At 60.7% G+C, this 56,909-nt stretch carries 50 protein-coding genes, 1 tRNA gene and 1 pseudogene (1 of these 52 running past the window's edge); 15 read left to right on the top strand and 37 right to left on the bottom strand.

The window, feature by feature from the left end; genetic code table 11:
- Positions 1 to 105 precede the first annotated feature (105 nt).
- From trhP to AC07VG_RS09325, 23 genes are all read right to left on the bottom strand, one after another.
- Complete coding sequence (gene trhP, locus AC07VG_RS09215) at positions 106 to 1,440, bottom strand: prephenate-dependent tRNA uridine(34) hydroxylase TrhP (protein ID WP_495020911.1); 1,335 nt, start codon at positions 1,438 to 1,440, stop codon at positions 106 to 108.
- 237 nt (positions 1,441 to 1,677) lie between these two features.
- A complete protein-coding gene (nuoN, locus tag AC07VG_RS09220; RefSeq protein ID WP_495003678.1) occupies positions 1,678 to 3,141 on the bottom strand; it encodes an NADH-quinone oxidoreductase subunit NuoN in 1,464 nt (487 codons plus the stop codon).
- 7 nt (positions 3,142 to 3,148) lie between these two features.
- Complete coding sequence (nuoM, locus tag AC07VG_RS09225; RefSeq protein WP_495020912.1) at positions 3,149 to 4,681, bottom strand: NADH-quinone oxidoreductase subunit M; 1,533 nt, start codon at positions 4,679 to 4,681, stop codon at positions 3,149 to 3,151.
- A gap of 40 nt (positions 4,682 to 4,721) precedes the next feature.
- Complete coding sequence (nuoL, locus tag AC07VG_RS09230; protein ID WP_495003676.1) at positions 4,722 to 6,575, bottom strand: NADH-quinone oxidoreductase subunit L; 1,854 nt, start codon at positions 6,573 to 6,575, stop codon at positions 4,722 to 4,724.
- Positions 6,572 to 6,880, bottom strand: coding sequence for an NADH-quinone oxidoreductase subunit NuoK (gene nuoK / locus AC07VG_RS09235; RefSeq protein WP_100940069.1), 309 nt, complete (start codon positions 6,878 to 6,880; stop codon positions 6,572 to 6,574). Before nuoK ends, nuoL begins: the two co-directional genes overlap by 4 nt.
- Before the next feature lie 3 nt (positions 6,881 to 6,883).
- Positions 6,884 to 7,384, bottom strand: coding sequence for an NADH-quinone oxidoreductase subunit J (nuoJ, locus tag AC07VG_RS09240; protein WP_495003675.1), 501 nt, complete (start codon positions 7,382 to 7,384; stop codon positions 6,884 to 6,886).
- Positions 7,385 to 7,393: 9 nt separating this feature from the next.
- A complete protein-coding gene (nuoI, locus tag AC07VG_RS09245; protein ID WP_017131319.1) occupies positions 7,394 to 7,942 on the bottom strand; it encodes an NADH-quinone oxidoreductase subunit NuoI in 549 nt (182 codons plus the stop codon).
- A gap of 11 nt (positions 7,943 to 7,953) precedes the next feature.
- On the bottom strand, positions 7,954 to 8,961 hold the full coding sequence (gene nuoH, locus AC07VG_RS09250) for an NADH-quinone oxidoreductase subunit NuoH (RefSeq protein ID WP_495003674.1): 1,008 nt from the start codon (positions 8,959 to 8,961) through the stop codon (positions 7,954 to 7,956).
- Positions 8,958 to 11,672, bottom strand: a complete 2,715-nt coding sequence (gene nuoG, locus AC07VG_RS09255; RefSeq protein WP_495003673.1) for an NADH-quinone oxidoreductase subunit NuoG — start codon at positions 11,670 to 11,672, stop codon at positions 8,958 to 8,960. The genes nuoH and nuoG overlap by 4 nt, the downstream gene beginning before the upstream one ends.
- Positions 11,673 to 11,801: 129 nt before the next feature.
- On the bottom strand, positions 11,802 to 13,157 hold the full coding sequence (gene nuoF / locus AC07VG_RS09260) for an NADH-quinone oxidoreductase subunit NuoF (protein WP_103495049.1): 1,356 nt from the start codon (positions 13,155 to 13,157) through the stop codon (positions 11,802 to 11,804).
- Positions 13,154 to 13,651 carry an NADH-quinone oxidoreductase subunit NuoE gene (gene nuoE / locus AC07VG_RS09265; protein ID WP_495003672.1) on the bottom strand — a complete coding sequence of 166 codons (498 nt, stop codon included), beginning with the start codon at positions 13,649 to 13,651 and terminating at the stop codon, positions 13,154 to 13,156. The genes nuoF and nuoE overlap by 4 nt, the downstream gene beginning before the upstream one ends.
- A gap of 2 nt (positions 13,652 to 13,653) precedes the next feature.
- The gene (gene nuoC, locus AC07VG_RS09270; protein ID WP_495003671.1) at positions 13,654 to 15,438 is read right to left on the bottom strand and encodes an NADH-quinone oxidoreductase subunit C/D; all 1,785 of its coding nucleotides are present in this window, start codon (positions 15,436 to 15,438) and stop codon (positions 13,654 to 13,656) included.
- Between the two features lie 73 nt (positions 15,439 to 15,511).
- Positions 15,512 to 16,186: a NuoB/complex I 20 kDa subunit family protein gene (locus tag AC07VG_RS09275; protein ID WP_100940076.1), complete on the bottom strand. Its 675-nt coding sequence runs from the start codon at positions 16,184 to 16,186 to the stop codon at positions 15,512 to 15,514.
- A 10-nt stretch (positions 16,187 to 16,196) separates the two neighbouring features.
- A complete protein-coding gene (locus AC07VG_RS09280) occupies positions 16,197 to 16,610 on the bottom strand; it encodes an NADH-quinone oxidoreductase subunit A (protein ID WP_495003670.1) in 414 nt (137 codons plus the stop codon).
- Positions 16,611 to 17,262: 652 nt separating this feature from the next.
- Positions 17,263 to 18,588 carry an isocitrate lyase gene (gene aceA / locus AC07VG_RS09285; RefSeq protein WP_495003669.1) on the bottom strand — a complete coding sequence of 442 codons (1,326 nt, stop codon included), beginning with the start codon at positions 18,586 to 18,588 and terminating at the stop codon, positions 17,263 to 17,265.
- 500 nt (positions 18,589 to 19,088) lie between these two features.
- Positions 19,089 to 19,889 (bottom strand): secretin N-terminal domain-containing protein, encoded by an 801-nt coding sequence (locus AC07VG_RS09290; protein ID WP_495003668.1) that lies wholly within the window; start codon positions 19,887 to 19,889, stop codon positions 19,089 to 19,091.
- A gap of 257 nt (positions 19,890 to 20,146) precedes the next feature.
- Positions 20,147 to 20,572 (bottom strand): GNAT family N-acetyltransferase, encoded by a 426-nt coding sequence (locus AC07VG_RS09295; protein ID WP_495003667.1) that lies wholly within the window; start codon positions 20,570 to 20,572, stop codon positions 20,147 to 20,149.
- On the bottom strand, positions 20,565 to 21,731 hold the full coding sequence (locus tag AC07VG_RS09300; protein ID WP_495003666.1) for a ribosomal protein uL16 3-hydroxylase: 1,167 nt from the start codon (positions 21,729 to 21,731) through the stop codon (positions 20,565 to 20,567). The genes AC07VG_RS09295 and AC07VG_RS09300 overlap by 8 nt, the downstream gene beginning before the upstream one ends.
- Positions 21,732 to 21,815: 84 nt before the next feature.
- Complete coding sequence (gene purB, locus AC07VG_RS09305; protein ID WP_495003665.1) at positions 21,816 to 23,186, bottom strand: adenylosuccinate lyase; 1,371 nt, start codon at positions 23,184 to 23,186, stop codon at positions 21,816 to 21,818.
- A gap of 112 nt (positions 23,187 to 23,298) precedes the next feature.
- A complete protein-coding gene (gene hflD / locus AC07VG_RS09310) occupies positions 23,299 to 23,922 on the bottom strand; it encodes a high frequency lysogenization protein HflD (protein ID WP_495003664.1) in 624 nt (207 codons plus the stop codon).
- Positions 23,919 to 25,052 carry a tRNA 2-thiouridine(34) synthase MnmA gene (gene mnmA, locus AC07VG_RS09315; RefSeq protein WP_495003663.1) on the bottom strand — a complete coding sequence of 378 codons (1,134 nt, stop codon included), beginning with the start codon at positions 25,050 to 25,052 and terminating at the stop codon, positions 23,919 to 23,921. Before mnmA ends, hflD begins: the two co-directional genes overlap by 4 nt.
- 60 nt (positions 25,053 to 25,112) lie before the next feature.
- Complete coding sequence (locus AC07VG_RS09320; RefSeq protein ID WP_495003662.1) at positions 25,113 to 25,559, bottom strand: NUDIX hydrolase; 447 nt, start codon at positions 25,557 to 25,559, stop codon at positions 25,113 to 25,115.
- Between the two features lie 203 nt (positions 25,560 to 25,762).
- A complete protein-coding gene (locus AC07VG_RS09325) occupies positions 25,763 to 27,988 on the bottom strand; it encodes an NADP-dependent isocitrate dehydrogenase (RefSeq protein ID WP_495020913.1) in 2,226 nt (741 codons plus the stop codon).
- A 496-nt stretch (positions 27,989 to 28,484) separates the two neighbouring features.
- On the opposite strand from AC07VG_RS09325, the gene icd reads away from it, so the two are divergent.
- The gene (icd, locus tag AC07VG_RS09330) at positions 28,485 to 29,741 is read left to right on the top strand and encodes an NADP-dependent isocitrate dehydrogenase (protein WP_495003660.1); all 1,257 of its coding nucleotides are present in this window, start codon (positions 28,485 to 28,487) and stop codon (positions 29,739 to 29,741) included.
- Between the two features lie 76 nt (positions 29,742 to 29,817).
- Here icd and cspD read toward each other — a convergent pair whose 3' ends face one another.
- A complete protein-coding gene (gene cspD, locus AC07VG_RS09335; protein WP_495003659.1) occupies positions 29,818 to 30,087 on the bottom strand; it encodes a cold shock domain-containing protein CspD in 270 nt (89 codons plus the stop codon).
- Between the two features lie 227 nt (positions 30,088 to 30,314).
- Between cspD and clpS the strand changes: the two genes are divergently transcribed.
- Positions 30,315 to 30,677 carry an ATP-dependent Clp protease adapter ClpS gene (gene clpS / locus AC07VG_RS09340; RefSeq protein ID WP_040069302.1) on the top strand — a complete coding sequence of 121 codons (363 nt, stop codon included), beginning with the start codon at positions 30,315 to 30,317 and terminating at the stop codon, positions 30,675 to 30,677.
- A 28-nt stretch (positions 30,678 to 30,705) separates the two neighbouring features.
- Positions 30,706 to 32,976, top strand: a complete 2,271-nt coding sequence (clpA, locus tag AC07VG_RS09345) for an ATP-dependent Clp protease ATP-binding subunit ClpA (RefSeq protein ID WP_248800039.1) — start codon at positions 30,706 to 30,708, stop codon at positions 32,974 to 32,976.
- A gap of 237 nt (positions 32,977 to 33,213) precedes the next feature.
- Here the strand turns inward: clpA and infA are convergent, their stop codons facing one another.
- The 4 genes from infA to trxB all read right to left on the bottom strand — a co-directional run bounded on the left by infA (position 33,214) and on the right by trxB (position 36,155).
- On the bottom strand, positions 33,214 to 33,432 hold the full coding sequence (gene infA, locus AC07VG_RS09350; RefSeq protein WP_002553999.1) for a translation initiation factor IF-1: 219 nt from the start codon (positions 33,430 to 33,432) through the stop codon (positions 33,214 to 33,216).
- Between the two features lie 146 nt (positions 33,433 to 33,578).
- Entirely contained in the window at positions 33,579 to 34,286 is a 708-nt protein-coding gene (locus AC07VG_RS09355; RefSeq protein WP_495003658.1) for an arginyltransferase, read from the bottom strand.
- A gap of 102 nt (positions 34,287 to 34,388) precedes the next feature.
- Positions 34,389 to 35,069 carry a leucyl/phenylalanyl-tRNA--protein transferase gene (aat, locus tag AC07VG_RS09360; protein ID WP_495003657.1) on the bottom strand — a complete coding sequence of 227 codons (681 nt, stop codon included), beginning with the start codon at positions 35,067 to 35,069 and terminating at the stop codon, positions 34,389 to 34,391.
- Positions 35,070 to 35,204: 135 nt separating this feature from the next.
- Complete coding sequence (gene trxB, locus AC07VG_RS09365) at positions 35,205 to 36,155, bottom strand: thioredoxin-disulfide reductase (protein ID WP_495003656.1); 951 nt, start codon at positions 36,153 to 36,155, stop codon at positions 35,205 to 35,207.
- A gap of 157 nt (positions 36,156 to 36,312) precedes the next feature.
- Between trxB and AC07VG_RS09370 the strand changes: the two genes are divergently transcribed.
- Genes AC07VG_RS09370 through cysG form a run of 6 tightly spaced genes read left to right on the top strand, consistent with a single transcriptional unit; the run spans position 36,313 to position 43,812 of the window.
- A complete protein-coding gene (locus AC07VG_RS09370; RefSeq protein ID WP_495003655.1) occupies positions 36,313 to 38,724 on the top strand; it encodes a DNA translocase FtsK in 2,412 nt (803 codons plus the stop codon).
- 57 nt (positions 38,725 to 38,781) lie between these two features.
- Positions 38,782 to 39,405, top strand: a complete 624-nt coding sequence (lolA, locus tag AC07VG_RS09375) for an outer membrane lipoprotein periplasmic chaperone LolA (RefSeq protein WP_495003654.1) — start codon at positions 38,782 to 38,784, stop codon at positions 39,403 to 39,405.
- A 19-nt stretch (positions 39,406 to 39,424) separates the two neighbouring features.
- Positions 39,425 to 40,750: a replication-associated recombination protein A gene (locus AC07VG_RS09380; protein WP_495003653.1), complete on the top strand. Its 1,326-nt coding sequence runs from the start codon at positions 39,425 to 39,427 to the stop codon at positions 40,748 to 40,750.
- A complete protein-coding gene (crcB, locus tag AC07VG_RS09385) occupies positions 40,747 to 41,121 on the top strand; it encodes a fluoride efflux transporter CrcB (RefSeq protein WP_495003652.1) in 375 nt (124 codons plus the stop codon). The genes AC07VG_RS09380 and crcB overlap by 4 nt, the downstream gene beginning before the upstream one ends.
- Positions 41,122 to 41,136: 15 nt before the next feature.
- The gene (gene serS, locus AC07VG_RS09390; protein ID WP_495003651.1) at positions 41,137 to 42,417 is read left to right on the top strand and encodes a serine--tRNA ligase; all 1,281 of its coding nucleotides are present in this window, start codon (positions 41,137 to 41,139) and stop codon (positions 42,415 to 42,417) included.
- Positions 42,418 to 43,812, top strand: a complete 1,395-nt coding sequence (gene cysG, locus AC07VG_RS09395; protein ID WP_495003650.1) for a siroheme synthase CysG — start codon at positions 42,418 to 42,420, stop codon at positions 43,810 to 43,812.
- A 170-nt stretch (positions 43,813 to 43,982) separates the two neighbouring features.
- Here cysG and AC07VG_RS09400 read toward each other — a convergent pair whose 3' ends face one another.
- From AC07VG_RS09400 to AC07VG_RS09430, 7 genes are all read right to left on the bottom strand, one after another.
- Entirely contained in the window at positions 43,983 to 44,981 is a 999-nt protein-coding gene (locus AC07VG_RS09400; RefSeq protein WP_495003649.1) for a glutathione S-transferase family protein, read from the bottom strand.
- Between the two features lie 88 nt (positions 44,982 to 45,069).
- Positions 45,070 to 46,071 (bottom strand): glycosyl transferase family protein, encoded by a 1,002-nt coding sequence (locus AC07VG_RS09405; RefSeq protein WP_495020914.1) that lies wholly within the window; start codon positions 46,069 to 46,071, stop codon positions 45,070 to 45,072.
- Positions 46,068 to 46,403, bottom strand: coding sequence for a TusE/DsrC/DsvC family sulfur relay protein (locus AC07VG_RS09410; RefSeq protein WP_495020915.1), 336 nt, complete (start codon positions 46,401 to 46,403; stop codon positions 46,068 to 46,070). The genes AC07VG_RS09405 and AC07VG_RS09410 overlap by 4 nt, the downstream gene beginning before the upstream one ends.
- Positions 46,400 to 46,699 (bottom strand): sulfurtransferase complex subunit TusB, encoded by a 300-nt coding sequence (gene tusB / locus AC07VG_RS09415; RefSeq protein ID WP_495003646.1) that lies wholly within the window; start codon positions 46,697 to 46,699, stop codon positions 46,400 to 46,402. The genes AC07VG_RS09410 and tusB overlap by 4 nt, the downstream gene beginning before the upstream one ends.
- Positions 46,699 to 47,061 carry a sulfurtransferase complex subunit TusC gene (gene tusC / locus AC07VG_RS09420; protein ID WP_495003645.1) on the bottom strand — a complete coding sequence of 121 codons (363 nt, stop codon included), beginning with the start codon at positions 47,059 to 47,061 and terminating at the stop codon, positions 46,699 to 46,701. Before tusC ends, tusB begins: the two co-directional genes overlap by 1 nt.
- Before the next feature lies 1 nt (position 47,062).
- A complete protein-coding gene (tusD, locus tag AC07VG_RS09425; RefSeq protein ID WP_495020916.1) occupies positions 47,063 to 47,455 on the bottom strand; it encodes a sulfurtransferase complex subunit TusD in 393 nt (130 codons plus the stop codon).
- 111 nt (positions 47,456 to 47,566) lie between these two features.
- Positions 47,567 to 48,235 carry a Bax inhibitor-1/YccA family protein gene (locus tag AC07VG_RS09430; protein WP_191486721.1) on the bottom strand — a complete coding sequence of 223 codons (669 nt, stop codon included), beginning with the start codon at positions 48,233 to 48,235 and terminating at the stop codon, positions 47,567 to 47,569.
- A gap of 122 nt (positions 48,236 to 48,357) precedes the next feature.
- Between AC07VG_RS09430 and AC07VG_RS09435 the strand changes: the two genes are divergently transcribed.
- The 6 genes and pseudogenes from AC07VG_RS09435 to AC07VG_RS09460 all read left to right on the top strand — a co-directional run bounded on the left by AC07VG_RS09435 (position 48,358) and on the right by AC07VG_RS09460 (position 53,257).
- Positions 48,358 to 48,445, top strand: a tRNA-Ser gene (locus tag AC07VG_RS09435).
- Between the two features lie 356 nt (positions 48,446 to 48,801).
- Positions 48,802 to 49,043: pseudogene (locus AC07VG_RS09440) on the top strand (MFS transporter); the annotation flags it as partial.
- A gap of 125 nt (positions 49,044 to 49,168) precedes the next feature.
- Positions 49,169 to 49,726, top strand: coding sequence for a polysaccharide biosynthesis/export family protein (locus tag AC07VG_RS09445; RefSeq protein ID WP_495020917.1), 558 nt, complete (start codon positions 49,169 to 49,171; stop codon positions 49,724 to 49,726).
- Between the two features lie 32 nt (positions 49,727 to 49,758).
- Positions 49,759 to 50,868, top strand: a complete 1,110-nt coding sequence (locus tag AC07VG_RS09450; RefSeq protein ID WP_495003642.1) for a hypothetical protein — start codon at positions 49,759 to 49,761, stop codon at positions 50,866 to 50,868.
- Between the two features lie 20 nt (positions 50,869 to 50,888).
- Entirely contained in the window at positions 50,889 to 52,439 is a 1,551-nt protein-coding gene (locus AC07VG_RS09455) for a GumC family protein (protein ID WP_495003641.1), read from the top strand.
- Between the two features lie 86 nt (positions 52,440 to 52,525).
- Entirely contained in the window at positions 52,526 to 53,257 is a 732-nt protein-coding gene (locus AC07VG_RS09460; RefSeq protein WP_495003683.1) for a CpsD/CapB family tyrosine-protein kinase, read from the top strand.
- A 37-nt stretch (positions 53,258 to 53,294) separates the two neighbouring features.
- On the opposite strand, the gene galE is transcribed toward AC07VG_RS09460, so the two are convergent.
- Positions 53,295 to 54,272: a UDP-glucose 4-epimerase GalE gene (gene galE, locus AC07VG_RS09465; protein ID WP_495003640.1), complete on the bottom strand. Its 978-nt coding sequence runs from the start codon at positions 54,270 to 54,272 to the stop codon at positions 53,295 to 53,297.
- A gap of 87 nt (positions 54,273 to 54,359) precedes the next feature.
- On the bottom strand, positions 54,360 to 56,909 hold the 3' portion of the coding sequence (locus AC07VG_RS09470) for a glycoside hydrolase 5 family protein (RefSeq protein ID WP_495020918.1). The gene runs 129 nt beyond the window's last position; only the last 2,550 of its 2,679 coding nucleotides appear in the window; the start codon falls outside the window, past its right edge — the gene reads right to left on this strand; the stop codon is at positions 54,360 to 54,362.

Consider the following 56,909-nt stretch of genomic DNA (forward strand, 5'->3'; position numbering starts at 1 on the left):
CCCCCCCCCCCCCCCCCCCCCCCCCCCCCCCCCCCCCCCCCCCCGCTCCCACAGGCACCGTGTCCGGCTTTAACTGGCTGGTATCAGGGGGCCGCCCTCTGCCATCTATTGATCGCCGGTCGTGACATCCCGCATCAACAACCCGAACCGCAACTCCAGCCCATCCGGAACCGGCAGGTACACCGTGTGCCCGTCCCCGGGCGCCACCTCGATCCGCTCGCCCCGCTCATTGCACAGCTCATCCAGATCGAAATGCAGATTGCCCGCGGGCGTCATCAACTCCAGATGATCACCCACCCCGAAACGGTTCTTCACCTTGACCTGGGCCAGCCCCTCACGCCGCTCACCCGTCAGTTCGCCGACAAACTGCTGGCGTTCCGAGACCGAACTGCCGTGCTGGTAGTTCTGATACTCGTCATGCACATGCCGCCGCAGGAAACCCTCGGTATACCCGCGCTGGGCCAATGATTCGAGGTCCTGCATCAGGCTGCGGTCAAACGCTCGCCCGGCCGCGGCATCGTCTATCGCCCGACGATAGACTTGGGTCGTTCGCGCGCAGTAGAAATGCGATTTGGTCCGGCCTTCGATCTTCAGCGAATGCACGCCCATGCGGGTCAGTCGCTCGACATGCTGCACGGCGCGCAGGTCCTTGGCGTTCATGATGTAGGTGCCGTGCTCATCCTCGAAGGCCGGCATCGACTCGTCCGGTCGCTGGGCCTCCTGGAGCAGGAATACCTGCTCGGTGGGCGCGCCCCGGCCGAGGGTCGGCTCGACGGGATCGAAGGCCTGGACAATCTCGCCCAGCAGGTTTTCCGCGGCCGGCTGTGCCTTGTACTGCCAGCGGCAGGCATTGGTGCAACTGCCCTGGTTGGCGTCACGGTGGTTCATGTACCCGGAGAGCAGGCAGCGTCCGGAATAGGCCATGCACAGCGCCCCGTGGACGAACACCTCAAGCTCCATGTCCGGCACCTGCTCGCGGATTTCGCCGATCTCCTCCAGGGACAGCTCCCGCGAGAGGATGATCCGGCTCAGCCCCAGTTGCTGCCAGAACCGCACGCTGGCCCAGTTCACCGTATTGGCCTGCACCGACAGGTGAATCGGCATCTGCGGGAAATGCTCGCGCACCAGCATGATCAGACCGGGGTCGGACATGATCAGCGCATCCGGGGCCATGGCGATCACCGGCGCCAGGTCCTTGAGAAAGGTCTTGAGCTTGGCATTGTGCGGGGCGATGTTCACCACCACGTAGAAGCGCTTGCCCTGAGCCTGGGCCTCCTGGATGCCGAGTGCCAGATTGGCGTGGTCGAACTCGTTGTTGCGCACCCGCAGGCTGTAGCGCGGCTGGCCGGCGTAGACCGCATCGGCGCCATAGGCGAAGGCGTAGCGCATGTTCTTCAGGGTGCCGGCGGGGGCCAGCAGTTCGGGGGAGGGCAGGGCCATGGTCGGATCGTTCGCAAAAGGTCGCGAGACTAAGGTATCGGACCGTGCGCGGTATTGATCCAGGTCTACTGTAGGAGCGAGCTTGCTCGCGATGGGCGTCAACGATAACGCGGGGCATCAGATACCCAGCGGTGCCTGGACACCATCGCGAGCAAGCTCGCTCCTACAAGGGAAGCAGAAACAAAACACCCCGCCGGAGTTGCCTCGGGCGGGGTGTCGGGTACAGCCGGCGACTGTTTAGCTCGCCAGTACCGCCTGTTGCACCAGTTCCAGCAGCGGTTGCGGGTACAGGCCGAGGAAGAAGGCGAGTACCGCGATCGCCAGCAGCATCACGCCGCCGGCACGTTGTTCCCAGTGCAACTGGGCATCGACACGACGCAGGTTCGGTTCGATCAGGTACAGGGTGACCATCACGCGCAGGTAGTAGAACACGCCGATGGCACTGCCCAGTACCAACGAACCGATCAGCCACCAATGATGGGACTCGACACCGGTCGCGATGATGTAGAACTTACCGATAAAACCGGCGGTCAGCGGGATACCGGCCAGCGACAGCATCATCACGGTCAGTACCGCGGTCAGGTACGGACGGCGCCAGAACAGGCCGCGGTACTCGTACAGGGCGTCGGCGTCACGGCCTTTGTAAGGCGAGGACATCAGGGTGATCACGCCGAAGGCACCGAGGCTGGTGATCACGTAGGTGACCAGGTACACGCCCATGGCTTCCACGGCCATGCCCTTGCTCGCCACCAGGGCGATCAGCAGGTAGCCGAAGTGGGCGATGGACGAATAACCCAGCAGACGCTTGAGGTTGTTCTGGGTCAGCGCCAGCAGGTTACCCACCAGGATCGACGCGATGGCGATCACCGCCAGGACATTGCTCAGGACACCACTGCTGGCTACCGGAGAAATCTGGAACAGGCGGATCATCACGGCGAACACCGCCACCTTGCTGGCGGTGGCGAGGAAGGCCGCCACCGGCGCAGGCGCGCCTTCATACACGTCTGGGGTCCACAGGTGGAACGGTACCAGCGACAGCTTGAACGCCAGGCCGATCAGCATCATGCCCAGGCCCAGTTGGGCAATCGGGCTTGGCAGACCGGTAGCCGCCAGGGCGTGACCGATACCGCTGAAGCTCAGGGTGCCAGCTTCGGCGTAGAGCAGGGCCATGCCGAACAGCAGGAAGGCCGAACCCGCGGCCGACAGCACCATGTACTTGATGCCGGCTTCCAGTGACCGCTTGTTGAAGAACGCATAGGCCACCAGGCCGTAGACCGGTACCGAGAGCAACTCCAGGCCGATAAACAGGCTGGCCAGGTGCTGCGCGCTGACCAGGACCAGGCCGCCGGCGGCGGCCATCAGGATCAGCAGGTAGAGTTCTTCACGGTTACCCGGGTAGCCGTCGCCGCCATCACCCAGGTAGGCGTGGGCGAGGGTGACGCAGGCCAGGGTGGCGACCAGGATCAAGGCCATGTACAGGCAGGCGAAGTCATCGATCTGGATCAGCGTTGTCACGGCCAGTGGCGCGACTTTCAGCGCCGGGATAATCGACAGCAGCGCCAGGTTGAGACCGGCCACCGAGAGTAGGAAGGTCTGTGAGTGGTTGCGGCGCCAGGCGATCGCCAGCATCACCGCGATAACGGTGAGACTGGTGATCAGCAGCGGTGCAAGCGCAATAAAGTGTTGAGTCGTCAGGTCCATAGCGCTCTTACCGGGCCGAAGCGAGTTGAGTGAGGGCGGTGCCGAGCCACTGCTGCACACCATGCATGGTGGCGGCGGAAGTATCGAGGAACGGTTGCGGGTACACGCCGAGATAAATCAGCAGCACCGCCAGTCCCAGCACCATGATCAGTTCGCGGCCATCCATGCCATGCAGCACGGCATCGGATTTGGACGGGCCGAAGTAGGCACGGTGGATCATGATCAGCGAGTAGACCGAACCGAACACCAGGCCCGAAGTGGCAATCGCGGTAACCCACGGTGCCGCCAGGAAGGTGCCGATCAGGATCAGGAACTCGCCGACGAAGTTGCCGGTGCCCGGCAGGCCCAACGACGCGGCCGCGAAGAACAGGCTGATGGCCGGCAGGTAGGCGATCTTCGACCACAGGCCACCCATCTCACGCATGTCGCGGGTGTGGGTGCGCTCGTAGAGCTGGCCGCTGAGGATAAACAGTGCCGCCGCCGACAGGCCGTGGGCGAGCATCTGGATCACCGCGCCTTGCAGGGCTTGTTGGCTGCCGGAGTAGATCCCGATCAGCACGAAGCCCATGTGCGAAACACTGGAGAAGGCGATCAGACGCTTGATGTCGGTTTGGGCGAAGGCCAGGAACGCACCGTAGAAGATCCCGATCAGACCCAGGGTCATGGCAATCGGCGCGAACTCCGCCGAGGCATGCGGGAACAGTGGCAGGGCGAAACGCAGCAGACCATAAGCCGCGGTCTTCAACAGGATACCGGCCAGGTCCACGGAACCGGCGGTCGGCGCCTGGGCGTGGGCGTCCGGCAGCCAGGAGTGGAATGGCACCACCGGCAGTTTCACCGCGAAGGCGATGAAGAAGCCGAGCATCAGGATGTACTCGGTGCTCAGCGACATCTTGGTTTTCAACAGATCGGTGTAGTTGAAGGTCATCACACCGGTGTTGTTGAAGTTGACCAGGACCAGACCGAGGATCGCCACCAACATGATCAGGCCGGAAGCCTGGGTGAAGATGAAGAACTTGGTCGCCGCGTAGATCCGGGTTTTCTTGCCGTCCGAAGAACTGTGACCCCAGAGCGCGATGAGGAAGTACATCGGCACCAGCATCATTTCCCAGAAGAAGAAGAACATGAACAGGTCGAGGGCGAGGAACACGCCGATGACACCGCCCAGGATCCACATCAGGTTCAGGTGGAAGAAGCCCACGCGACGCTGGATCTCTTTCCACGAGCAGAGCACCGAGAGAATACCCAGCAGGCCGGTCAGCAGGATCATCAGCAGCGACAGGCCGTCGAGGGCCAGGTGCACATTGATGCCGAAGCGCTGGATCCAGATCTGCTTGAATTCAAGCGCGAAGGTCGGATCGGCGCCAGGCGCCGGGGCCAGATGGAAATCCCCGTGGGCCCACAGCCAGAGGCCGAGGGCGAGTTCGAGGGACATGGTCAGCAGCGCAATCCAGCGCGGGAGGGTGGAGCTGAAGCGCTCACCCAGCCAGCACAGCAGGCCACCGATAAAGGGGATCAGGATTAGCCAAGGCAGAATCATGACGGGCTCAATTCCTTTCGCAATGTCGCAAGGTTCATAGTCAGACCGCTACCAGCACAATGGCGCCCAGCACCACGACGGCACCGGCGGCGAGCGACGCGGCATACCAACGCAACTGACCGGTCTCGGTGCGGCTCAGGGCGGTGTGACCGCCTTTGGCCATACGCGGGATCAGGCCGATGGTCTGGTCGAGCGGGTCTTTGCGCAGCAGATGACTGATCGCCAGGTATGGCTTGACGAACAGCTTGTCGTAGATCCAGTCGAAGCCCCAGGCGGCGAACCACCAGGCCGAGAGGAAACGGCCGATGCCGCTGTTGGCGACGGCGGTCGCAAAGCGACGCTTGCCGAGGAACAGCATGGCGGACAGCAGGATACCGGCCAGGGCGATAGCCCCCGAGGTGATTTCCAGGCTGTGCTTGGCTTCGCCGCCGGCGTGACCGGCGCTTTCCGGGAGGACACCGGCCAGTGGCGGATGAATCCAGGCACCGACGAAGGTCGACAGCACGATCAGCACGCCCAGTGGCAGCCAGTGGGCAATCCCGTGGCCGGCGTGGGCTTCGGTCTTGGCTTCACCGTGGAAGGTGATGAAGATCAGGCGGAAGGTGTACAGCGAGGTCATGAACGCGCCGACCAGACCGGCATAGAGCAGATTCTGGTTACCGCTGGCGAAGGCTTCCCAAAGGATTTCGTCCTTGGAGTAGAAACCGGCGGTGACGATCGGCAGGGCGGCCAGGGCGGCACCACCGACGATGAAGCTGGCGTAGGCCAACGGCAGTTTCTTCCACAGGCCACCCATCTTGAAGATGTTCTGCTCGTGGTGGCAGGCGACGATCACCGCACCGGACGCGAGGAACAGCAGGGCCTTGAAGAAGGCGTGGGTCATCAGGTGGAAGATCGCGCCTTCCCAGGCACCGACGCCCAGGGCCAGGAACATGTAGCCGATCTGGCTCATGGTCGAGTAGGCGAGGATGCGCTTGATGTCGGTCTGAACCAGGGCGGCGAAGCCGGCCAGGACCAAGGTCACGCCACCGACGATGCCGACCAGGTGCAGGATATCCGGCGCCAGGCTGAACAGACCGTGGGTCCGGGCGATCAGGTAGACACCGGCGGTGACCATGGTCGCGGCGTGGATCAGGGCCGAAACCGGGGTCGGACCGGCCATCGCATCCGCCAGCCAGGTCTGCAGCGGCAGTTGCGCCGATTTACCGACCGCACCGCCCAGCAGCATCAGGGTCGCCAGGACGATCCAGAAGTCGCCGACCTTGAAGTGCTCCGGCGCCTTGACCAGCAGTTCCTGGATATTCAGCGTGCCCAACTGGGTGAACAGAATGAACAGGCCGATGGCCATGAACACGTCGCCGATACGGGTGACGATAAAGGCCTTGAGGGCGGCGTTACCGTTGTTGCGGTTGCTGTAGTAGAAACCGATCAACAGGTAGGAGCACAGACCCACGCCTTCCCAGCCGAAGTACAGGAACAACAGGTTATCGCCGAGGACCAGGAACAGCATGCTGGCGATAAACAGGTTGGTGTAGGCGAAGAAGCGCGAGTAACCGTCTTCACCGCGCATGTACCAGGAGGCGAACAGGTGGATCAGGAAACCCACGCCGACCACCACGCCGAGCATGGTGATCGACAGGCCGTCGACGTAGAGGGCGAAGTTGGGGGCAAAGCCCGCCACCGACATCCACTGCCACAGCACCAGGGTGTAGTGGCCACCCTCGGGCGGCGCGACGTTGAATTGCCAGATGACATAGGCGGCGACGATGGCCGAGAGGCCAATGGAGCCGACCCCGATCAGGGCCGAGCCGTTTTCCGAGAGGCGTCCACGGGAGAACGACAGCAGCAGGAAACCGAGCAGGGGGAATACGAAAGTCAGAAAGATCATGTTCATCCGCGCATCTCACTGGCAGCGTCGATATCGAGCGTGTGGAAGCGGCGATACAGTTGCAGCAGGATCGCCAGGCCGATACTGGCCTCGGCGGCTGCCAGGCTGATCACCAGAATGAACATGATCTGTCCATCCGGCTGCGCCCAACGTGAGCCCGCGACGATGAAGGCCAGGGCGGCGGCGTTCATCATCACCTCCAGGCTCATCAGCACGAAAAGGATGTTACGGCGGACCATCAGGCCGATCAGGCCGAGGCTGAACAGGATACCGGCGACGGCCAGGCCATGTTCAAGAGGGATAGCAGGCATGAATTACTCCTTCGCCTCGTTGCGGCCCAAGTGGAATGCCGTGATGGCTGCGGCGAGCAGCAGCATCGAGGCGAGTTCGACCACCAGCAGGTATGGACCGAACAGGCTGATGCCCACGGCCTTGGCGCCCACGGTGGTTTGACCGATACCCATGCCGCTGCTGTGGCTGAACAGCACATAGAGCAGTTCGACCAGCAGCAGGGCGCAGAGGATCACCGGACCGATCCAGATCCCCGGCTTGAGCCAGTCGCGCTCTTGCAGCACCGAGGCCGGACCGAGGTTCAGCATCATCACCACGAACACAAACAGCACCATGATGGCACCGGCGTAGGCGATCACTTCCAGGGCGCCGGCAAACGGCGCACCGAGGCTGAAGAAGGTCATCGCCACGGCGATCAGCGAGATAATCAGGTAGAGCAGGGCATGCACAGGGTTGGTGTTGGTGATCACGCGTAGCGTGGACAGAACAGCGACACCCGATGCGAAATAGAAAGCGAATTCCATCGTTCTTCCTTAAGGCAGCAAGCTCTTCACGTTGATCGGCTCGGCTTCGTTCTGGGCAGCGCCTTTCGGCTTCCCGGCAACGGCCATCCCTGCAACACGATAGAAGTTGTAATCAGGGTTCTTGCCGGGACCGGAGATCAGCAGATCTTCTTTCTCGTACACCAGGTCCTGACGCTTGAACTCGGCCATTTCGAAATCCGGTGTCAGCTGGATCGCGGTGGTCGGGCAGGCTTCCTCGCAGAGGCCGCAGAAAATGCAGCGCGAGAAGTTGATGCGGAAGAACTCCGGGTACCAACGACCGTCGTCGGTTTCGGCTTTCTGCAGCGAGATGCAACCCACCGGGCACGCCACGGCGCACAGGTTGCAGGCCACGCAGCGCTCTTCGCCGTCGGGGTCGCGGGTCAGCACGATGCGACCGCGATAACGCGGCGGCAGGTACACCGCTTCTTCCGGGTATTGCAGGGTGTCGCGTTTGCGGAAGCCATGGCCGAAAATCATCACCAGGCTTCGCAACTGGGTACCAGTACCCTTAACGATGTCGCCAATATATTTGAACATGGGTCAAATCCTCACTGAACCGCGCCCGCAGGCGTGTTCAACAACACAATCGCAGCGGTCACCAGCAAATTGATCAGGGTCAGCGGCAGGCAGAATTTCCAACTGAAGTCCATCACCTGGTCATAACGTGGGCGCGGAATCGAAGCGCGCAGCAGGATGAACAGCATGATGAAGAACGCGGTCTTCAGGGCGAACCAGATGAACGACAGTTGCGGCAGGATGCCGAACGGACCGTGCCAGCCACCAAAGAACAGGGTGACCAGCAACGCCGAGATCAGGATGATGCCGATGTACTCGCCAACGAAGAACATGCCCCATTTCATGCCGGCATATTCAATGTGGTAACCGTCGGCCAGTTCCTGTTCCGCTTCCGGCTGGTCGAAGGGGTGACGGTGAGTCACGGCCACGCCGGCGATGAAGAAGGTCAGGAAACCGAAGATCTGCGGAATCACGAACCACAGGTGTTGAGCCTGGTAGTCGACGATGTCGCGCATGTTGAACGAGCCAACCTGGACCACGATGCCCATCAGCGACAGGCCCATGAACACTTCATAGGACACGGTCTGCGCCGAGGCGCGCAAGCTGCCCAGCAGGGCGTACTTGTTGGCGCTCGACCAACCGGCGAACAGCACCGCGTACACCGACAGACCGGCCATGGCGAAGAAGAACAGCAGGCCGATGTTCAGGTCCGCGACACCCCAGGTCGGGGTGATCGGGATGATGGCGAAGGCGATCAGCAGGGCACTCATGGCCACTACCGGTGCCAGGGTGAAGATCACCTTGTCGGCAAACGGTGGTGTCCAGTCTTCCTTGAAGAACATCTTCAGCATGTCGGCGGCGATCTGGAACATGCCGAATGGGCCGACGCGGTTCGGACCGTAGCGGTCCTGCCACCAGCCCAGCAGGCGCCGTTCGACAAAGCTCAGCAGCGCGCCGCTGACCACCACGGCCAGCAGCACGACGATGGCCTTGACGACCGAGAGGATCACGTCGATCACTTCAGGGGTGAACCAGGTCATTGAGCTGCCTCCTGCAGACCGTCAACGGATTTGCCAAAGATCGCCGGAGGAATGCCCGCCAGGCCGGCCGGCAAGGCCACCAGGCCGGCACCCAGCTCTTCGTTGATGCGCAGCGGCAGACGCAGGGTGGTGCCGGCAACGTTCAAGCTGAGCAGGGCGCCGTCGTTGACACCCAGACGATCGGCTTCGGACTTGGCCAGCGAGACGTAGGCGGCCGGGATGCGTTCTTGTACCGGAGCGGCTTTCGAGGAGGTTTCCTCGCTGCCGAACAGGTGGAAGAACGGCACCACTTGCCAGGTGCCCTGGGCCGGGTTGAAGGCGCGCGGGACACTGGCGAACCAGTTCAGCGCATCACCCTGGGTTTCGATCAGACGGGTACCCGGGTCGCCGGCACGGATATGACCACCGACTTCGTCCTGGAACTTGTTCCAGGCCTGTGGCGAGTTCCAGCCCGGCGACCAGGCGAACGGCACCTGTTGGCGCGGTTCGACGGAGCCCGAGTAACCTTCCATGGAGAAGGCGAACGCGGTGTCGACGTCCTGGGAGGTACGCGGCTCGTGCACGCTGATATTGGCGCGCATGGCGGTCCGGCCGGAGTAACGCAGCGGTTCGCGGGCCAGTTTCATGCCCTTGATGCGGAACGCGGCGGACGGCGCGGCATCGACGATGCGCGTCAGTTGCGGGGTGCTGGCAGCACAGGCGGCGGTGACGTGGTCCAGTTGGGTCCAGTCGATCGGCTGGTTCAGCAGGGTTGCGCGCAGGGCATGCAGCCAGCGCCAGCCTTCGTGGACCAGGATGCTGGCATCGAGGTACTTCGGATCGAAGACCTGGAAGAAGCGCTGGGCGCGGCCCTCCTGGCTGACCAGGGTACCGTCGCCTTCGGCGAAGCTCGCCGCTGGCAGGACCAGGTGGGCGCGGTCGCTGGTGGCGGTTTTCTGGTGGTCGGCAACGATCACTACTTTCGCAGCGTTCAGTGCGGCGTCGACCTTGGCCTTGTCGGTGCGGGTGTACAGGTCGTTTTCCAGCACGACGATGGCGTCGGCCTTACCGTCGATCACCGCTTGCAGGGCGGCGTCCAGGGATTCGCCACCGAACATGGCCAGGCCGAGGCTGTTGGCTTCCGGCACGATCAGGCTGATGGAACCGTTCTTCTCGCGCAGCTTCAAGGCTTTGGCGATGTTGGCCGCGGCTTCGATCAGTGCCTTGGAACCCAGGGAGGTACCGGCGATGATCAGTGGGCGCTTGGCCGCCAGCAGGGCGTCGGCAATGCGTTGGGCCAGTGCCTGGGCTTCAGCGTCCAGGCCTTCGACGGCCGGGGCGCTGGCGTCGAGGGCGTGGGCCACGGCGAAACCGATGCGGGCCAGGTCGTCGGGCGCGGCGTGCACGCACTCTTCGGCGATATCGTCGAGCTTGGTTTCCGCCAGGCTGGCGATAAACAGCGGGTTCAGCGCGTGCTGGCCGATGTTTTTCACCGCGGCGTCGAGCCAAGGCTGGACGCGCATGGCGTCGGCCATGTCCTCGGCCTTGCCCTTGACCGACTGGCGCAGGGCCAGGGCCATGCGCGCGGCGGTCTGGGTCAGGTCTTCACCGAGGACGAACACGGCGTCGTGGTCTTCGATGTCGCGCATGTTCGGCACGGGCAGCGGGCTGTCCTTGAGCACTTGCAGGACCAGGCGGATGCGTTCCAGCTCAGCCGCTTCGATACCCGAGTAGAAGTGCTCGGCACCCACCAGCTCGCGCAGGGCGAAGTTGCTTTCCAGGCTGGCGCGGGGCGAACCGATACCGACGATATTGCGACCGCGCAACAGCTCGGCGGCTTTATCCAGCGCTTCGTCCAGGCTCAGCTTGGCGCCGTTGGCCAGCAGTGGCTGACGTGGGCGGTCTTCGCGGTTGACGTAGCCATAGCCGAAACGGCCACGGTCGCAGAGGAAGTACTGGTTGACCGAACCGTTGAAACGGTTTTCGATCCGACGCAGTTCACCGTAGCGCTCGCCCGGGCTGATGTTGCAACCGCTGGAGCAGCCATGGCAGATGCTCGGCGAGAACTGCATGTCCCACTTGCGGTTGTAGCGCTCGGAGTGGGTCTTGTCGGTAAACACACCGGTCGGGCAAACCTCGGTGAGGTTGCCGGAGAATTCGCTTTCCAGGGTGCCGTCTTCGACGCGACCGAAGTACACGTTGTCGTGGGCACCGAACACGCCGAGGTCGGTACCGCCGGCGTAGTCCTTGTAGAAGCGTACGCAGCGATAGCAGGCGATGCAGCGGTTCATTTCGTGGGAAATGAACGGGCCCAGTTGCTGGTTCTGGTGGGTTCGCTTGGTGAAGCGATAACGGCGCTCGTTGTGGCCGGTCATCACGGTCATGTCTTGCAGGTGGCAGTGACCGCCTTCCTCGCAGACCGGGCAGTCGTGCGGGTGGTTGGTCATCAGCCATTCGACGACGCTGGCGCGGAACACCTTCGCCTCTTCGTCGTCGATGGAGATCCAGCTGCCGTCGGAAGCCGGGGTCATGCAGGACATGACGATACGACCACGCTTGTCGTTCTCGTCATTGAACTGCTTGACCGCGCACTGGCGACAGGCACCGACGCTACCGAGCGCGGGGTGCCAGCAGAAATAAGGGATGTCGAGGCCTAGCGACAGACACGCCTGTAACAGGTTGTCTGCCCCATCGACTTCGAGCGCTTTGCCGTCTACGTGGATAGTGGCCATGGTTCAAAGTTCTTCGTTGGCCCGCGTCCGCGGGCGTGGCTAATGGAATCCTGGTCCTCGCCTGGCGCATCACAAGTGCGTCTTCAGGCGAGCAAGAGGGCGGCACGGACCGCCCTCCCTTTCGATACGTTATGCGCCGACTACGATCGGTCGCGCCAAAGGCGGGACGGCTGCACTTTTGTGTGCGATACCAGCCTCGAACTCCGGACGGAAATACTTGATGGCGCTGCCCAATGGCTCGATGGCACCCGGTGCGTGAGCACAGAAGGTCTTGCCCGGGCCGAGGAAACCGACCAGACCCAGCAGGGTCTCGATATCGCCGGCCTGGCCTTCGCCGTTCTCCAGCGCGCGCAGCAGCTTGACGCTCCACGGCAGGCCGTCGCGGCAAGGGGTGCAGAAACCGCACGACTCACGGGCGAAGAACTCTTCCATGTTGCGCAGCAGCGAAACCATGTTGACGCTGTCGTCCACCGCCATGGCCAGACCGGTGCCCATACGGGTGCCGACCTTGCCGATGCCGCCGGCATACATTTGCGCTTCCAGGTGTTCGGGCAGGAGGAAACCGGTACCGGCACCGCCTGGCTGCCAGCACTTGAGCTTGAAGCCATCGCGCATGCCGCCGGCATAGTCTTCGAACAGCTCGCGGGCGGTGATGCCGAACGGCAGTTCCCACAGGCCAGGGTTCTTCACTTTGCCGGAGAAACCCATCAGCTTGGTGCCGTGGTCTTCGCTGCCTTCGCGGGCGAGGGATTTGTACCAGTCGATGCCGTTGCCGATGATCGCCGGTACGTTGCACAGAGTTTCGACGTTGTTCACGCAGGTCGGCTTGCCCCAGACGCCGACGGCGGCGGGGAAGGGCGGCTTGGAGCGCGGGTTGGCGCGACGGCCTTCGAGGGAGTTGATCAGCGCGGTTTCTTCGCCGCAGATGTAACGCCCGGCGCCGGTGTGGACGAACAGCTCGAAGTCGAAGCCGCTGCCGAGGATGTTCTTGCCCAGCAGGCCGGCGGCCTTGGCTTCTTCCACCGCACGGTTGAGGTGCTTGGCGGCGGTGACGTATTCACCGCGCAGGAAGATGTAGCCACGGTAGGTTTTCAGCGCACGGGCGCTGATCAGCATGCCTTCGATCAGCAGATGGGGCAGTTGCTCCATCAGCATGCGGTCTTTCCAGGTGTTCGGCTCCATTTCATCCGCGTTGCACAGCAGGTAGCGGATGTTCATGGATTCGTCTTTGGGCATCAGGCCCCACTTCACCCCGGTGGGGAAGCCCGCGCCACCGCGACCCTTGAGGCCGGCGTCCTTCACGGTCTGGACGATATCGTCCGTGGCCATGTCGGCGAAGGCCTTGCGGGCGGCGGCGTAGCCGTCCTTGGCCTGGTATTCGTCGAGCCACACCGGCTCGGCGTCATCACGCAGGCGCCAGGTCAGCGGGTGGGTTTCTGCCGACCGCGCAATGCGGTTGGCAGGGCCGAAGGAAGTCAGGGTCATACGTAGTCCTCCAGCAGTTTGGCAACACCAGCTGGCTGGACGTCGCCGAAGGTGTCGTCATCGATCATCAGCGCCGGGGCCTTGTCGCAGTTGCCGAGGCAGCAGACGGGCAGCAGGGTGAAGCGGCCGTCGGCGGTGGTTTGACCCAGGCCGATGCCGAGCTTGCTCTGGATCTCGCTGACCACCGACTCGTGGCCGCCGATGTAGCAGACCATGCTGTCGCAGACGCGAATGATGTGACGACCGACCGGCTGGCGGAAGATCTGGCTGTAGAAGGTCGCGACGCCTTCGACGTCGCTGGCCGGAATCCCGAGGATCTCGCCGATGGCGTAGAGCGCGCCGTCAGGCACCCAGCCACGTTCCTTCTGGACGATCTTCAGGGCTTCGATGGACGCCGCGCGCGGGTCTTCGTAGTGATGCAACTCGTGCTCGATGGCCGAGCGCTCGGTTTCGCTGAGGGCGAAACGGTCTGTCTGGATAAGCGGGCTGTTCATGCTTAGCGGTCCACGTCGGCCATAACGAAGTCGATACTACCCAGGTACGCGATCAAGTCCGCGACCATGCTGCCTTTGATCACCGAAGGGATCTGTTGCAGATGCGGGAAGCTTGGGGTGCGGATCCGGGTACGGTAGCTCATGGTGCCGCCGTCGCTCGTCAGGTAATAACTGTTGATGCCCTTGGTCGCTTCGATCATCTGGAAGGATTCGTTGGCCGGCATGACCGGGCCCCACGAAACTTGCAGGAAGTGCGTGATCAGGGTCTCGATGTGCTGCAACGTGCGCTCTTTGGGCGGCGGCGTGGTCAGCGGGTGATCCGCCTTGTACGGGCCTTCCGGCATGTTGCGCAGGCACTGGTCGATGATCTTGATGCTCTGGCGCATTTCTTCGACGCGGACCATGCAGCGATCGTAGGCGTCGCCATTGGCCGCCAGCGGGACTTCGAATTCGAAGTTCTCGTAGCCGGAGTAGGGGCGGGCTTTACGCAGGTCGAAATCGCAACCGGTGGAACGCAGGCCGGCACCGGTGACACCCCATTCCAGGGCTTCCTTGGTGTTGTAGGCGGCGACACCGACGGTCCGACCCTTGAGGATGCTGTTCTGCAGGGCGGCCTTGGTGTACTCGTCGAGGCGTTTTGGCAGCCAGTCGACGAATTCCTTGACCAGACCGTCCCAGCCACGTGGCAAGTCGTGGGCGACGCCGCCGATGCGGTACCAGGCCGGGTGCAGGCGGAAACCGGTGATGGCTTCGATGACCTTGTAGGCGCGCTGGCGGTCGGTGAAGGTGAAGAACACCGGGGTCATGGCGCCGACGTCCTGGATATAGGTGCCCAGGAACAGCAGGTGGCTGGTGATCCGGAAGAACTCGGCCATCATGATGCGGATGGTGTCGACCCGGTCCGGCACCTTGATGCCGGCCAGCTTCTCGACCGAGAGCACGTACGGCAGGTTGTTCATCACCCCGCCGAGGTAGTCGATACGGTCGGTGTAGGGGATGAAGCTGTGCCAGGACTGGCGCTCGGCCATTTTCTCGGCGCCACGGTGGTGGTAGCCAATGTCCGGGACGCAGTCGACGACTTCTTCGCCGTCCAGTTGCAGGATGATACGGAAGGCACCGTGGGCCGAAGGGTGGTTCGGACCCAGGTTGAGGAACATGTAGTCCTCGTTGGCGCCAGAACGCTTCATGCCCCAGTCTTCCGGGCGGAAGCGCGCGGCCTCTTCCTCAAGCTGTTGCTTGGCCAGGGTCAGGCTGTACGGATCGAATTCGGTGGCACGGGCCGGGAAGTCCTTGCGCAGCGGGTGACCTTCCCAGGTCGGCGGCATCATGATGCGCGACAGGTGCGGGTGGCCGGGGAAATCGATGCCGAACATGTCCCAGACTTCACGCTCGTACCAGTTGGCGTTTGGCCAGATACCGGTCACGGTCGGGATGCTCAGGTCGCCTTCGCTGAGGGCAACCTTGATCATCACGTCGCTGTTACGTTCCAGCGACATCAGGTGATAGAACACGGTGAAGTCGGCGCCGCTCGGCAGGCCCTGACGCTTGGTGCGCAGACGTTCGTCCACGCCGTGCAGGTCATAGAGCATGACGTACGGCTTGGGCAGGTTGCGCAGGAAGGTCAGGACTTCGACGAGCTTGGCCCGGGTCACCCAGAGCACCGGCATGCCGGTACGGGTGGCCTGGGCGGTGAAGGCCTCGGGGCCAAAACGGTTGTTCAGTTCGACGACCACATCCTGGTCGTCAGCCTTGTAAGGCGGGATGTACAGAGCACTGCCTGTAGTCATGGTTTCTTATCGCTTTCGGTCAACGTAAAGAATGAAGCCAGCTTCTCGTTTCTTTTTACAGAGCGGATCTGGATCAGACTTCGTCGGGGCTGCGCAGGTTAGTGACCTGAATACGCTGTTCGCGGCGCTGTTCCTTTTGCGACGGCATCTCGGCGCGATACACGCCTTGATCACCGACGACCCAGGAAAGTGGGCGACGCTCCTGGCCAATCGACTCCTGCAACAGCATCAAGCCTTGCAGGAAAGCCTCGGGGCGGGGCGGGCAGCCAGGCACGTAGACGTCCACGGGCAGGAACTTGTCCACCCCCTGGACTACGGAGTAGATGTCGTACATGCCGCCGGAGTTGGCGCACGAACCCATGGAGATGACCCACTTGGGTTCGAGCATTTGCTCGTAGAGACGCTGGATGATCGGCGCCATCTTGATGAAGCAGGTGCCGGCAATAACCATGAAATCCGCCTGACGCGGCGATGCCCGGATAACCTCGGCGCCGAAGCGGGCGATGTCGTGGGGCGCCGTGAAGGCGGTGGTCATTTCCACATAGCAGCAGGACAAGCCGAAGTTGTACGGCCACAGGGAGTTCTTGCGCCCCCAGTTGACCGCGCCGTTCAGCACGTCTTCCAGCTTGCCCATGTAGATGTTCTTGTGGACTTGATCCTCTAACGGATCGGAAACGGTTTCCCGTTGGCCGATCGGGTACTGCTCGTTAGGCGCATCCGGGTCGATTCGAGTGAGATTGTATTGCATTGCCAAAGCCTCATTGTTTCAGCTTCGCCTGCCGCTTCTGACGAGCTTGCGGAGCCCAATCAAGCGCCCCCACTCGGTAAAGGTAGACAAGACCTGCCAACAGAATTGCTATGAAAACGAGAGCTTCGACGAATCCGGTCCAGCCGCTTTCGCGGACGGACACAGACCATGCAAAGAGAAAGAGGGCTTCGATATCGAAGATCACGAACAGCATCGCGACCAGATAGAATTTGGCGGAGAGCCGCAAGCGGGCGCTACCGGTGGGCAGCATGCCAGACTCGAACGGTTCGTTTTTGCTGCGGCCCCAGGCTTTTGACCCAAGGAGGCTGGAAAGACCGAGCATGAAGGCACAGAGGCCGACGACGCCGAGCAGGAAAATGGCAAAGCCCCAGTTGTGGGCCATGAGTCCGGTCGCTTCGGGCATGCGGGTAATCCTTAACAGAGCGCAAGGGGCTCTGAGCGTGATAAAGAAGTAAAAGCAGTGACGATATGTCGCAGTGCAATCTATCCCGGTGATTTTATGGCTAAACACCGGGCAAGTAAATTTTCTATAGCGAAATTATTGTCTGGAATAAGGACATGTTGAGGTCTCGATGGCTCGCAGGCCATGCGCTGTGGGCATTAGGGGCCTTTTTGTTAATTATGTTTTATCCGCATTGTAATGAACGAAGTGAATATTGAATGATAATTGATATCATCTAGGTCGCTCCAATGCTTGTTGTAGCCCGCGAAGGGAAGTGTAGTGGCTTTAAACGCCGGTGCGACGAAAGTTGCGTCGCGCGTCGTTTTAGCGTTTTTTGTCGCAATCGATACCGCTCTGGATCAATGTTTTGCATCGTCATGGCCGAACGTATTCCTTGATGTAGGAGCGAGCTTGCCCGCGATGGGCGCCAACGATGACCCGGGTTTGCTGGAGGGATGCGGTGTCCTGAAGTCCATCGCGAGCAAGCTCGCTCCTACAGGGGGGGCGTAAGTGATAGGTAAAAAAAACGCCCCGAACCAGTCGGGGCGTCAGTTTTTCAGGCATTCCAGTTAGTTCTGCTTCGTTCTGGGATGGCCGCTTGCTCGCAGCGTACTCAGTGGAACTGTTCTTCTTCGGTCGAACCGGTCAGCGCGGTCACCGAGGACGAACCGCCCTGGATCACGGTGGTCATGTCGTCGAAGTAGCCGGTGCCGACTTCCTGCTGGTGCGCAACGAAGGTGTAACCCTTGGCCGCGTCGGCGAATTCCTGTTCCTGCAGCTTCACGTAGGCGGTCATGTCGTTGCGGGCGTAGTCGTGCGCCAGGTTGAACATGCTGTGCCACATGTTGTGGATACCCGCCAGGGTGATGAACTGGTGCTTGTAGCCCATGGCCGACAGTTCGCGCTGGAACTTGGCGATGGTCGCGTCGTCCAGGTTCTTCTTCCAGTTGAAAGACGGCGAGCAGTTGTAGGACAGCAGTTGGTCCGGGTATTCCTTCTTGATGGCTTCGGCGAAGCGACGGGCTTCGTCCAGGTCCGGCTTGGCGGTTTCACACCAGATCAGGTCGGCGTACGGCGCGTAGGCCAGGCCGCGGGCGATGGCCTGGTCGAGGCCGGCGCGGACTTTATAGAAGCCTTCCTGGGTGCGTTCGCCGGTCACGAATGGCTGGTCGTACGGATCGCAGTCCGAAGTCAGCAGGTCGGCGGCGTTGGCGTCGGTACGGGCCAGGATGATGGTCGGTGTACCGGCAACGTCGGCGGCCAGGCGGGCGGCGGTCAGCTTCTGTACGGCTTCCTGGGTTGGAACCAGTACCTTACCGCCCATGTGGCCGCATTTCTTCACGGAAGCCAGTTGGTCTTCGAAGTGCACGCCGGCGGCGCCCGCTTCGATCATGCTCTTCATCAGTTCGTAGGCGTTCAGGACGCCGCCGAAACCGGCTTCGGCGTCAGCCACGATCGGTGCGAAGTAGTCGATGTAGCCGTCATCACCCGGGTTCTTGCCGGCTTTCCACTGGATCTGGTCGGCGCGACGGAACGAGTTGTTGATGCGCTTGACCACGGTCGGCACGGAGTCCACCGGGTACAGCGACTGGTCGGGGTACATGGATTCGGCGGAGTTGTTGTCCGCGGCCACTTGCCAGCCCGACAGGTAGATCGCCTGGATGCCGGCCTTGACTTGTTGCACGGCCTGGCCGCCGGTCAGGGCGCCCATGCAGTTGACGAAATCTTTATCCGGACGGAAGGATGGCTTGGCGCCCTGGGTGACCAGGTTCCACAGTTTCTCGGCGCCCATGCGGGCCAGGGTGTGCTCGGGTTGAACCGAGCCACGCAGGCGGACCACGTCAGCGGCGGAGTAAGTGCGTGTCACGCCTTTCCAGCGCGGGTTTTCAGCCCAGTCTTTTTCAAGGGCTGCAATTTGCTGTTCGCGTGTCAGTGCCATGGAGATAAACCTCGTCGCATAGGTCTTTAGGTGGAGAATTCATGCTCCGCCGGGTGTTCAAGCCGAGGGCTTGGACAAACGGCTGCTCGCTGACCAGAAGCTTAGGCGCTCAGGTGCGGTCTGGCGGGGAAGGCGACGATTGAACGATGGGCTCAAGGGGGAAGTGAGCGAGGCGAGGGCGAGCCATCGGGCGCATTGGGGCATCGTGGGCCTTCATGCAGACTTCAGGGTCTTGCCGTTCTACCTATTACGCTTCCGTCCCTCGGGACAACTTCGTTCCAGTCGCAACCTCGTCAAACGCGCCTTGTGGGCGGTACAGACACGAATCGGCTCAGGTGGGTAGGTTAGAGCGGCGATCCGAAGGCCCTTGCCAGGGCCCCTGATTAGCGGGAGCGAGGTCATCATGCCTTCGGTTTTTTGGCTCGTCAAACATTTTGTAGTGCTTTTTTTAGGCACTACATCTTTAGTCTAATACGACTTGTCAGTCAGTTTTTGGTGCTTTAGTCCAGGCTGTCGACTTTCACCCGCAAAGTCATGTCGTTACGTCCGGAGGTCGAGTAGCTGCGGGTTAGCGCCTGCCGGTCGGCCTGGCTCTGGCCGTTGACGCCAGCCAGGGTGATCCACTCGCCCAGGCGCCCGCTGACGGTTGTGTCGGTGCTTTGCACATTCACTACATCCTGACGTTCCTGGCTGATCCGGTCACGATTTGTGCTGATGGACAGGTGAACGATGTCGCCGGTGACGCTGGCGGTGACGTAGAAGCCTTGGGTCACGTTGCGGTATTGGCTCTGTATTTGCGTCAGGGGTTGCTGGTTCGGGTTCTGGTTCTGGTTGGAGCCGTTGCCGAAGGACTGGTTGGTGCTGATGGCGGTGGTCAGCGGCACGCTCTGGCCGACCTGGATCAGTGCCGGGGTGCCTTCGACGGTCTGCACCTGCTGTATGCCGCCGTCGCGACTGGCGGTGCCGTAGTTGATGATACGGGTCTGGTTCTGGCCGTTGACGGCGTAGCCCTGGCTGTTCTGATCGTTGTTTTCACTGGTGTCGACGCTGATCAGCAGACGCTTGGCCGGGGTGTCCAGTTGTCCGAGGAAGTCGCGCAGTTCCTTGATCTTGGCCGGTTCGGCATTGACGATCAGTTGGTTCTGGTAGGCGCTGGCCTTGCCGTCCTTACCGAGAAAGTCCTGGGCCACGGGCAGCAGGTCGGCGCTGGTGCGGTAGTTCAGGGGGATGATTTCGGTGGCGGCCTGGGCGCTGAGCGTGCAGGTCAGTAGCAGGCCGGTGAGCAGGGTGCGTAGGGACATGTCCGTTATCTCCGCGTTGGACTGGGCAATGGCTTGAGTTTGACAGTTTCTCGGCCATTGGTGGGTCAAGTTGAATCGCGGACGGCAAAACGCCCCGGCATCGGGGGATGGCGGGGCGTTTTTGGAGTGTGTCTGCTGACGCCTTCGCGGGCAAGCTCCGCTCCCACGGGTTTTGCGCCACACACAAAATCTGTGGTTGCCCTCAATCCTGTGGGAGCGGAGCTTGCTCGCGAATGGCTGCGCAGCAGCGCCGGCTTTTAAACCGAGTTGCGCACCATATCGACGTGGGGAATCCCGGCTTCGAGAAACTCCTCGCTGACAATGCTGAACCCCAGACGCTCATAGAACCGGGTCGCCTGGACCTGGGCACTGAGCATTTGTTGCTTGAGGCCGCGTTTCTCGGCCTCGCCGATCACCGCCTGCATCAGCGCGTCACCGACCTTCAGCCCGCGCCAGTCCTTGAGCACCGACACCCGGCCGATATGACCGTCCGGCAGCAGCCGGGCGGTACCAATCGGGAAGTCTCCCTCGAAGGCCAGGAAATGCGCGGCACCGCTGTCATCGGCGTCCCACTCCAGTTCCGGTGGAACCGACTGCTCGGCGATGAACACCGACTCACGAATGCGCCGAATCTCGGCGTTATCCTTTTGCCAGTCCGCGACACGTACGTGAATTCTATTCATCGGCAAATCCCAGGCTTCCTTGTTTGACCAGCTGACACAGCAGGCTACGGCCATCTTCATCGGCCAACCATGGCGCCAGATTATCCTCGTGCAGCGCATCGGCCGCACAGATCATTTTCAACAGCTCGCGCAGCTTGCCCGGCAGCAGGCGGCTCTGTCCGCTGGCGAACAGTAGCAGGTCGTCGTCGACTTCGGACCAGGCCATGCGTGCGCTCGGGTTGCGGATCAGCACCGCGCCCTGTTGCAGGCCATCAAGCAGGTCTTCTTCTTCGAGTTCCGGGCCCACCACCAGCTCCGGATAACGTGGCTCGGTCATGAACTGGCCGAACCAGGTCAGCAACAGGCGCTCGTCGCTCATGTGCTCGGCCAGCAAGCTTTTCAGGCGGTCGAGGGCGTCGTGCTGGATCTGGTGCGGATCGGCCACCGGCTGCGCGTCGGCGTCGGTGTAGCGTTCTTCGTCCGGCAGGAACTGGGCGAGGAAGTCGGTGAAGTGGGTCAGTACTTCAGCGGCGCTCGGTGCGCGGAAACCTACCGAATAGGTCATGCAGTCGTCCACGGCCACGCCGCAATGGGCCAGGCGCGGTGGCAGGTAGAGCATGTCGCCGGGTTCCAGGGTCCACTCGGCGGTTTCCTCGAAGCCGGCGAGGATGCGCAGGTCGGCGTGTTCCAGCAGCGGGCTGGTGGAATCGCACATCTGGCCGATTTTCCAGTTGCGCTTGCCGTGGCCCTGGAGCAGGAACACATCGTAGTTGTCGAAGTGCGGACCGACGCTGCCGCCGGGTGCGGCAAAGCTGATCATCACGTCGTCGATGCGCCAGCTCGGCAGGAAGCGGAAGTGCTCCAGCAGCTCGGCGACTTCCGGGACGAACTGGTCCACGGCCTGCACCAGCAGGGTCCACTCGCGTTCCGGCAGTTGGCTGAAGGCGTCTTCGGCGAACGGGCCACGGCGCAGTTCCCAGGGGCGCTCGCCGTGCTCGATGATCAGGCGCGATTCGACTTCTTCTTCCAGGGCCAGGCCGGCGAGTTCATCGGCGTCGATCGGGCTTTCGAAATCCGGAATGGCCTGACGGATCAGCAGCGGTTTTTTCTGCCAGTAGTCACGCAGAAATTCCCGGGCGGTGATGCCGCCCAGAAGTTGCAGAGGAGTATCAGGATTCATGTGTAACCTATTGAAAAAACGTATTTTTAAGACTGGAATAAAAACGCCCGGCTCAGCCGGGCGTTCAGAGCGGGTACGGTGCGATCAGATACGCTGGGCCTGGGCCACGGCGTTGCCGATGTAGTTGGCCGGGGTGAGCTTTTTCAGCTCGGCCTTGGCGTCCGCGGGCATCTCGAGACCGTCGATGAAAGTCTGCAGCGCTTCCGGGCTGATGCCCTTGCCGCGGGTCAGTTCTTTCAGTTTTTCGTACGGGTTTTCGATGTTGTAGCGACGCATGACGGTCTGGATCGGCTCGGCCAGGACTTCCCAGCAGGCGTTCAGGTCGGCGGCGATTTTCTGCTCGTTGAGCTCCAGCTTGCTGATGCCCTTGAGGCTGGCTTCGTAAGCAATGATGCTGTGGGCGAAGCCGACGCCGAGGTTGCGCAGCACGGTGGAGTCGGTCAGGTCACGCTGCCAGCGGGAGATCGGCAGTTTGCTGGCCAGGTGCTGGAACAGCGCGTTGGCGATGCCCAGGTTGCCTTCGGAGTTCTCGAAGTCGATCGGGTTGACCTTGTGCGGCATGGTCGAGGAACCGATTTCGCCGGCAATGGTGCGCTGCTTGAAGTAGCCCAGGGAGATGTAGCCCCAGATATCGCGGTCGAAGTCGATCAGGATGGTGTTGAAGCGCGCGATCGCGTCGAACAGTTCGGCGATGTAGTCGTGCGGCTCGATCTGGGTGGTGTAGGGGTTGAAGCCCAGGCCCAGTTCGTCTTCGATGAAGGCGCGGGCGTTGGCTTCCCAGTCGATCTGCGGGTAGGCCGACAGGTGCGCGTTGTAGTTGCCCACGGCACCGTTGATCTTGCCCAGCAGTGGCACGGCGGCGACTTGGGCGATCTGGCGCTCCAGGCGGTAGACGACGTTCGCGAGTTCCTTGCCCAGGGTGGTCGGCGAGGCCGGCTGGCCGTGGGTGCGCGAGAGCATCGGCACGGCGGCGAAGCGCTGGGCCAGTTCGCGGATGGCTTCGGCGATCTGGCGCATCAGCGGCAGCAGCACGTCGTCACGGCCTTCGCGCAGCATCAGGGCGTGGGACAGGTTGTTGATGTCCTCGCTGGTGCAGGCGAAGTGGATGAATTCGCTGACGTTGGCCAGTTCAGGCAGCTTGGCGGCCTGTTCCTTGAGCAGGTACTCGATGGCTTTGACGTCGTGGTTGGTGGTGCGCTCGATCTCCTTCACACGCTCGGCGTGTTCCAGGGAGAAGTTCTCGGCGAGGGTGTTCAGGACCGCGTTGGCTTCGGCGGAAAAAGCCGGAACTTCGCCGATCTCGGCGTGGGCGGCCAGGCGCTGGAGCCAGCGCACTTCCACCAGCACGCGCGCACGGATCAGCCCGTATTCACTGAAAATAGGGCGCAGGGCCTGGGTTTTGCCGGCGTAGCGGCCGTCAACAGGGGAAACCGCAGTGAGCGAAGAAAGCTGCATGGGGTGTTCTCGGACAGTCGGGCAACGAAATGGGGCGCGTATCATACATGAAAATAACCACCGGTCTGTTGCCAACCGACCGGCGTCTTGCGCTTTTCGCGGATAACAGCGCCTAGGCGCTGTGCATCAGCGGGTACAGTTCCTTGAGCAGCTTGCGCCGGCTGACCACCAGTTGCCAGCGATGGCCGCCCAGTTGTCGCCACAGGCGCGCCGAGCGGATACCGGCCAGCAGCAGGGCGCGGATCTTCGAGGCGTTGCTCGGTTGTTGCAGGTTGCGCATGTCGCCGTGCACCTGGATACGCTGGCGCAGGGTGCTCAGGGTGTCCTGGTACAGGGCGCCACAGGCGGCCACCACGTTTTCGTGGGACGGGCCGAAATGCTCGACCTGGGACTGGATCTGCGGCAGGCGCTTGCTGATGATCTCCAGCAGGTCGTCACGCTTGGCCAGTTGGCGCTCGAGGCCGAGCATCGACAGGGCATAGCGCAGCGGTTCGCGTTGCAGGGCGCTGGGATCGCGCTCGAGGGCGCCGATCAGCGCGCGGTAGCCTTCACGCAGCTGGAGGTCGTCGCCGCCGTAGACTTCCAGGGTGTCCTTGGGGTCGCGCACCAGCAGGCTGCCGAGCATGCAGCTCAGGCCGGCTTCGCTGGATTGGCCGCTCTTGGCGATCTTGTCCACCAGCACCGCGGCGAGAAATACGCCGCCCAACGCCGTCAGTTGCTCCTGGGTCGGGCTCATGGACGCTGTTCCTTGAAGGTCCAGGGCTCGGCGACTTCGATCACGCCGCCACCGAGGCAGATCTCGCCGTCGTAGAACACCACCGATTGACCCGGGGTCACCGCGCGCTGCGGTTCGTCGAACACGGCGCGATAGCCGTTTGCGGTCTGTTCCAGGGTGCAGGACTGGTCGCTTTGGCGATAGCGCACCTTGGCCGTCAGTTTGCGTGGCGCGCTCAAGTCCACCGGGTTGACCCAGTAGATCTCCGAGGCGAGCAGGGCGCGGGAAAACAGCCATGGGTGCTCGTTGCCCTGGCCGACGATCAGTTCGTTGTGCTCCAGGTCCTTGAGCAGCACGTACCACGGCTCGTCGCTGGCGTCCTTCAGGCCGCCGATGCCGAGGCCCTGGCGCTGGCCGATGGTGTGGTACATCAGGCCGTGGTGACGGCCGATGACTTCGCCTTCGGTGGTCTTGATCTCGCCCGGTTGGGCCGGCAGGTACTGTTTGAGGAAATCGCTGAAGCGCCGTTCACCGATAAAACAGATGCCGGTGGAGTCCTTCTTCTTCGCCGTGGCCAGCTCGTGTTTCTCGGCGATCGCACGCACTGCGGGCTTTTCCAGCTCGCCGACCGGGAACAGGGTCTTGGCGATCTGCTCGCCGCCGACGGCGTGGAGGAAGTAGCTCTGGTCCTTGTTCGGGTCCAGGCCCTTGAGCAGTTCGGTGCGACCGTCGATGTCGCGGCGACGCACGTAGTGGCCGGTGGCGATCAGGTCGGCACCGAGCATCAGGGCGTAGTCGAGGAACGCCTTGAACTTGATTTCGCGGTTGCAGAGGATGTCCGGGTTCGGCGTGCGTCCGGCCTTGTATTCGGCCAGGAAGTGCTCGAACACGTTGTCCCAGTATTCGGCGGCGAAGTTGGCGGTGTGCAGCTTGATGCCGATCTTGTCGCACACGGCCTGGGCGTCCGCCAGGTCGTCCATGGCGGTGCAGTACTCCGTTCCGTCGTCTTCTTCCCAGTTCTTCATGAACAAGCCTTCCACCTGATAACCCTGCTCCATCAGCAGGACAGCGGAAACGGAAGAGTCTACGCCGCCGGACATGCCGACGATGACGCGCAGGTTTTCTGGGGCGGTGGCAGCTGGATCACGCATAGGGATTCAATGAGTGTCTTCGAAAAAGGACGCGATTCTAACAGGCCCGGGCCCGCAAGGCTAAAGAGAAGGGCGGATCAGCTCGAGACTGTGCGGGGGACCGGCCAGATAATCGTCCAGGCAACGGATGATCAGCTCGCTGCGCCATTGCGGGCGCAGGGCCAGCAATTCGTCGCGGGTCAGCCAGCGCGGGCCGATGATGCCGTGGTCCAGTTGATATTCGGGGTGGTGTTTGAGCGGTTTGCCGGCAAAACAGACGCGCTGGTAGGTTACGCCGTTGCTCGGGGCGGTATAGAGATAGATACCGATGACGCCAGTCAGTTCGACGTCCCAGCCGGTTTCCTCGAGGGTTTCGCGGAGGGCGGCGTCGCTGAGGCTTTCATGCGGGTCCAGGTGGCCGGCGGGCTGGTTGAAGACCACCTGTCCGTCTTGCAGTTCTTCGACCAGCAGGAAACGGCCATTGTCTTCGACGACGGTGGCGACGGTGATGTGGGGTTGCCATTCCATAGGGTGGGGCTCTCTTTGAACATGAGGGCATCATAGGGCGAACGCGGTCCCGTGTGGGAGCCGGCTTGCCGGCGATGCATGGCTCAGGGGCCTCATCGCCGGCAAGCCGGCCCCACGGGATTTGTATTCACAGGGCGATGAATGCTTGGGCCACAAACACAAACCCCGGCACTGGGCCGGGGTTTGTGGTGTTTCCAGAACGCTTACACCAGCGCAGCAATCGCCGCGTTGAAGGTCGTGCTCGGACGCATGGCCTTGCTGATCAGCTCGGCATCGGCGTGGTAGTAACCGCCGATGTCCACTGGCTTGCCCTGTACGGCGTTGAGTTCGGCAACGATAGTCGCCTCGTTCTCGGCCAGGGTCTTGGCCAGTTGGGTGAACTGGCCTTGCAACGCAGTGTCTTCGCTCTGGGCGGCCAAGGCCTGGGCCCAGTACAGCGCCAGGTAGAAGTGGCTGCCGCGGTTGTCGATGTTGCCGACTTTACGCGATGGCGACTTGTTGTTGTCGAGGAACTGGCCAGTGGCCTGGTCCAGGGTCTTCGACAGCACCAGGGCTTTCGGGTTGTTGTAGGTCACGCCCAGGTGCTCAAGGGAAGCGGCCAGGGCCAGGAACTCACCCAGGGAATCCCAGCGCAGGAAGTTCTCTTCCACCAGTTGCTGCACGTGTTTCGGTGCCGAACCGCCGGCGCCGGTTTCGAACAGACCACCGCCATTCATCAGCGGCACGATCGACAGCATCTTGGCGCTGGTGCCCAGTTCCATGATCGGGAACAGGTCGGTCAGGTAGTCGCGCAGCACGTTACCGGTGACCGAGATGGTGTCCTTGCCGGCACGGGTGCGGGCCAGGGTGAGTTTCATGGCATCGACCGGCGACATGATCTGGATGTCCAGGCCGGTGGTGTCGTGGTCCTTGAGGTAGGTCTGGACTTTTTCGATCACCACGCCGTCATGGGCGCGCATTGGGTCGAGCCAGAAGATTGCCGGAGTGTTGCTGGCGCGGGCACGGTTGACGGCCAGCTTGACCCAGTCCTGGATCGGCGCGTCCTTGGCTTGGCACATGCGGAAGATGTCGCCGGCTTCCACGGTTTGTTCCAGCAGGGTGCGACCGCTGTTGTCGGAAACCCGAACCACACCGTCGACCTTGATCTGGAAAGTCTTGTCGTGGGAGCCGTACTCTTCGGCTTTTTTCGCCATCAGGCCGACGTTCGGCACGCTGCCCATGGTGGTTGGGTCGAAGGCGCCGTGTTGCTTGCAGTCTTCAATCACCGCCTGATAGATGGTGGCGTAGCAGCGATCCGGGATCACTGCCTTGGTGTCGTGCAGCTGGCCGTCGGTGCCCCACATCTTGCCGGAGTCACGGATCATCGCTGGCATCGAGGCGTCGACAATGACGTCGCTCGGCACGTGCAGGTTGGTGATGCCTTTGTCGGAGTTGACCATGGCCAACGCCGGACGGGCGGCGTAGACCGCCTGGATGTCGGCTTCGATCTGCGCCTGCTGCTCGGCCGGCAGGGCCTTGATGCGGGCGTACAGGTCGCCGATGCCGTTGTTCAGGTTGAAGCCGATCTGCTCCAGCACGACGGCGTGCTTGGTCAGTGCGTCTTTGTAGAACTCGGCAACGATCTGACCGAACATGATCGGGTCGGAGACCTTCATCATGGTGGCTTTCAGGTGAACCGACAGCAGCACGCCTTGTTTCTTGGCGTCTTCGATTTCAGCGGCGATAAAGCTGCGCAGGGCGTTCTTGCTCAGCACGGCGCAATCGAGGATCTCACCGGCTTGTACGCTGGTTTTCTCTTTCAGGACGCTGGCAGTACCGTCCTGGGCGATCAGCTCGATCTTGACGCTGCCGGCCGTGTCGATCAGCGCGGCTTTTTCGCTGCCGTAGAAGTCGCCGGTGCTCATGTGCGCGACGTGGGACTTGGAGTCGGCGGCCCAGGCGCCCATCTTGTGCGGGTGCTTGCGTGCATAGTTCTTGACCGACAACGGCGCGCGGCGGTCGGAGTTGCCTTCGCGCAGGACCGGGTTCACGGCGCTGCCCTTGATCTTGTCGTAACGGGCGCGAGCGTCTTTCTCGGCGTCGTTGCTGACGGTTTCCGGGTAGTCCGGGATGTTGAAGCCCTGGGCTTGCAGTTCCTTGATCGCGGCCTGCAGTTGTGGAACCGAGGCGCTGATGTTCGGCAGCTTGATGATGTTGGCTTCAGGGGTGATGGCCAGCTCGCCCAGTTCGGCGAGGTGATCCGGCACGGCCTTGGCGCCCAGTTGTTCGGGGAAGCTTGCGAGAATGCGTCCGGCCAGCGAGATATCGCGGGTTTCCACGGCGATATCAGCCGAAGCGGTAAAGGCCTCTACGATAGGCAACAGTGAATAAGTGGCGAGGGCAGGGGCTTCGTCGGTGAAGGTGTAGATGATCTTCGAACGGTTGGGCATATTCGGATTAACTCTCTTCTTTGCTAAAGCATGCGCAGAAACTCGAGATGCGCCGGGTAAGCGCGTTCGTTCAAAAGTCATCCATGAGCCGAATGTCGAGGTTTCTTCGCGCGCGGTGATGTTGGGTGCATCAGTCGAGCGTCAAGCGGTCGGATTGCTATAACAACCCGGCTTTTTCGGGCGGAAAGTCTCGTTGTAGAGAGGTCAGCCGGCGTGACTCCATGGTCAGCGGCGCGATTATACATAGGTTGCTGGCAAAACGCCGATGCTTCATAAGCGACTACACTCGTCCATTGGTCTAAAGGTCGCAGGGCGCCCTGCGGCGAGGTGTCGCAAGAAGTGCTCGACTTTGGCGCTTTTACCTTTGCTTTCAAGCTTGTAGGCCGCGAATTCGAGGTTTTTCGCGGCAGATGAGTCGGGTGTGAGGTTCCCACGCGCAAGCACCTGGGGTACGCTCGAACGCAGCCAGATGTTCAATCCATAGATGGAGTTCAACATGGGATACAAGAAGATTCAGGTTCCGGCCGTCGGCGACAAAATCACCGTCAATCCAGACCATTCTCTCAATGTTCCTGACAACCCGATCATCCCCTTCATCGAAGGCGATGGTATTGGCGTCGATATCAGCCCGGTGATGATCAAGGTCGTCGACGCGGCGGTGCACAAGGCCTACGGCGGCAAGCGCAAGATCTCCTGGATGGAAGTCTTTGCCGGCGAGAAAGCCACCCAGGTCTATGACCAGGATACCTGGCTGCCCCAGGAAACCCTGGATGCGGTCAAGGATTACGTGGTCTCCATCAAGGGCCCGCTGACCACGCCGGTGGGTGGCGGTATCCGCTCGCTGAACGTGGCCTTGCGTCAGCAGCTCGACCTGTATGTCTGCCTGCGTCCGGTACGTTGGTTCGAAGGCGTGCCCAGCCCGGTGAAGAAACCTGGCGATGTCGACATGACCATCTTTCGTGAGAACTCCGAAGACATCTATGCCGGCATCGAATGGAAAGCCGGTTCGCCGGAAGCGATCAAGGTCATCAAGTTTCTGAAAGAAGAAATGGGTGTGACCAAGATCCGTTTCGACCAGGACTGCGGGATCGGCATCAAGCCGGTGTCGAAAGAGGGCACTCAGCGCCTGGTGCGCAAGGCCCTGCAATATGTCGTCGATAACGATCGCAAGTCGCTGACCATCGTGCACAAAGGCAACATCATGAAGTTCACCGAGGGTGCCTTCAAGGAATGGGCCTACGAAGTGGCGGCCGAAGAGTTCGGCGCGACCCTGCTCGATGGCGGTCCGTGGATGCAGTTCAAGAATCCGAAGACCGGCCGCAACGTGGTGGTCAAGGACGCCATCGCCGATGCCATGCTCCAGCAGATCCTGCTGCGTCCGGCCGAGTACGATGTGATCGCGACTTTGAACCTGAACGGTGACTACCTGTCCGACGCCCTGGCCGCCGAAGTCGGTGGTATCGGTATCGCGCCGGGGGCCAACCTGTCGGACACCGTGGCGATGTTCGAGGCGACCCACGGTACGGCGCCCAAGTACGCCGGCAAGGACCAGGTCAACCCCGGTTCGCTGATCCTCTCCGCGGAAATGATGCTACGGCACATGGGCTGGACCGAGGCGGCCGACCTGATCATCAAGGGCACCAACGGTGCCATCGGCGCGAAAACCGTGACTTACGATTTCGAGCGGCTGATGGACGGTGCGACGCTGGTGTCGTCTTCCGGCTTTGGCGATGCGCTGATCAAGCACATGTAACTCGACCGGCGGTCAACGAAAACGCCCGGCCCAAGTGATTGGGTCGGGCGTTTCGTTATCTGGACGTGTGTGGCTTTCAGACTCTGGCTGTGGGGGCCTGTGCTGCAACGTTCTGCGGTTTGGCAGCAGGCGCGGCAGCAGTCACCAACTGCCGGATGTTGACCGCATGCAAGCCCTTGGGGCCCTGGATGATCTCAAAGCTTACTGCCTGGCCAGCCTTAAGGGTTTTATAGCCATCCATCTGGATGGCCGAGTAATGGGCGAACAGGTCTTCACTCTTGCCTTCTTCAATGATGAAGCCGTAGCCCTTGGCATTGTTGAACCACTTGACTTTACCACTCAGCATGCTCATATCCCTCTGCAAACGACCCCATCACTGGAGTATCATCCAGTTCATCCTTCACTGCGTGAACCAGAAAAACGGTTGACGGTATGGACCTTTATTACCCACTGTGGGCTCTATTGGTTGTAACACCGTTTTGCCGATAGTCAAGGTGACCTGGCGGTCAGTATTGAAATCTGTCCACCGCGTCCCCATCACTGCAATTGCTCAACTGACGAACCTTTCTTTCCATGCATGCAATCAGCCAGATTCGACTAACATTCAATCAGGATCGCCCGGATTCCCACGACGACGATTCCGCGGGTATTGCAGTACAGGAATCCAAGCCCGCGTTGCAGGCGCCGCCGATGTACAAGGTGGTTTTGTTCAACGATGACTACACACCGATGGATTTCGTCGTCGAAGTGCTCGAGGTGTTTTTTAACCTGAATCGCGAGCTGGCGACCAAGGTCATGCTGGCCGTCCACACAGAAGGACGGGCAGTATGTGGAGTGTTTACCCGCGACATCGCCGAGACCAAGGCCATGCAGGTCAACCAGTACGCTAGGGAAAGCCAGCATCCGCTACTCTGTGAAATCGAGAAGGACGGTTAATGCCGACCACTTGGGTATGAGGTGAACTATGTTAAACCGCGAACTCGAAGTCACCCTCAATCTTGCCTTCAAGGAGGCTCGCTCGAAGCGTCATGAATTCATGACCGTCGAGCACCTGCTGCTGGCCCTTTTGGACAATGAGGCTGCCGCCACCGTCCTGCGTGCCTGTGGCGCCAATCTCGATAAACTCAAGCACGACCTGCAGGAGTTCATCGACTCCACCACGCCGCTGATCCCCGTTCATGACGAGGATCGCGAAACCCAGCCGACTCTGGGCTTCCAGCGTGTCCTGCAGCGTGCCGTTTTCCATGTGCAGAGTTCCGGTAAGCGTGAAGTGACGGGCGCCAACGTGCTGGTCGCGATCTTCAGCGAGCAGGAAAGCCAGGCGGTCTTCCTGCTCAAGCAACAAAGCGTGGCGCGTATCGATGTCGTCAACTACATCGCCCATGGCATCTCCAAGGTGCCCGGGCACGGCGATCACTCCGAAGGCGAGCAAGACATGCAGGACGAAGAGGGCGGTGAGTCTTCATCTTCAGGCAATCCACTGGACGCTTACGCCAGCAATCTGAACGAACTGGCGCGCCAGGGTCGTATCGATCCGCTGGTCGGGCGTGAGCTGGAAGTCGAGCGCGTGGCGCAGATCCTCGCGCGTCGGCGCAAGAACAACCCGTTGCTGGTGGGCGAGGCGGGCGTGGGCAAGACAGCCATCGCCGAAGGCCTGGCCAAGCGCATCGTCGACAACCAGGTGCCGGACCTGCTGGCCAACAGCGTGGTCTATTCCCTCGACCTCGGTGCCTTGCTGGCCGGTACCAAATACCGTGGCGATTTCGAGAAGCGCTTCAAGGCGCTGCTCGGCGAGCTGAAAAAACGTCCGCAGGCGATCCTGTTCATCGACGAAATCCACACCATCATTGGTGCGGGTGCCGCTTCCGGTGGCGTCATGGATGCCTCGAACCTGCTCAAGCCGTTGCTCTCCTCGGGTGATATCCGCTGCATCGGTTCGACCACCTTCCAGGAGTTTCGCGGCATCTTCGAGAAGGACCGGGCCCTGGCGCGGCGCTTCCAGAAGGTCGACGTGTCCGAGCCTTCGGTGGAAGACACCATCGGCATCCTGCGCGGCCTGAAAGGGCGTTTCGAGCAGCACCACAACATCGAGTACAGCGACGAGGCCTTGCGCGCCGCCGCCGAACTGGCGTCGCGTTATATCAATGACCGGCACATGCCGGACAAGGCCATCGACGTGATCGACGAGGCGGGGGCCTATCAGCGCCTGCAACCGATCGAGAAACGGGTCAAGCGTATCGAGGTTGCACAGGTCGAGGACATCGTGGCGAAGATCGCGCGGATTCCGCCAAAACACGTCACCAGCTCCGACAAGGAACTGCTACGTAACCTGGAACGCGACCTGAAACTCACCGTGTTCGGCCAGGATGCGGCCATCGACTCGTTGTCGACCGCCATCAAGCTGTCCCGTGCCGGGTTGAAGTCGCCGGACAAGCCGGTCGGTTCGTTCCTGTTCGCCGGTCCCACCGGTGTCGGCAAGACCGAAGCGGCCCGGCAGTTGGCCAAGGCGATGGGGATCGAGCTGGTGCGCTTCGACATGTCCGAGTACATGGAGCGGCACACCGTATCGCGTCTGATCGGTGCGCCTCCGGGCTATGTCGGTTTCGACCAGGGCGGCCTGCTGACCGAGGCCATCACCAAGCAACCGCATTGCGTCCTGCTGCTCGATGAAATCGAGAAGGCTCACCCGGAAGTCTTCAACCTGCTGTTGCAGGTGATGGACCACGGGACCCTGACCGACAACAACGGGCGCAAGGCGGATTTCCGCAACGTGATCGTGATCATGACCACCAACGCCGGTGCCGAGACCGCGGCGCGTGCGTCGATCGGCTTCGCGCACCAGGATCACTCTTCCGATGCCATGGAAGTGATCAAGAAGAGCTTCACGCCGGAGTTCCGCAACCGTCTGGACACCATTATCCAGTTTGGTCGCCTCAGTCATGAGGTCATCAAGAGCGTGGTGGACAAGTTCCTTACCGAACTTCAGGCGCAGCTGGAAGACAAGCGCGTGCAGCTGGAAGTCACCGATGCGGCACGCAGTTGGCTGGCGGAGAGTGGTTACGACGCGGCAATGGGCGCACGTCCAATGGCGCGTCTGATCCAGGACAAGATCAAGCGGCCATTGGCCGAGGAGATCCTGTTCGGCGAGTTGTCCGACCATGGCGGTGTGGTGCACATCGACATCAAGGATGGCGAGCTGACTTTCGAGTTCGAAACCACGGCTGAAATGGCGTGATGTAGGTCCTGCAAACACAACAAAGGCGCCTTCTGGCGCCTTTGTTGTGTCTGTGATTTTGAAAACACCGCGTCTTCTGTGGGAGCCGGCTTGCCGGCGACGGCGTCCCTGAGATCAATGCAGGATTCAAGGGTTCCATCGCCGGCAAGCCGGCTCCCACAAAAGAGGGGCGTCAGTCCCTAAAGTGCACACAAACAAAAACGCCCGGCGATGCCGGGCGTTTTTGTATCGACTTGCTTAGCGGGCGCGGTAAGTGATGCGCCCTTTGCTCAAGTCGTAGGGCGTCAGCTCGACGCGCACTTTGTCACCGGTGAGAATACGAATGTAGTTCTTGCGCATTTTTCCGGAGATATGCGCGGTTACGACGTGCCCATTTTCCAATTCCACGCGAAACATGGTATTCGGCAGGGTGTCGACGACAGTGCCTTCCATTTCGAAGCTGTCTTCTTTCGACATGCAGTAAAGCCCTCGGTGTCCAGTGAATGGCCCGGTGCAACTGCGCCAGGCAAAAGCGGCGTGCATTGTGCCCGAAAAAGGGGGTTCACGCCAAGGGGTTAGTACTGGCCTGGGAAATACAGTTCGATTGCGCCGGGACCGGCGCTTTAACTGAGGGTGACCCAGCGCTGGTTGATCAGCAGTTCGATCGGCCGATATTGGGTCTTGTAGTTCATCTTCTTGCAGTTCTTGATCCAATAGCCGAGGTAGACCGCTTCCAGGCCCAGCCGCTGCGCTTCGCCGATCTGCCAGAGGATAGCGTAGCGCCCCAGGCTGCGCCGCTCCTCAGCGGGCTCGTAGAAGGTGTAGACCGCCGACAAACCGTTAGGCAGCAGGTCGGTGACGGCCACGGCCAGCAGGCGTCCCTCCAGGCGGAACTCATAGAAGCGCGAGAACGGCAGGTCACGTACCAGAAAGGTGGAAAACTGGTCGCGACTGGGTGGGAACATGTCGCCATCGGCGTGGCGTTGTTCGATATAACGTTGGTACAGATCGAAGTATTCCTCGCTGAATCCTGGCTTGACGGCCTTGACCTTGAGCTCGGTGTTGCGTTTGAAAATGCGTTTCTGCTGGCGATCGGGCTGGAACTGCGCCACGGGAATCCGCGCCGGCACGCAGGCGTTGCAGTTCTGGCAGTGGGGGCGGTACAGGTGGTCGCCGCTACGACGGAAGCCCATTTCCGACAGGTCTGCGTAGACATGCACATCCATGGGCTGGCTAGGGTCGAGGAACAGCGTGGTGGCCTGCTCTTCGGGCAGATAACTGCAAGAGTGGGGTTGAGTGGCATAAAACTTCAAGCGCGCCAGCTCGGTCATGATCGACCCTCGGAATAAGCTTTCAATTACATTGAATCAAGTGTAAGCCAGCCTGGGAAAAGTCGCCTAGGCGCTGTGTGAAGGTTACCTGATCGTAACGGGTCAGGGCACCCAGGTCGCGCTGTTGGGCTGGTCCAGGTGTTCGCTCAGGTAGCGGGCGAAGTCGTCGCGGGGAATGGCCCGGGCGCCGAGGCTGTGCAGGTGGTCGGTGGGCATCTGGCAGTCGATCAGGACGAAACCCGCGGCCTTGAGGTGTCGGACCAGGGTGGCGAAACCGAATTTCGAGGCGTTGTCGGCACGGCTGAACATGGATTCGCCGAAAAACAGCTGGCCCATTGCCAGGCCGTAGAGGCCGCCCACCAGTTGCTCATTGTCCCAGACCTCCACCGAGTGGGCGAAACCGCGCTCGTGCAGCTGCAGATAAGCGTTTTGCATGGCTTCGGTGATCCACGTGCCGTCGGCATAGTCCCGTGGGGCGGCGCAGGCGCGGATCACGGCGGCGAAATCGCGGTCGAAGGTGACCTGGTAGCGTTGCTGGCGCAACAGTTTGTTCAGGCTGCGGGACACATGCAGTTCGTCGGGAAACAGCACGGTGCGCGGGTCCGGCGACCACCAGAGGATCGGCTGGCCTTCGGAAAACCACGGGAAGCAGCCATGGCGGTAGGCCTGGACCAGCCGATCGGCGGACAGGTCGCCACCGGCGGCCAGCAGACCGTTGGGTTCGCGCATGGCCTTGGCCAGGGGCGGGAAGCTTAGAGAGTTGCGTTGTAACCAGGTCAGCATGGGATTCAGGCTTGGGCAGAGGAGGGGAGGGCGGTCTTGTTGGCGCTACGCAACCTGTAGGCGCTGGCTTGCCAGCGATTGCGATGTGACATTCACCATTGTCATCGCTGGCAAGTCAGCGCAGCGCCTACAGGTTCAGTTATCGTCCAGGAACTTCTCGGCGTCCAGTGCCGCCATGCAGCCGGCACCGGCCGAGGTAACGGCCTGGCGATAGACATGGTCGGCCACATCGCCGGCGGCGAACACCCCGGGGATTTCCGTCGCCGTGGCATTGCCCTCGCTGCCGCCTTGCACCCGTAGATAGCCGTTGTGCATGCTCAACTGGCCCTCGAACAAATCGGTGTTGGGCTTATGGCCGATGGCGATAAACACCCCGGTCAGCGGCAGTTCGCGGGTTTCGCCGGTGTCGCTATGGCGCAGGCGGGCGCCGGTGACGCCGCTGGCATCGCCCAGCACCTCATCCAGATTCTCGTTCCAGTGCAGGCGGATATTGCCGTTGGCGGCTTTCTCGAAGAGCTTGTCCTGGAGAATCTTCTCCGAGCGCAGCTTGTCCCGGCGATGCACCAGGTGCACTTCCTTGGCGATATTGGCCAGGTACAGGGCCTCCTCGACCGCGGTATTGCCGCCGCCGACCACCGCCACCACCTGGTTGCGGTAGAAAAAACCGTCACAGGTCGCGCAGGCCGACACGCCCTTGCCGGCAAAGGCCTCCTCGGACGGCAGGCCGAGGTACTGCGCCGAGGCGCCAGTGGCGATAATCAAGGCGTCGCAGGTATAAATACCGCTGTCGCCCTCGAGGATAAACGGGCGCTGCTGCAACTTGGCGGTGTGGATGTGGTCATAGACGATCTCGGTGTCGAAACGCTCGGCGTGTTTTTGCATGCGCTCCATCAGCACCGGCCCGGTCAGGCCTTCGACATCGCCGGGCCAGTTGTCGACCTCGATAGTGGTGGTCAATTGACCGCCGGCTTGCAGGCCAGTAATGACCAAAGGCTTGAGGTTGGCGCGAGCGGCGTAAACGGCCGCGCTGTAACCGGCAGGGCCGGAACCCAGGATGATCAGGCGTGAATGCTTGGTTGCGCTCATAAAACACCTCATAAGCCTTTGTCACAAAAGAGAATGCGTGCTCAAATTGAACCGCGTGAAAAGTGCTGTCGGTTATGCTACACCCATGCGGTGACAGCGTGGCATCGGGCGGACAAATCCGTACAATGCCGGTTATGTAATGAAACAGTGAATCATTTTGAAGAAATCCACCGCCACACCCTCTAAAGCAGTCGTTCCGCTCTGGCGGCAGCAACTGCATTATCGCCTCAAGGAAGGTGCGCTGATCGCTATCGGCGCGTTGTGCCTGTTCCTGATGATGGCCTTGCTGACCTATGGCAAGGACGATCCGGGCTGGAGCCACAACAGCAAGATCGATAACGTGCAGAACTTCGGCGGTCCCGCGGGTTCCTACAGCGCCGACATCCTGTTCATGGTGCTGGGTTATTTCGCCTACGTGTTCCCCTTGCTGCTGGCGATCAAGACCTACCAGATCTTCCGTCAGCGCCACGAACCCTGGCAATGGAGCGGCTGGCTGTTTTCCTGGCGGCTGATCGGCCTGGTGTTCCTGGTGCTGTCCGGGGCCGCGCTGGCCCATATCCATTTCCATCAGCCCTTCGGCCTGCCGGCGGGCGCTGGCGGTGCCTTGGGCGAAAGCCTCGGTAACCTGGCGAAAAACGCCCTGAACATCCAGGGCAGTACGCTGTTGTTCATCGCCTTGTTCCTGTTCGGCCTGACAGTATTCACCGACCTCTCCTGGTTCAAGGTCATGGACGTCACCGGCAAGATCACCCTGGACCTGTTCGAACTGTTCCAGGGCGCGCTGAATCGTTGGTGGTCGGCCCGGGTCGAGCGCAAGCAACTGGTGGCGCAACTGCGTGAAGTCGACGACCGCGTTCACGATGTGGTGGCGCCGAGCGTCCCCGACAAGCGCGAGCAGGCCAAGGTCAAGGAGCGCCTGATCGAGCGCGAGCAGGCCCTGAGCAAGCACATGTCCGAGCGCGAGAAGCAGATACCGCCGGTGATTGCCCCGGCACCGGTGAAACCGGTGCAGCAGAGCAAGCGCGTGGAGAAAGAGAAACAGGCGCCGTTGTTCGTCGACAGCGCGGTGGAGGGCACCTTGCCGCCGATCTCGATCCTCGATCCGGCGGAAAAGAAGCAGCTCAATTACTCGCCGGAATCCCTGGCGGCCGTCGGCCATCTGTTGGAAATCAAGCTCAAGGAATTCGGCGTCGAAGTCTCGGTGGACTCTATCCACCCGGGTCCGGTGATTACCCGTTACGAGATTCAACCGGCGGCGGGGGTGAAGGTCAGTCGGATCTCCAACCTGGCCAAGGACCTGGCGCGTTCGCTGGCGGTGACCAGCGTGCGGGTGGTGGAAGTCATTCCCGGCAAGACCACCGTGGGCATCGAGATTCCCAACGAGGACCGCCAGATCGTGCGTTTCTCCGAAGTGCTCTCAACCCCGGAATACGACGACGCGAAATCCCCGGTCACCCTGGCCCTGGGCCACGATATCGGCGGCAAGCCGGTCATCACCGACCTGGCGAAGATGCCGCATCTGCTGGTGGCCGGTACCACCGGTTCCGGTAAGTCGGTGGGTGTGAACGCGATGATCCTGTCGATCCTGTTCAAGTCCGGTCCGGAAGACGCCAAGCTGATCATGATCGACCCGAAAATGCTCGAACTGTCGATCTACGAAGGCATTCCGCACCTGCTTTGCCCGGTAGTCACCGACATGAAGGACGCCGCCAACGCCCTGCGCTGGAGCGTCGCCGAGATGGAACGGCGCTACAAGCTGATGGCCAAGATGGGCGTGCGTAACCTGTCGGGCTTCAACCACAAGGTCAAGGAAGCCCAGGAAGCCGGCACGCCGCTGACCGACCCGCTGTACAACCGCGAAAGCATCCACGATGAAGCGCCGTTGTTGGTGAAGCTGCCGACCATCGTGGTGGTGGTCGACGAATTCGCCGACATGATGATGATCGTCGGCAAGAAGGTCGAAGAACTCATCGCCCGTATCGCCCAGAAGGCCCGGGCCGCCGGTATCCACCTGATCCTCGCGACCCAGCGGCCGTCGGTGGACGTGATCACCGGCCTGATCAAGGCCAACATCCCGACCCGCATGGCCTTCCAGGTGTCGAGCAAGATCGACTCGCGGACCATCATCGACCAGGGCGGCGCCGAGCAATTGCTCGGTCACGGTGACATGCTCTACATGCCGCCGGGCACCAGCCTGCCGATTCGCGTGCATGGCGCCTTTGTCTCCGACGATGAGGTCCACCGGGTGGTGGAAGCCTGGAAACTGCGCGGTGCACCGGAATACAACGACGACATCCTCAATGGCGTCGAAGAGGCCGGCAGCGGCTTCGACGGCGGCAGCGGTGGTGGCGATAGCGACGACGCCGAAACCGACGCGCTCTACGATGAAGCGGTACAGTTCGTCCTGGAAAGCCGTCGGGCCTCGATTTCCGCGGTCCAACGCAAGCTGAAGATTGGCTACAACCGGGCCGCCCGCATGATCGAGTCCATGGAAATGGCCGGGGTCGTGACCGCCATGAACACCAACGGCTCGCGTGAAGTACTCGCCCCCGGGCCGTCGCGCGACTGATCCGTGCCGCGTGGGTTCACGCGGCGCGCCTTTTCAATGAGTTCAATGAGGATTCCCATGCGTTTTATCCGCATGCTGTTGCTGCCGGTTCTGGCCCTGACCACGCTGTCGGCCCACGCCGATCCGAAGGACGTGGCACGTTTGACCCAGTTGCTCGAAAAATCCCAGACCCTCACCGCGCGTTTCTCGCAGTTGACCCTGGACGGCAGCGGTACCCAGCTGCAGGAAACCGCTGGCGAAATGACCCTCAAGCGCCCGGGCCTGTTCTACTGGCACACCGATGCGCCGCAGGAGCAGACCATGATCTCCGATGGCCAGAAGGTCACCCTCTGGGACCCGGATCTGGAACAGGTCACCATCAAGAAGCTTGACCTGCGCCTGACCCAGACGCCGGCTCTGTTGCTGTCCGGTGATGTCTCCAAGATCAGCGAAAGCTTCGATATCAGTGCCAAGGAAGCCGGCGGGGTGATCGACTTCGTCCTCAAGCCGAAAACCAAGGACACCCTGTTCGACAGCCTGCGTCTGTCGTTCCGCAATGGCCTGATCAATGACATGCAACTGGTCGACAGCGTCGGCCAGCGCACCAACCTGCTGTTCACCGGGGTCAAGGCCAATGAACCCATCGATGCCGCCAAGTTCAAGTTCGACATCCCCAAGGGTGCGGACGTGATCCAGGAATAAGAGGTTTCAGACGCCCGCCATGGACCTGTTCAGCCGTGCCCCGATTGCCCAGCCACTGGCCGCCCGTTTACGCGCGACCAACCTGGATGAGTACGTCGGCCAGGAGCATCTGCTGGCTCGTGGCAAGCCATTGCGCGAAGCCCTGGAGCAGGGCGCGCTGCATTCGATGATCTTCTGGGGCCCGCCGGGGGTGGGCAAGACCACCCTGGCGCGATTGCTGGCGGAAGTCTCGGACGCCCATTTCGAAACCGTCTCGGCGGTATTGGCCGGGGTCAAGGAGATCCGCCAGGCGGTGGAAGTCGCCAAGCAACAGGCCGGGCAGTACGGCAAGCGCACCATCCTGTTCGTCGACGAAGTGCACCGTTTCAACAAGTCCCAGCAGGACGCCTTCCTCCCGTATGTGGAAGACGGCACGCTGATCTTTATCGGCGCCACCACTGAAAACCCCTCGTTCGAACTGAACAACGCTTTGCTCTCCCGGGCGCGGGTCTATGTCCTGAAAAGCCTCGACGAGGTGGCGCTGAACAAGCTGGTGCAGCGTGCCTTGAGCGAAGAGCGCGGCCTCGGCAAGCGCCAACTGAGCCTGGGCGAAGAAGGCTTCAAGATGCTGTTGTCGGCGGCCGACGGCGATGGCCGGCGGCTGCTCAACCTGCTGGAAAACGCCTCGGACCTGGCCGAAGACGGCGAGGAAATCGGCGTCGAGCTGCTGCAAAGCTTGCTGGGTGATACCCGTCGGCGTTTCGACAAGGGCGGCGAGGCCTTCTACGATCAGATTTCCGCGCTGCACAAGTCGGTGCGCGGTTCGAATCCCGATGGCGCCCTGTACTGGTTCGCACGCATGCTCGATGGCGGTTGCGACCCGCTCTACCTGGCCCGCCGGGTGGTGCGCATGGCCAGCGAAGACATCGGCAACGCCGACCCCCGGGCCCTGAGCCTGTGCCTGGCGGCCTGGGATGTGCAGGAGCGGCTCGGCAGCCCCGAAGGCGAATTGGCGGTGGCCCAGGCCATCACCTACCTGGCTTGCGCGCCGAAAAGCAACGCGGTCTATATGGGCTTCAAGGCCGCCATGCGCAGCGCCGCCGAGCATGGCTCGCTGGAAGTGCCATTGCACTTGCGCAATGCGCCGACCAAGCTGATGAAACAGCTGGGCTACGGCGACGAATACCGCTACGCCCATGACGAGCCCGAGGCCTATGCGGCGGGCGAGGACTATTTTCCCGAAGAACTGGCGCCCCAGCCGTTCTACCAGCCAGTGCCTCGCGGGCTGGAACTGAAGATCGGCGAAAAGCTCAACCACCTGGCGATCCTCGACCGCAACAGCCCGCGGCAACGGAGAAAACCTTGATCCGTACGGTCCTTGCCGTCTCCGTTGCCGGTATTATCGGCACCCTGGCACGCTTCGCCGCCGGCAACCTGGTCAACGCCAATTGGCCGCGGCACTTCTATAGCGCGACATTGGCCGTTAATATCGTGGGCTGCCTGGTGATTGGCGTGCTCTACGGCCTGTTTTTGCTGCGCCCCGAGGTGCCGGTTGAGATCCGCGCCGGTTTGATCGTGGGATTTGTCGGCGGCCTGACCACATTTTCATCCTTTTCACTGGATACGGTGCGCCTGCTGGAAAGCGGGCAGGTGCTCACTGCCCTGGGCTATACGGCCCTCAGCGTATTCGGCGGGCTGCTCGCGACCTGGGCCGGCCTGTCCTTGACCAAACTCTGATAACGAGAAACCGACATGCTCGATTCCAAACTGTTACGTAGCAACCTTCAGGACGTAGCGGATCGCCTGGCCTCCCGTGGCTTCAGCCTCGATGTGGCACGCATCGAAGCGCTGGAAAACCAGCGCAAGGTGGTGCAGACCCGCACCGAACAATTGCAGGCCGAGCGCAATGCGGTTTCCAAGAGTATCGGTCAGGCCAAGCAGCGCGGCGAAGACATCGCGCCGTTGATGGCCAGTGTCGAAACCATGGGCTCCGAGTTGAGCGAAGGCAAGGTCGCGCTGGATGCGATCCAGTCCGAGCTGGACCAGATTCTGCTGAATATTCCGAACCTGCCCGACGCCTCCGTGCCGGTCGGTGCCGACGAAGAGGGCAACGTCGAAGTACGCCGCTGGGGCACGCCGACCGCCTTCGATTTCCCGATCCAGGACCACGTTGCCCTGGGTGAGAAGTTTGGCTGGCTGGATTTCGAAACCGCCGCCAAGCTCTCCGGTGCCCGTTTCGCCCTGCTGCGCGGTCCGATTGCGCGCCTGCACCGCGCCCTGGCGCAGTTCATGATCAACCTGCATATCAACGAGCACGGCTACGAAGAGGCCTACACGCCTTATCTGGTCCAGGCGCCAGCCCTGCAGGGCACCGGCCAGTTGCCGAAGTTCGAGGAAGACCTGTTCAAGATCAGCCGCGAAGGCGAAGCCGACCTGTACCTGATCCCGACCGCCGAAGTGTCGCTGACCAATATCGTTTCCGGCGAAATCCTCGATCCGAAACTGCTGCCACTGAAGTTCGTCGCCCACACCCCGTGCTTCCGCAGTGAAGCCGGCGCGTCGGGGCGTGATACCCGCGGCATGATCCGCCAGCACCAGTTCGACAAGGTCGAGATGGTCCAGATCGTCGAGCCGTCGACCTCCATGCAAGCCCTGGAAGGCCTGACCGCCAACGCCGAGAAGGTCCTGCAACTGCTCGAGCTGCCGTACCGTGTCCTGGCGCTGTGCACCGGCGACATGGGCTTTAGCGCCGTGAAGACCTACGACCTGGAAGTCTGGGTGCCGAGTCAGGACAAATACCGTGAAATCTCGTCGTGCTCCAACTGCGGCGATTTCCAGGCCCGGCGCATGCAAGCGCGTTTCCGCAACCCGGAAACCGGCAAGCCCGAGTTGGTGCACACCCTGAACGGTTCCGGCCTGGCCGTGGGCCGTACGCTGGTGGCGGTGCTGGAAAACTACCAGCAGGCCGACGGTTCGATCCGTGTGCCGGCAGTGCTCAAACCGTACATGGGCGGTATCGAGGTCATCGGCTAAATGGAATTTCTGCCGCTGTTCCACAACCTGCGTGGCCGCCGTGTGCTGGTGGTCGGTGGGGGGGAGATTGCCTTGCGCAAATCCCGCCTGCTGGCTGATGCTGGCGCGGTGCTACGGGTTGTCGCACCCGAGGTCGAGGTCCAGTTGCGTGAGCTGGTCAGTGGCAGCGGCGGCGAGTTGCTGTTGCGCGGTTACCTTGAAACCGACCTCGACGGTTGCGGGCTGATCATTGCCGCCACCGACGACGAGCCGCTCAACGCCCAGGTCTCGGCGGATGCCCATCGGCGCTGCGTGCCGGTCAATGTGGTGGATGCGCCGGCCTTGTGCAGCGTGATCTTCCCGGCGATTGTCGACCGTTCGCCGTTGATCATCGCGGTGTCCAGCGGCGGCGATGCGCCGGTGCTGGCGCGCTTGATCCGGGCCAAGTTGGAAACCTGGATTCCCTCGACCTACGGTCAACTGGCCGGTTTGGCCGCGCGTTTCCGGACCCAGGTCAAAGGTCTGTTTCCGGGTGTGCAACAGCGCCGGGCGTTCTGGGAAGAGGTGTTCCAGGGCCCGATTGCCGACCGCCAACTGGCCGGGCAGGGTGCCGAAGCCGAGCGTCTGCTGCTGGATAAGATCAACGGTGCGGCGCCGAATGCGCCGGGCGAAGTGTATCTGGTGGGCGCGGGGCCGGGTGATCCGGACCTGCTGACCTTCCGTGCCTTGCGCCTGATGCAGCAGGCGGATGTGGTGCTGTATGACCGCCTGGTGGCGCCGGCGATTCTGGAATTGTGCCGCCGCGATGCGGACCGGATCTATGTCGGCAAGCGTCGCGCCGATCACGCCGTGCCTCAGGACCAGATCAACCAGCAGTTGGTGGATCTGGCGAAACAGGGCAAGCGCGTGCTGCGACTGAAGGGTGGTGATCCGTTTATCTTCGGCCGTGGTGGCGAAGAGATCGAGGAGCTGGCGGCCCAGGGTATTCCGTTCCAGGTGGTGCCAGGAATCACCGCGGCCAGCGGTTGCTCGGCTTATGCCGGGATTCCATTGACCCATCGCGATTATGCGCAGTCGGTGCGTTTTGTCACCGGGCACTTGAAGGATGGCTCCACGGATCTGCCGTGGGCGGATCTGGTGGCGCCGGCACAGACTTTGGTGTTTTACATGGGCTTGGTCGGGTTGCCGGTGATCTGTGAGCAGTTGATTGCCCATGGTCGTTCGGCGCAGACCCCAGCGGCCTTGATCCAGCAGGGCACCACGGCCAATCAGCGGGTGTTTACCGGCACCTTGGCCAACCTGCCGCAACTGGTGGCGGAGCATGAAGTGCATGCACCAACGCTGGTGATTGTCGGGGAAGTGGTGCAGTTGCGTGAGAAGCTGGCCTGGTTCGAAGGCGCTCAATCCCAGGTTTGACGCCATCCCTACGGTTGACGCGAACCTCTACTGTAGGAGCCAGCTTGCTGGCGATGAACGCAAGAGCAGCGCGGTGATCCAGATTCTCCGTGTTATTGTTGATGTCCATCGCCAGCAAGCGGGCTCCTACAGGGGCGCGGCGTTTTCAAGTGCTGATTCCAGCGCGCCCCTCAGCTTTTCCAAACCCCACGTCCCGCCAACCGCTCGCGATCATGCTTGGCCGTGAAATCCTGCTGCGGTCCCTTGGGCACAATTCCCGTCGGATTGATGGTCCGGTGACTGGCGTAGTAATGCCCCTTGATATGGGCAAAATCCACCGTCTCGGCCACGCCGGGCCATTGATACAGCTCCCGCAGCCAGCTTGACAGGTTCGGATAGTCCGCAATCCGCCGCAGGTTGCATTTGAAATGGCCGTAGTACACCGCATCGAAACGGATCAGCGTGGTGAACAGTCGTATATCCGCCTCAGTCAGGTATTCCCCGGCGAGATAACGGTTCTCCCCCAGATGCCGTTCCAGCTGCTCCAACTCACCGAACACATCATCAAAGGCCGCTTCATAGGCCTCCTGTGACGTCGCAAATCCAGCCCGATAGACCCCGTTGTTCAGCGCCGGATAGATGCGCTCGTTCCAGCTGTCGATCTGCGGGCGCAAGGCTTCAGGATAGAAATCCAACTGATTGCCGGTCAGCCCATCGAACGCGCTGTTGAACATGCGGATGATTTCCGACGATTCATTGCTGACGATGCGTTGCAACTGCTTGTCCCACAGTACCGGCACGGTCACGCGGCCGGTGTAGTCGGTGGTATCGGCGGTGTAGCGCTGGTGCATGAAGGCCTGGTTATCGAGCTTATCGCCGCTGGAGCCGTAGGCCTTGTCGAAGGTCCAGCCATTTTCCAGCATCAGCCAACTGACCACGGACACATCGATCAGTTTTTCCAGGCCCTTGAGCTGGCGCAGGATCAGCGTGCGGTGGGCCCAGGGACAGGCCAGGGAGACGTAAAGGTGATAACGCCCGGCTTCGGCCTTGAAACCACCTTCGCCGCTGGGGCCGGGCCTGCCGTCGGCGGTCAGCCAGTTGCGGCGTTGCGCCTGTTCGCGCTGGAAGGCGCCGTCTTTGCTGCTTTCGTACCACTGGTCATGCCAGCGGCCGTCGATCAAAAGGCCCATCGGAAACTCCTCGGCAAGTGTGCGTTGGAGTCCAGTCTAAAGGCCTTTGTTCGAAAAAATAGCGCAAACCCTCGGGGTTAATTATCGATCAGATCGATCTATCCCGCGCATCCCAGTAGCGTCGGGCCTGTTCGAAGGCTGCTTCGCGGGGTGTGCCAAGACCACGCAGGGCCAGGGCGATGGTCGAGATCAGGGCCAGTTGCGGGTAGCTGTCCTCGACGTCGCCGCGCCAGATGGCCTTGAGGTGTTCCGGTTCCAGAGTCGCCGGTTTGACATGGCGTTGCTCGGACAGCGCCGGCCATTCCTCGTCCCAGCTTTCGCCGCCGGTGCTGCCGTAGAGATGGCTGCTGCTGTCCGGGTTGACCTCGATTTCGCCGCCGTCGCCCTTGATCACGATCACCGTGTCGCCGAGCAGGCCGCTGGCCTCGCGGTGCACTGCCTGGTAGCCGGGATGGAAGATGCTTTGCAGGCCGCAGCGCGCACCCAGCGGGTTGAGCAGGCGCGCCAGGGAGTGGATGGGCGAGCGCAGGCCGAGGGTGTTGCGCAGGTCGATCATGCGCTGCAAGGGCGCTGCCCAGTCGCCCAGGGGCATAAAGGCGATATTACCCTGGCCGATCGCTTGCTCGACGGCCGCCCAGTTGCGGCACAGCGGGATCCGCAGGGTCTCGAGCAACTGCTCGGTATAGAGACGACCGGCGGTATGGGCGCCACCGCCGTGCATGAAGATCTTGATGCCGTTCTGCGCCAGGCATTTGGCGGCCAGCAGGAACCAGGGCAGATGACGCTTCTTGCCGGCATAGCTTGGCCAGTCCAGGTCGATCGCCAGCTTGGGCGCCTGCAAGCGCTCGCGCAGGGCTTCAGTGAAGCCGGCCAGTTCCTCCGGGCTTTCTTCCTTGTGCCGCAACAGCATCAGGAAGGCGCCGAGCTGGGTGTCCTCGACCTTGCCGTCCAGCAGCATGCCCATGGCCTCGCGGGCTTCTTCGCGGGTCAGGTTGCGGGCGCCACGCTTACCCTTGCCGAGAATGCGGACGAACTGGGCGAATGGGTGCTCGGCGGGCGTTTCAGTGATCAACGGCGTGTACTCGGTCATAAGCAGTTCGTCGGTTTGGGCAGGCCCGCCAGCTTGGCGGCGAGTTTGGCGGGAGTGCCTTTGAACAAGCGGTTGAGGTGCAGGCTGTTGCCTTTCTCGGCGCCCAGCTTCAAGGCGGTGTACCTGATCAGCGGGCGGGTCGCGGGGGAGAGTTCGAACTCGCGGTAGAAACCGCGCAGCAGTTCAAGGATTTCCCAGTGTTCGGGGCTCAGTTCCAGTTCCTCGCGGGTGGCAAGGGCGGCCGCGACCTGCGGCGACCAGTCGCTCAGTTCCACCAGGTAGCCGTCCTTGTCCAGGGCGATGGCCTGTCCGTTCACCGTCAGCGTGTTCATAGCCAGGTATTGACCTTGTCGTAACGGATCGACAGTTCGACAAATGCCGGATAGTCGACGCTGGTGGCCCAGGTCGGGCACTCCAGGCCACGGGCTTGCAGGTCTTCGTCGAGCAGGAACAGGCGCAGGTCATCGCTGCGTTCTTCCAGTGCCTCCAGCGGCAGGCTGCGCGGCTGCACGGCATGCACCGCATCGCCACAGAGCAGCAGCGCATCCGTGCTGCCCAGCAGGCGCAGGCAACTGCCCAGGCGACTGTCGGTAAAAGGGGAGTGGGACAACACATGCAAGGTCGACATCAGAGGGTGATCACCTGGTCATAACGGTTAACAAGCGCACTGAGCTGTTCAGCCGTGAGCACCTCAAGCTCTTCGCCGGCGACCTGGGTCGGGAAGATCCCGCGGTCGGCCAGGCTGTCGGCGCAGGCGTACAGCTCATCGATGCCGAACAGCGACAGGGCCTGGAGGTTGGCGGTCAGGTCTTTCTGTTGCAGGGCCTTGGCGTTCTGTCCGGGCATCAACTGGAACACGCCGTCGTCCATGAACAGCAGGCCGATGGGCAGATCGAAGGCGCCGCCGGCCAGCACGATATCCAGTGCTTCACGGGCGGCCGGGCCGGACCAGGGCGCCTGGCGGCTGATAATCAACAGGGACTTGGGCATTTCAAGGCCCTCCAAAACAGATCAAGCGGTCGGCGGTTTGCACCGCATCGTGCAACTGGCCCAGGCCGGACAAGGTCCAGGGCGCTGACAGGTTGACCGCCGAGCGTTGATAGCGTTGGGCTTCTTCGTCGTTCAGCACACCGCGCCGCAGGGCTGCGGCGATGCAGACCACAGCGTCGAGCTGGTGTTCGCTGACGAAATCCGCCCATTGCCGCGGCAGGTCCTGCTCATCCTGGGGCGTGACCACACTGCTCGACGCGCTGTGCACGCCGTCCTGGTAAAAGAACAGCCGCACAATCTCATGTCCGTCGGCCAGTGCGGCCTGGGCGAACAGCAGGGCGCGACGGGAGGAGGGCGCGTGGGGCGCGGAAAACAGCGCAATGGCAAACTTCATGGGAGACTCTGTCGGCAAACCTGGGCTCATGATAAAGCCAGAACCCCCAAGAAGCTAAATTGCCGACAAGAAAAAGCCCGCCGAAGCGAGCTTTTTGCTTAGCGGGTGTGATCAGTCATCGCGGCCCATGATGCCGAAGATCTGCAACAGGCTGATAAACAGGTTGTAGATCGACACATACAGGCTGATGGTCGCCATGATGTAGTTGCGTTCGCCGCCGTGGATGATGGCGCTGGTCTGGAACAGGATGCAGACCGAGGAGAACAGCACGAAACCGGCGCTGATCGCCAGCTGCAGGCCACTGATGTGGAAGAACATGCTGGCCAGGGTCGCGCCGAGCAGGACGAAGAAGCCGACGGTGATGAAGCCGCTGAGGAAGCTCATGTCCTTGCGGCTGATCAGCACGTAGGCCGAGAGGCCGCCGAAGACCAGGGCGGTCATGGCGAAGGCCGAGCTGACCACTTCCGCGCCGCCCTGCATGCCCAGGTAGCGGTTGAGGATCGGGCCGAGCAGATAGCCCATGAAACCGGTAAGGGCGAAGGTGGAGACCAGGCCCCAGGCCGAGTCACGCAGCTTGTTGGTGAGAAAGAACAGCCCGTAGAAACCGATCAGCACCACGAACACGTTCGGGTAGCCGACGTGCATTTGCTGGGAGATGTAGGCCGTCAGGCCACTGAAGGCGAGGGTGAGGGCCAGAAGGCTGTAGGTGTTGCGCAGGACGCGGCTAACTTCTAGCTGCTCAGCCTGCACGCTGTTAACGGCGTAATCCTGTTCGCGCATGGCGACACTCCTTCGGGTTTGAAATGTTCAGTCTCAAAGATCATACCAGAGGCTCTGTAACAAGCTATCACGAGAGTTTGACAGTGTGTTTCATTCCGGTATTATGGCGCCCGCAGTACATAGGAGGTGTGGCCGAGTGGTTTAAGGCAGCAGTCTTGAAAACTGCCGACTGTAACAGGTCCCAGAGTTCGAATCTCTGCGCCTCCGCCATATTGGTAGCTGAGGGCCCCGTATTCCGGGGCCTTTTTGCTTTCTGTGGTTTCTGTTCCCCCACTCTGCTTTTGTGTGATTTTGCTCTGCCTCCCTCTAAAGGGCTGTGAATGCAGCGGTGTGAGCGTCTGGCATAAAAATACGCATTAACTCGTCTGACGTGCGCGACCTAGCCATCTGCGGCCTTGCTGTGCGTGGTCGGTCAGCACTCTATCGTCGTCATGTCGCAATCTTTTGCTCCATCGCTGCCTGATCTCCTGAATGATGGCTTTCTGCTCTGAGGGGCCATACTCCGCCTGATCGAAGAACATGAGTAGTTCTTGATGGTTGCTAATAGGGGCGCGTAGCGAAAGTGTGGCCTGATCGGCGACAAGCTCGGCCGAAAGGCCGTGACCTGGTTCTCGACCCTCGGCGTGGCGCCGTTCACGCTGTTGCTGCCTTATGTGGACCTGTTCTGGACCCGTGTGCTGAGCGATGGTGATCGGCTTCATCCTGGCTTCGGCGTTCTCGGCCATTGTGGTCTACGCTCAAGAACGAGTACCGGGCAACGTCGAGATGATTGTCGGGGGGCTTCGGTCTGATGTTTGATTTCTGCGGAAATTGGCCGCCAGGAAGCTCGAGGCGATTGCTGTTTGATCGTTTCTTTGGCGTCAAAGGAGAGGAATGCTTTCGCCCCGTTTTTATGTGAATCTCTGTGCATGCTACTTGGTCGGAGAGATCCTTATGTTGCGTTTGTTATTACCGGTGCTCTGCGCGCTGGCGGTCTGGCCCAGCATTACCAGTGCCGACGAAAAAGCCGCCGCTTATCTGCTAAGTCCGGGTGACGTCATTTCGGTTTCCGTTTGGGGCGAAGAGAAGCTGAAACAGGAGGTGCACGTACTTCCTGATGGCAGCATTACCTTCCCGCTGGCAGGACAAGTCGATGTTGCGGGGCTTGATGCCACTGCCGTCGCAAAGAAAGTCGCTGCCAGGCTTAAGGAGTTCATACCCGATCCGAACGTGAGCGTTGTCATCACGAGCACCGCAGGCAATCTCGTCTATGTGCAGGGTAAGGTGCTGAAGCCCGGCATCGTACAGATGTCAGGTCCAACTGCAGTGCTGCAAGTATTGAGCATGTCGGGCGGGCTCGACAAATTCGCCGACAAGGAGGACATCAAGGTCGTGCGCCGCAATGGGGCTAAACAAGAGATCCTGCCCGTCCATTACAGCGATTTGATGTCCGGGCGTGACATGTCCACCAATATTCAACTCCAGGCCGGCGATACGCTGGTCGTGCCTTAGCCTTGTGCGATGCACTAAGGATTATCTCGCCTGTGCTGCGAACGGCCGGAGTTGCGACGGCCATCTTGATCTTGCCGTGCTCCGGTGTGGCCTATGCTGCCACTTGGCAATCAGCAATCGTTCTGCCTTCGACTGTCGAGTACGACAGCAACCCGGTGCTTGTTACGGAAAACAAGAAGGGTGTGACTCGTACAATCATCGCCCCCGATTACACGCTTGTCGGTACTTCAGACCGGGATCAGTGGCGGTTCGGTCTTGGTGTGAATCTGGTGCGTTCGTCTGATACGTCCATCGTTTCGGACCGCGAAGACCCCAACGTGCAGTTGGGGTGGCAGCGCGAGACCGAAACGGGTGGTTTTGGACTCACGGCGAAGTATGTTGAGAGCTCAACGCTCTCCACGGCGGTTCAAGAAACCGGCGTGATTGTCGCCGATGGTACGCAAAAGCTAACCTCGTTCGGCGGCAACTGGAGTACCGCTCTCAGTGAGCGAACTACCTTGGTTAACGAAACCGACTACACACATGTCACTTACGACATTAATACACTGACCAACTATGACGAGCTTTCGAACCGCCTAAGCTTGAACTACGCATGGAGCGAGCGTGTGGAGCTATTCACGCGTTTTGGCGTGAAGCGTTATGAGCCGCAGCAGGGATCTGCGGTGTCTTCCTCAAACAGTTACACCCCCACTGTCGGCTTGAGCTTTGAGATCTCTGAGCGGCTCAAGGGGTCGCTTTACGCAGGTGTCAATCAAGTCTCTGGCCCGAACAGCCGCCCCCGTGGCCAAGGCGGTTTTTCGTTGCACTATACCGGTGAGCGTGTTGATACGAGTATCGGCGCCGATCGTAGTACTGTCGCCAGCGGCGACGGCGGTTTTGTCGAGGCGGATAACCTGAACGGTACATGGAGTTATGCCCTCGACGACACCAGCCGTACCGGTTTTGATACCTCATGGCAAAAAACCAAAGGGCTAACACCTAATACCCTGCGCACTGTCGGTGTCTGGTTTAGCCGGGAACTCTCGCCTTTTTGGGTGGCGCGCCTATCCTTCATGTACAAAGAACGCCAGCAAGATGGCTTGCCGGATGCCACCGCAAACGTCGTCGGGTTGACCTTGACCTATAGTCACCCCAACTTCTGAAATTCAGCAGGGTGATAAATATGACCTCTGAATACGAAATGTCGGTCAACGACTACCTTGCTGTCATGAAGCACCATGCCTTGCTGTTGATCCTGAGTGTCGCGGTAATACTCGGCACGAGCGTAGTGGTCGCGATCTCTATCCCGCCCATCTACGAGTCCTCTGGCACTATTCTGGTCGAGTCTCAGCAGATTTCGCCAGACCTGGTGGCGGCGAACAACAATACCTTGGCCGATGAGCGCATCGAAGTCATTCGCCAGCGCGTGATGACCCGTGAGCATCTGGAAGGGATCATCGACAAGTACAATCTTTTTGCTTCGCAAAGCAGGCAGTTGAGCGTTTCCGAGAAAATCGATGAAATGCGCAATGCGATTACAGTCTCCTTGGTCAGTGCTGTCGTTAAGGGGCGCGGAGAAGTGACGATTGCTTTCCGTCTTTCCTTTGAGCACCGGCAACCAGAGATTGCCAACAAAGTGGCCAACGAGCTGGTGACGCTGTTTCTGGATGAAAACATCAAGCAGCGCACCGAGCGCGCCAGTGAAACAACAGAGTTTCTGACGCAGGAGGCGGACAAGCTCAGGGTCGAACTGGAAGCCCTGGAAAACCGCTTGGCAGACTTCAAGCAAGCGCACAGCAACGCGCTTCCCGAGCATCAGGAGTTGCGCATGAATATGTTGTCACGCGCCGAAACCGAGCTCAAAGAGGTCGACCGTGACTACAAAACTGCCCGTGAGGAGTTGCGCTTCAATGAGTTGGAGCTTTCCGCAGCAGCGACCAAGCATGGATTGCCCGGCGCGGCGGTTGATAAACAGCAAGATCTGGGTAGCCTCAAGGCGGAGTACACCCGGTTACTGTCGCTGTATACGGAAGCTCACCCCGATGTGCGTGCCGTCAAACGCAAAATTGCTGCACTTGAGGCGACCAAAGGTGCTGGTGGTGCAGCGGTTCCAGTCAGTCTGGAACTTGCCAAGGCTCAGGCCCGGATCGCTGCCGCAGAAGCACGTATCAAGTCGCTGGCCGATCAAAAGCAGGAAATACTCAAAAAAATAGCCGACTACGAAGCGCAAATTCTTGAGACGCCGCAAGTCGAGCGCGGCTTGGTCACACTGATGCGTGACTATGAAAACGCTCGTAAAAAATACGAGGAAATTCGCACCAAGGAAATGAGTGCGAAAATTTCCGAAAGCCTGGAGCAGGAAAACAAAGCCGAGCGTTTTGTTCTTCTGGAATCGCCATTGATGCCTGAAAAACCGATACGGCCGAACCGTAAAAAAGTGGTTGCCATGGGCTTTGTTCTCGCTCCGGTGGGTGCTGGCGCATTGGTGATGCTCCTTGAGATGCTGAACCAGCGCGTGCGCGGAGCTGAAGCCTTGGCCAGTGTGCTGGGTAGACGCATATTGGTTGCGATTCCCTACATATACACCAGAGCGGAATTGGCACGCCGTAAGCAGTGGCGAACGCGATTGATCGTCAGTGGAATCGTGATCATCGTGCTCTTTTTGGTGCTCCTGCACTTCTTCTACATGCCTCTGGACCTTCTGATGTTTAAAACGCTGGGTCGGTTTGCATAAGGAATATAGCCATGGAAATAATCAAGCCCGATACCGAGAATTCCGAGCAACAGCCTTCGACAAGTCTCGTGACAATACAAAAAGCCATGACCGAGACCGGGCAGTCTGCTGGTCTGAATGCGCTGAGTTATGTGCAAACCAAAGTTGTACCGCTGCGGCCAGATCATCTCGAGCGCAATCGCATTGTGGCGTACAACAAGAATTCGAATATGGGGGGGGCTTTCGATCTGCTGCGTACGCAAGTTCTGAAAGTCATGGAAGAAAATGGCTGGCGTACGCTTGCTATCACCTCGCCAACTCCGGATGCAGGTAAGACTGTATTGGCGATCAACTTGGCAATGAGCATCGCCCATCACACCACCAAGACGGCGCTACTGGTGGATTTCGACTTGCGTCGTCCGATGGTAGGTGCCTGCCTGGGTCTGCCGATGGAGAAATCGCTCAATGAATTGCTGGACAATGAAGCGGAACTGCAAGAGGTTCTGGTCAACCCGACCTTGCCGCGCTTTGTCGTCCTGCCGACGCGAGAGCCGATCCCTCTCTCTACCGAGGTGCTGTCATCGCCCACAGTGAGCTATTTGATTACTGATCTGCGCGAGCGCTACGACTCGCGTATCGTGATTTTCGACTTGCCGCCGTTGTTGAGTTCGGACGATGTGATTACCGTCTTGCCTAAATTCGACTGCGTCCTGCTGGTGGTCGCAAACGGCATGAACAGCAAGAAAGAGATCGAGGAAAGCCTGTATCATCTGGGGACAGCCAATCTGATTGGCACGGTACTAAACAAAGCCGAGCCCCCCAACCGCTCTTACTACTAGAACGTCACCTTTAGGCGTTATGCGCCAGCGCCGACTTTCAGTGCCAAGGGTACTTCTGCTCCCAGCTCCAGGCGTGCGCCACTATCTGTTCAAGTGAGGCAAATTGCGGTTGCCAGCCAAGTAATGTGTTGGCCATGCGGGGATCGGCCACAAGGCGTGGCGGATCGCCGGCGCGGCGTGGCGCTTCGCTCACGGAGATATCTTGGCCGGTCACGGCGTGTGCAGTGTCTATTACTTGTTGTACTGAGAAACCTTGACCGTTTCCGAGGTTGAAAGCCCTGCTTGCACCACCTGCCAGTAAATAATCCACGGCAAGTGCATGAGCTGCAACGAGGTCGACAACGTGGATGTAGTCGCGAATGCAAGTGCCGTCAGGTGTGTCGTAGTCACGGCCATAGACGGTGATGGTTGTGCGCCGACCGGAGGCAGCTTGCAGTATCAGTGGCAGCAGGTGGGTTTCCGGTTCACGGCGTTCACCTAACTGTCCTTCAGGGTCTGCTCCGGCGGCGTTGAAGTAGCGCAGGCAGACCGATTTGAGCCCGTATGCACGGTCGAAATCTTCAAGTATCTGCTCCACCATCCACTTGCTGCGACCATAAGGGGTGATCGCGGCCTTGGGATGCTCTTCGTCGATAGGTACATACACCGGGTTGCCATAGACGGCTGCGGTCGAGGAAAAAATGAAGTTTTTAACCCCGGCACGAACCATGGCTTGTAGCAGCGTAAGGGTTCCAGCCAGGTTGTTTTGGTAATACTTGGCCGGTTCAGTGACGGATTCGCCCACCTGTATAAATGAGGCGAAGTGGAACACAGCATCAAAGTGCTGTCCCGCAAACAAGACGTCCAGGGCTTGTGTGTTGGCGATGTCCAGTTCGACCAATCTCCCGCCCATCAACGCGCCGCGATGGCCTGTTGAAAAGTTGTCTGCCACTACCGGTTCGTGACCTGCACGCAGTAGTTGCTTAACCATATGCGAGCCGATATAGCCTGCGCCACCAACAACCAAAAATTTCATCTTGATCTCCTGGAAACTGTTGCTGTGCAAGCCCAGATTGGTACGCCAGTTCGATCCACCTGATCATTACGTTAAAAGACAGGTTAGCTATTGATTCGCCAGCGCGCTGGAGGATGCTGTATTGACAGGGCCTGGCTGTGCGTTGCCTGAAGTTGTAGCTTGCGTGACGTCTTTTTTCAAAAACAACCAGTTCGACGCCTGCAAGCCGTCGAACTTGATCGTATAGCGTCCATCAAGGTAGGTGGCGGGTAGCCTGTTCATTTGTCCAGGGATGCCGTGGGTGAACAGTGTCAAGCCTGGCGGCGCCTGGATTGTCAGGGTGCCTTCGAGGGGCTCGACATAAAAAGGTGTTTTGCTGTCGTCTTTGGGGATGGCACGGGTACCCAGCGAAATCAGTAAATCCTGCGATCGGCCGACAGGCGCGTCGTCCAGGCTTTGCACCACCACACTGGCATTAGCGGTCTTCACTTGAACCTGGATGCTGCCAAGGCTGATCGACTCGCCGCCGATCCAGCCGGTTGCTGCTTGGGTACGTGGCGTATTGATGGTGTAGATGCCTAGTTTCCAGTTGCGCTTTAACTCGCCGGTGTCTGTCGTGGACTCGCTGGCATTGGCGTCCAGCAGCGACTGGTTGGGGTCATGAAACACTTGAGCATTGCTCGGGATCGCACTCTGTTGCAACCAGGGCAATTGCGGCGTCTGTGGCATGGCGATTTCCAGCTTGCCTTTCTCCATGGCTGTGCGCAGTAGAGCCGCGTTGGCTGGTGTGATGCGTTGGTTGAATAGGGTGCTTGGCGTCGGCGCGAAGACATAGATCGTTGTTGCTTCGCGAACGTCTGCACGGCGATAAAGCAAGGCGGCGGCGGGCAGGGTGGCCAGCATTGCAGGGTCGTTATAGGCGTGCCAGTTGTCGGCCGTTATCCATTCGCCGGTTAGCGGCTCCTGGCTGTAGGCATATTGCATCAGCGCACCCCAGCCTTGGTGGCTGGCGGTGCCGGCCATATAGAGTGGCAGCGAGTGGCGGTCAGGTGCCGGGAAAGGTTCAGTGTTCCACTCGGTGACGGTCAGGGGTTTGCCTACGACTTGGCCGGCGGCAATCCAGTTCAGTAAACCGTCGCTGGTGAGCGGGTTTTTCTCTAGCTGCCCAGAGCCACCGTAGCTATGGACGTCGATCAGGTCGCCGGCGGTAAGGGCCGGTAGGGAGCTTAGGCTGTCGCCGCCCCAGCTACTGGTCGTGGCGATGGGGACCTTCACTCCCAATTCACGTAGGTGCTGAATCATGTCTACGTTGAAACGTCGCTCCAAATCGTTAAGGAACAGCTTGGCGGGGCCTGGCTCCCAGGAGCGCCAGGTCTGGCTTGCAGATAGATTGTGCTGGTTCGCAAAGGCCTCGGCCTCGGCCATGTAGATCCGGTTGTGCTTTGGCACTCGTTTGTCTGGTAATAGGGCGTTGCCAAAGTGCTGGGTGACATCGTTTTCGTTGGTAATCAGTACGGCGGCGATCGCTGGATCGTCTTTGTAGGCGAGTCCGGTGTAGGTGTTTACATGGGTCAAATAGGCTTGGGCAAAATGCTTCATTGCCTGCTGAATGGTGATGTTTACATAGGCATAGCCCTTGAGATCGGCGTTGTTCTTGGCATTCTTTGGCATTTCATCGAAGCCATAGATGTTGTCGTTTGCAGTTAAGGCTCGCTCGACGTGCATATCGAGCCATACATAAATGCCCTCGTCTTTGAGGCACTTGATCCACCAGTCGATTTTTTTCAGTGAGTCCGGGCTTAGTTGCTGAGTGTCATGCGTGAGGTTGCTGTCGCGAAAGATGTTTGGGCTGACCCATGGGGAGTCATGGTGGTGCAGTCGTACGAGATTGAAACCGAGTGCCGACAGACGTTTGGCCTGCAGCTTGATTGCATCGTCTGGCGTACGAAACAGCGCATAGGCCGTCAGGTTAGTGCCCCAGAAGCGCGCAGGGGTGTTGTCTGCGAATAACAGTTGCTCGCCGGATACTTTGACGAAGCCGCGCTTGCCTGCAGGTTTTTCGTGAGCGTTAAGAAAGGACAGATCGACCGGCGAGGTTTTCCAGTCGAGCGTGTCACTCGGCCAGCTCCTTGTGTCCGCCAGCCCGAAGCGCTCGTTTGGGGTCGGACCGAGTACCACATCGCCAGATAGGCTCAAGGTGGCTTTGAAATTTTGCCGGCCGGGTTTGATCGTGTTCTTGTAAAAAAAAGCACGCACCTGAGATTTATCACCCGGTTCGAAGTACACACTTGCCAGTGCAGGCTCAAAACGCATCTCGATGCGTCGGCTTTGTGTATTCCCCCAGGACCAGCCGCGGTTGTCGGGTAGCAAAGCCGGCTCACCCATTTCTCCATCGTAAAGGGCAGGATCGAACTTGAAGACGATGCCCCCGCCCATCACGTTCGGCATCATGCTGTGTGCATCCAGGGCAATGTTCCAGGTCAACTTCTGCTCGTCTTCCTTCTGAATTTGCGCAGTCACGTCGAAATCCAGTTTTTTGTTCTTGCCTGCAAGGGAGTAGCTATAAGGGGTGTTCACTTTGAATGCGGTCGGCAAATCCGTCCATTCCCAGTTGCTCCCCCAGAAGGCGAATGAAGAAGAAACTACAGGGTTGCCACC

The organism is Pseudomonas sp. GW821-FHT03C07 (assembly GCF_059420925.1).

What these genes read in the sequence shown, in the direction of transcription:
- AC07VG_RS09430 (WP_191486721.1), bottom strand. Translation starts at nt 48,235, where the DNA reads ATGCGCGAACAGGATTACGCCGTTAACAGCGTGCAGGCTGAGCAGCTA.
- AC07VG_RS09445 (WP_495020917.1), top strand. Translation starts at nt 49,169, where the DNA reads ATGTTGCGTTTGTTATTACCGGTGCTCTGCGCGCTGGCGGTCTGGCCC.
- nuoC (WP_495003671.1), bottom strand. Translation starts at nt 15,438, where the DNA reads ATGACTACAGGCAGTGCTCTGTACATCCCGCCTTACAAGGCTGACGAC.
- cspD (WP_495003659.1), bottom strand. Translation starts at nt 30,087, where the DNA reads ATGCTGAGTGGTAAAGTCAAGTGGTTCAACAATGCCAAGGGCTACGGC.
- aceA (WP_495003669.1), bottom strand. Translation starts at nt 18,588, where the DNA reads ATGGCACTGACACGCGAACAGCAAATTGCAGCCCTTGAAAAAGACTGG.
- aat (WP_495003657.1), bottom strand. Translation starts at nt 35,069, where the DNA reads ATGCTGACCTGGTTACAACGCAACTCTCTAAGCTTCCCGCCCCTGGCC.
- AC07VG_RS09300 (WP_495003666.1), bottom strand. Translation starts at nt 21,731, where the DNA reads ATGAATCCTGATACTCCTCTGCAACTTCTGGGCGGCATCACCGCCCGG.
- cysG (WP_495003650.1), top strand. Translation starts at nt 42,418, where the DNA reads ATGGAATTTCTGCCGCTGTTCCACAACCTGCGTGGCCGCCGTGTGCTG.
- AC07VG_RS09405 (WP_495020914.1), bottom strand. Translation starts at nt 46,071, where the DNA reads ATGACCGAGTACACGCCGTTGATCACTGAAACGCCCGCCGAGCACCCA.
- clpS (WP_040069302.1), top strand. Translation starts at nt 30,315, where the DNA reads ATGCATGCAATCAGCCAGATTCGACTAACATTCAATCAGGATCGCCCG.
- nuoM (WP_495020912.1), bottom strand. Translation starts at nt 4,681, where the DNA reads ATGATTCTGCCTTGGCTAATCCTGATCCCCTTTATCGGTGGCCTGCTG.
- AC07VG_RS09455 (WP_495003641.1), top strand. Translation starts at nt 50,889, where the DNA reads ATGACCTCTGAATACGAAATGTCGGTCAACGACTACCTTGCTGTCATG.
- AC07VG_RS09280 (WP_495003670.1), bottom strand. Translation starts at nt 16,610, where the DNA reads ATGCCCGAAGCGACCGGACTCATGGCCCACAACTGGGGCTTTGCCATT.
- infA (WP_002553999.1), bottom strand. Translation starts at nt 33,432, where the DNA reads ATGTCGAAAGAAGACAGCTTCGAAATGGAAGGCACTGTCGTCGACACC.
- tusC (WP_495003645.1), bottom strand. Translation starts at nt 47,061, where the DNA reads ATGCCCAAGTCCCTGTTGATTATCAGCCGCCAGGCGCCCTGGTCCGGC.
- AC07VG_RS09380 (WP_495003653.1), top strand. Translation starts at nt 39,425, where the DNA reads ATGGACCTGTTCAGCCGTGCCCCGATTGCCCAGCCACTGGCCGCCCGT.
- nuoG (WP_495003673.1), bottom strand. Translation starts at nt 11,672, where the DNA reads ATGGCCACTATCCACGTAGACGGCAAAGCGCTCGAAGTCGATGGGGCA.
- nuoE (WP_495003672.1), bottom strand. Translation starts at nt 13,651, where the DNA reads ATGAACAGCCCGCTTATCCAGACAGACCGTTTCGCCCTCAGCGAAACC.
- tusB (WP_495003646.1), bottom strand. Translation starts at nt 46,699, where the DNA reads ATGTCGACCTTGCATGTGTTGTCCCACTCCCCTTTTACCGACAGTCGC.
- nuoI (WP_017131319.1), bottom strand. Translation starts at nt 7,942, where the DNA reads ATGTTCAAATATATTGGCGACATCGTTAAGGGTACTGGTACCCAGTTG.
- AC07VG_RS09410 (WP_495020915.1), bottom strand. Translation starts at nt 46,403, where the DNA reads ATGAACACGCTGACGGTGAACGGACAGGCCATCGCCCTGGACAAGGAC.
- tusD (WP_495020916.1), bottom strand. Translation starts at nt 47,455, where the DNA reads ATGAAGTTTGCCATTGCGCTGTTTTCCGCGCCCCACGCGCCCTCCTCC.
- hflD (WP_495003664.1), bottom strand. Translation starts at nt 23,922, where the DNA reads ATGAGCCCGACCCAGGAGCAACTGACGGCGTTGGGCGGCGTATTTCTC.
- purB (WP_495003665.1), bottom strand. Translation starts at nt 23,186, where the DNA reads ATGCAGCTTTCTTCGCTCACTGCGGTTTCCCCTGTTGACGGCCGCTAC.
- AC07VG_RS09295 (WP_495003667.1), bottom strand. Translation starts at nt 20,572, where the DNA reads ATGAATAGAATTCACGTACGTGTCGCGGACTGGCAAAAGGATAACGCC.
- AC07VG_RS09400 (WP_495003649.1), bottom strand. Translation starts at nt 44,981, where the DNA reads ATGGGCCTTTTGATCGACGGCCGCTGGCATGACCAGTGGTACGAAAGC.
- AC07VG_RS09320 (WP_495003662.1), bottom strand. Translation starts at nt 25,559, where the DNA reads ATGGAATGGCAACCCCACATCACCGTCGCCACCGTCGTCGAAGACAAT.
- trxB (WP_495003656.1), bottom strand. Translation starts at nt 36,155, where the DNA reads ATGAGCGCAACCAAGCATTCACGCCTGATCATCCTGGGTTCCGGCCCT.
- nuoF (WP_103495049.1), bottom strand. Translation starts at nt 13,157, where the DNA reads ATGACCCTGACTTCCTTCGGCCCTGCCAACCGCATTGCGCGGTCGGCA.
- nuoH (WP_495003674.1), bottom strand. Translation starts at nt 8,961, where the DNA reads ATGACCTGGTTCACCCCTGAAGTGATCGACGTGATCCTCTCGGTCGTC.
- serS (WP_495003651.1), top strand. Translation starts at nt 41,137, where the DNA reads ATGCTCGATTCCAAACTGTTACGTAGCAACCTTCAGGACGTAGCGGAT.
- AC07VG_RS09355 (WP_495003658.1), bottom strand. Translation starts at nt 34,286, where the DNA reads ATGACCGAGCTGGCGCGCTTGAAGTTTTATGCCACTCAACCCCACTCT.
- galE (WP_495003640.1), bottom strand. Translation starts at nt 54,272, where the DNA reads ATGAAATTTTTGGTTGTTGGTGGCGCAGGCTATATCGGCTCGCATATG.
- trhP (WP_495020911.1), bottom strand. Translation starts at nt 1,440, where the DNA reads ATGGCCCTGCCCTCCCCCGAACTGCTGGCCCCCGCCGGCACCCTGAAG.
- icd (WP_495003660.1), top strand. Translation starts at nt 28,485, where the DNA reads ATGGGATACAAGAAGATTCAGGTTCCGGCCGTCGGCGACAAAATCACC.
- nuoN (WP_495003678.1), bottom strand. Translation starts at nt 3,141, where the DNA reads ATGGACCTGACGACTCAACACTTTATTGCGCTTGCACCGCTGCTGATC.
- nuoL (WP_495003676.1), bottom strand. Translation starts at nt 6,575, where the DNA reads ATGAACATGATCTTTCTGACTTTCGTATTCCCCCTGCTCGGTTTCCTG.
- AC07VG_RS09460 (WP_495003683.1), top strand. Translation starts at nt 52,526, where the DNA reads ATGACCGAGACCGGGCAGTCTGCTGGTCTGAATGCGCTGAGTTATGTG.
- AC07VG_RS09275 (WP_100940076.1), bottom strand. Translation starts at nt 16,186, where the DNA reads ATGCAATACAATCTCACTCGAATCGACCCGGATGCGCCTAACGAGCAG.
- mnmA (WP_495003663.1), bottom strand. Translation starts at nt 25,052, where the DNA reads ATGCGTGATCCAGCTGCCACCGCCCCAGAAAACCTGCGCGTCATCGTC.
- clpA (WP_248800039.1), top strand. Translation starts at nt 30,706, where the DNA reads ATGTTAAACCGCGAACTCGAAGTCACCCTCAATCTTGCCTTCAAGGAG.
- lolA (WP_495003654.1), top strand. Translation starts at nt 38,782, where the DNA reads ATGCGTTTTATCCGCATGCTGTTGCTGCCGGTTCTGGCCCTGACCACG.
- AC07VG_RS09290 (WP_495003668.1), bottom strand. Translation starts at nt 19,889, where the DNA reads ATGTCCCTACGCACCCTGCTCACCGGCCTGCTACTGACCTGCACGCTC.
- nuoK (WP_100940069.1), bottom strand. Translation starts at nt 6,880, where the DNA reads ATGCCTGCTATCCCTCTTGAACATGGCCTGGCCGTCGCCGGTATCCTG.
- nuoJ (WP_495003675.1), bottom strand. Translation starts at nt 7,384, where the DNA reads ATGGAATTCGCTTTCTATTTCGCATCGGGTGTCGCTGTTCTGTCCACG.
- AC07VG_RS09325 (WP_495020913.1), bottom strand. Translation starts at nt 27,988, where the DNA reads ATGCCCAACCGTTCGAAGATCATCTACACCTTCACCGACGAAGCCCCT.